At 67.4% G+C, this 56,390-nt stretch carries 56 protein-coding genes (2 of these 56 only partly in view); 31 read left to right on the top strand and 25 right to left on the bottom strand.

Annotation, left to right across the window (positions count from 1 at the left end):
* Window positions 1-429 carry the 5' portion of an MBL fold metallo-hydrolase gene (locus LKD76_RS29165; RefSeq protein WP_227984590.1) on the bottom strand. It extends 216 nt beyond the left edge of the window, so only the first 429 of its 645 coding nucleotides appear in the window; the start codon lies at window positions 427-429; its stop codon lies beyond the left edge, outside the window.
* 104 nt (window positions 430-533) lie between these two features.
* On the opposite strand from LKD76_RS29165, the gene purS reads away from it, so the two are divergent.
* Window positions 534-770 carry a phosphoribosylformylglycinamidine synthase subunit PurS gene (purS, locus tag LKD76_RS29160; RefSeq protein WP_227984589.1) on the top strand — a complete coding sequence of 79 codons (237 nt, stop codon included), beginning with the start codon at window positions 534-536 and terminating at the stop codon, window positions 768-770.
* Complete coding sequence (gene purQ / locus LKD76_RS29155) at window positions 767-1,450, top strand: phosphoribosylformylglycinamidine synthase subunit PurQ (protein ID WP_227984588.1); 684 nt, start codon at window positions 767-769, stop codon at window positions 1,448-1,450. Before purS ends, purQ begins: the two co-directional genes overlap by 4 nt.
* Before the next feature lie 24 nt (window positions 1,451-1,474).
* Here the strand turns inward: purQ and LKD76_RS29150 are convergent, their stop codons facing one another.
* Together LKD76_RS29150 and LKD76_RS29145 are read right to left on the bottom strand one after the other, a co-directional pair.
* Window positions 1,475-1,858 carry a type 1 periplasmic-binding domain-containing protein gene (locus tag LKD76_RS29150; RefSeq protein WP_227984587.1) on the bottom strand — a complete coding sequence of 128 codons (384 nt, stop codon included), beginning with the start codon at window positions 1,856-1,858 and terminating at the stop codon, window positions 1,475-1,477.
* Complete coding sequence (locus LKD76_RS29145) at window positions 1,855-2,259, bottom strand: ABC transporter substrate-binding protein (protein WP_227984586.1); 405 nt, start codon at window positions 2,257-2,259, stop codon at window positions 1,855-1,857. The genes LKD76_RS29150 and LKD76_RS29145 overlap by 4 nt, the downstream gene beginning before the upstream one ends.
* Before the next feature lie 45 nt (window positions 2,260-2,304).
* On the opposite strand from LKD76_RS29145, the gene LKD76_RS29140 reads away from it, so the two are divergent.
* Both LKD76_RS29140 and LKD76_RS29135 read left to right on the top strand, forming a co-directional pair.
* Entirely contained in the window at window positions 2,305-2,739 is a 435-nt protein-coding gene (locus tag LKD76_RS29140) for a MarR family winged helix-turn-helix transcriptional regulator (RefSeq protein ID WP_227984585.1), read from the top strand.
* 47 nt (window positions 2,740-2,786) lie between these two features.
* A complete protein-coding gene (locus tag LKD76_RS29135; protein WP_227984584.1) occupies window positions 2,787-4,085 on the top strand; it encodes a M18 family aminopeptidase in 1,299 nt (432 codons plus the stop codon).
* On the opposite strand, the gene LKD76_RS29130 is transcribed toward LKD76_RS29135, so the two are convergent.
* Window positions 4,034-5,353: a glycosyltransferase 87 family protein gene (locus LKD76_RS29130; protein WP_227984583.1), complete on the bottom strand. Its 1,320-nt coding sequence runs from the start codon at window positions 5,351-5,353 to the stop codon at window positions 4,034-4,036. The genes LKD76_RS29135 and LKD76_RS29130 overlap by 52 nt on opposite strands.
* 159 nt (window positions 5,354-5,512) lie before the next feature.
* Between LKD76_RS29130 and purL the strand changes: the two genes are divergently transcribed.
* Window positions 5,513-7,807: a phosphoribosylformylglycinamidine synthase subunit PurL gene (purL, locus tag LKD76_RS29125; protein WP_227984582.1), complete on the top strand. Its 2,295-nt coding sequence runs from the start codon at window positions 5,513-5,515 to the stop codon at window positions 7,805-7,807.
* Between the two features lie 34 nt (window positions 7,808-7,841).
* Here the strand turns inward: purL and LKD76_RS29120 are convergent, their stop codons facing one another.
* The gene (locus tag LKD76_RS29120; protein ID WP_227984581.1) at window positions 7,842-8,123 is read right to left on the bottom strand and encodes a YiaA/YiaB family inner membrane protein; all 282 of its coding nucleotides are present in this window, start codon (window positions 8,121-8,123) and stop codon (window positions 7,842-7,844) included.
* A 140-nt stretch (window positions 8,124-8,263) separates the two neighbouring features.
* Here LKD76_RS29120 and LKD76_RS29115 point away from each other — a divergent pair, with 140 nt between their 5' ends.
* From LKD76_RS29115 to LKD76_RS29105, 3 genes are all read left to right on the top strand, one after another.
* Window positions 8,264-10,021, top strand: a complete 1,758-nt coding sequence (locus LKD76_RS29115) for an alpha/beta hydrolase (RefSeq protein ID WP_227984580.1) — start codon at window positions 8,264-8,266, stop codon at window positions 10,019-10,021.
* The gene (locus tag LKD76_RS29110) at window positions 10,021-10,647 is read left to right on the top strand and encodes a CPBP family intramembrane glutamic endopeptidase (protein ID WP_227984579.1); all 627 of its coding nucleotides are present in this window, start codon (window positions 10,021-10,023) and stop codon (window positions 10,645-10,647) included. The genes LKD76_RS29115 and LKD76_RS29110 overlap by 1 nt, the downstream gene beginning before the upstream one ends.
* A 135-nt stretch (window positions 10,648-10,782) precedes the next feature.
* Window positions 10,783-11,166, top strand: coding sequence for a sterol carrier family protein (locus tag LKD76_RS29105; protein WP_227984578.1), 384 nt, complete (start codon window positions 10,783-10,785; stop codon window positions 11,164-11,166).
* Here LKD76_RS29105 and LKD76_RS29100 read toward each other — a convergent pair whose 3' ends face one another.
* A complete protein-coding gene (locus LKD76_RS29100; protein ID WP_372465946.1) occupies window positions 11,167-12,501 on the bottom strand; it encodes a YhgE/Pip domain-containing protein in 1,335 nt (444 codons plus the stop codon).
* Between the two features lie 112 nt (window positions 12,502-12,613).
* Here LKD76_RS29100 and purF point away from each other — a divergent pair, with 112 nt between their 5' ends.
* The gene (purF, locus tag LKD76_RS29095) at window positions 12,614-14,197 is read left to right on the top strand and encodes an amidophosphoribosyltransferase (protein ID WP_227984577.1); all 1,584 of its coding nucleotides are present in this window, start codon (window positions 12,614-12,616) and stop codon (window positions 14,195-14,197) included.
* A 65-nt stretch (window positions 14,198-14,262) separates the two neighbouring features.
* Here purF and LKD76_RS29090 read toward each other — a convergent pair whose 3' ends face one another.
* Both LKD76_RS29090 and LKD76_RS29085 read right to left on the bottom strand, forming a co-directional pair.
* Window positions 14,263-14,886 (bottom strand): TetR/AcrR family transcriptional regulator, encoded by a 624-nt coding sequence (locus LKD76_RS29090; protein WP_227984576.1) that lies wholly within the window; start codon window positions 14,884-14,886, stop codon window positions 14,263-14,265.
* Window positions 14,873-15,739 carry an alpha/beta fold hydrolase gene (locus tag LKD76_RS29085; RefSeq protein WP_227984575.1) on the bottom strand — a complete coding sequence of 289 codons (867 nt, stop codon included), beginning with the start codon at window positions 15,737-15,739 and terminating at the stop codon, window positions 14,873-14,875. Before LKD76_RS29085 ends, LKD76_RS29090 begins: the two co-directional genes overlap by 14 nt.
* A gap of 189 nt (window positions 15,740-15,928) precedes the next feature.
* Here LKD76_RS29085 and purM point away from each other — a divergent pair, with 189 nt between their 5' ends.
* Entirely contained in the window at window positions 15,929-17,044 is a 1,116-nt protein-coding gene (gene purM, locus LKD76_RS29080; RefSeq protein ID WP_227984574.1) for a phosphoribosylformylglycinamidine cyclo-ligase, read from the top strand.
* 283 nt (window positions 17,045-17,327) lie between these two features.
* Here the strand turns inward: purM and LKD76_RS29075 are convergent, their stop codons facing one another.
* The 4 genes from LKD76_RS29075 to ygfZ form a co-directional block, all read right to left on the bottom strand.
* On the bottom strand, window positions 17,328-17,540 hold the full coding sequence (locus LKD76_RS29075) for a DUF3073 domain-containing protein (protein WP_227984573.1): 213 nt from the start codon (window positions 17,538-17,540) through the stop codon (window positions 17,328-17,330).
* Between the two features lie 186 nt (window positions 17,541-17,726).
* Window positions 17,727-18,689, bottom strand: coding sequence for an asparaginase (locus tag LKD76_RS29070; protein WP_227984572.1), 963 nt, complete (start codon window positions 18,687-18,689; stop codon window positions 17,727-17,729).
* Window positions 18,689-19,438, bottom strand: a complete 750-nt coding sequence (locus tag LKD76_RS29065; RefSeq protein WP_227984571.1) for an MOSC domain-containing protein — start codon at window positions 19,436-19,438, stop codon at window positions 18,689-18,691. Before LKD76_RS29065 ends, LKD76_RS29070 begins: the two co-directional genes overlap by 1 nt.
* Window positions 19,435-20,550, bottom strand: a complete 1,116-nt coding sequence (gene ygfZ / locus LKD76_RS29060; protein ID WP_372465945.1) for a CAF17-like 4Fe-4S cluster assembly/insertion protein YgfZ — start codon at window positions 20,548-20,550, stop codon at window positions 19,435-19,437. The genes LKD76_RS29065 and ygfZ overlap by 4 nt, the downstream gene beginning before the upstream one ends.
* 175 nt (window positions 20,551-20,725) lie before the next feature.
* On the opposite strand from ygfZ, the gene LKD76_RS29055 reads away from it, so the two are divergent.
* The 5 genes from LKD76_RS29055 to cydC all read left to right on the top strand — a co-directional run bounded on the left by LKD76_RS29055 (window position 20,726) and on the right by cydC (window position 28,055).
* On the top strand, window positions 20,726-21,640 hold the full coding sequence (locus LKD76_RS29055) for an aminodeoxychorismate lyase (protein WP_227984570.1): 915 nt from the start codon (window positions 20,726-20,728) through the stop codon (window positions 21,638-21,640).
* Between the two features lie 215 nt (window positions 21,641-21,855).
* On the top strand, window positions 21,856-23,304 hold the full coding sequence (locus LKD76_RS29050; RefSeq protein ID WP_227985451.1) for a cytochrome ubiquinol oxidase subunit I: 1,449 nt from the start codon (window positions 21,856-21,858) through the stop codon (window positions 23,302-23,304).
* Between the two features lie 10 nt (window positions 23,305-23,314).
* A complete protein-coding gene (gene cydB, locus LKD76_RS29045) occupies window positions 23,315-24,376 on the top strand; it encodes a cytochrome d ubiquinol oxidase subunit II (RefSeq protein WP_227984569.1) in 1,062 nt (353 codons plus the stop codon).
* Between the two features lie 11 nt (window positions 24,377-24,387).
* Window positions 24,388-26,313 (top strand): thiol reductant ABC exporter subunit CydD, encoded by a 1,926-nt coding sequence (gene cydD, locus LKD76_RS29040; protein WP_227984568.1) that lies wholly within the window; start codon window positions 24,388-24,390, stop codon window positions 26,311-26,313.
* Between the two features lie 17 nt (window positions 26,314-26,330).
* On the top strand, window positions 26,331-28,055 hold the full coding sequence (gene cydC, locus LKD76_RS29035; protein ID WP_227985450.1) for a thiol reductant ABC exporter subunit CydC: 1,725 nt from the start codon (window positions 26,331-26,333) through the stop codon (window positions 28,053-28,055).
* Window positions 28,056-28,408: 353 nt separating this feature from the next.
* Here the strand turns inward: cydC and LKD76_RS29030 are convergent, their stop codons facing one another.
* The 6 genes from LKD76_RS29030 to LKD76_RS29005 all read right to left on the bottom strand — a co-directional run bounded on the left by LKD76_RS29030 (window position 28,409) and on the right by LKD76_RS29005 (window position 32,684).
* Window positions 28,409-29,128, bottom strand: a complete 720-nt coding sequence (locus tag LKD76_RS29030) for a heme-binding beta-barrel domain-containing protein (protein WP_227984567.1) — start codon at window positions 29,126-29,128, stop codon at window positions 28,409-28,411.
* A gap of 246 nt (window positions 29,129-29,374) precedes the next feature.
* Window positions 29,375-29,680 (bottom strand): DUF1416 domain-containing protein, encoded by a 306-nt coding sequence (locus LKD76_RS29025; RefSeq protein ID WP_227984566.1) that lies wholly within the window; start codon window positions 29,678-29,680, stop codon window positions 29,375-29,377.
* Between the two features lie 6 nt (window positions 29,681-29,686).
* Entirely contained in the window at window positions 29,687-30,520 is an 834-nt protein-coding gene (locus tag LKD76_RS29020) for a sulfurtransferase (RefSeq protein ID WP_227984565.1), read from the bottom strand.
* A gap of 62 nt (window positions 30,521-30,582) precedes the next feature.
* Window positions 30,583-31,071: a DUF4395 domain-containing protein gene (locus tag LKD76_RS29015; RefSeq protein WP_227984564.1), complete on the bottom strand. Its 489-nt coding sequence runs from the start codon at window positions 31,069-31,071 to the stop codon at window positions 30,583-30,585.
* 363 nt (window positions 31,072-31,434) lie between these two features.
* On the bottom strand, window positions 31,435-31,881 hold the full coding sequence (locus tag LKD76_RS29010; protein WP_227984563.1) for a thioredoxin family protein: 447 nt from the start codon (window positions 31,879-31,881) through the stop codon (window positions 31,435-31,437).
* A complete protein-coding gene (locus LKD76_RS29005; protein WP_227984562.1) occupies window positions 31,878-32,684 on the bottom strand; it encodes an LmeA family phospholipid-binding protein in 807 nt (268 codons plus the stop codon). Before LKD76_RS29005 ends, LKD76_RS29010 begins: the two co-directional genes overlap by 4 nt.
* 312 nt (window positions 32,685-32,996) lie before the next feature.
* Here LKD76_RS29005 and LKD76_RS29000 point away from each other — a divergent pair, with 312 nt between their 5' ends.
* The 7 genes from LKD76_RS29000 to LKD76_RS28970 all read left to right on the top strand — a co-directional run bounded on the left by LKD76_RS29000 (window position 32,997) and on the right by LKD76_RS28970 (window position 40,890).
* Entirely contained in the window at window positions 32,997-33,767 is a 771-nt protein-coding gene (locus tag LKD76_RS29000; protein WP_227984561.1) for a winged helix-turn-helix transcriptional regulator, read from the top strand.
* Window positions 33,768-33,944: 177 nt separating this feature from the next.
* Complete coding sequence (gene mshD, locus LKD76_RS28995) at window positions 33,945-34,913, top strand: mycothiol synthase (RefSeq protein ID WP_372465944.1); 969 nt, start codon at window positions 33,945-33,947, stop codon at window positions 34,911-34,913.
* A 227-nt stretch (window positions 34,914-35,140) separates the two neighbouring features.
* Window positions 35,141-36,253: a phosphate ABC transporter substrate-binding protein PstS gene (pstS, locus tag LKD76_RS28990; protein WP_227984559.1), complete on the top strand. Its 1,113-nt coding sequence runs from the start codon at window positions 35,141-35,143 to the stop codon at window positions 36,251-36,253.
* A 106-nt stretch (window positions 36,254-36,359) separates the two neighbouring features.
* Window positions 36,360-37,328, top strand: coding sequence for a phosphate ABC transporter permease subunit PstC (pstC, locus tag LKD76_RS28985; RefSeq protein WP_227984558.1), 969 nt, complete (start codon window positions 36,360-36,362; stop codon window positions 37,326-37,328).
* Window positions 37,328-38,230 carry a phosphate ABC transporter permease PstA gene (gene pstA, locus LKD76_RS28980; protein ID WP_227984557.1) on the top strand — a complete coding sequence of 301 codons (903 nt, stop codon included), beginning with the start codon at window positions 37,328-37,330 and terminating at the stop codon, window positions 38,228-38,230. Before pstC ends, pstA begins: the two co-directional genes overlap by 1 nt.
* Before the next feature lie 19 nt (window positions 38,231-38,249).
* Window positions 38,250-39,026, top strand: coding sequence for a phosphate ABC transporter ATP-binding protein PstB (gene pstB, locus LKD76_RS28975; protein WP_227984556.1), 777 nt, complete (start codon window positions 38,250-38,252; stop codon window positions 39,024-39,026).
* A 208-nt stretch (window positions 39,027-39,234) separates the two neighbouring features.
* Window positions 39,235-40,890 (top strand): DHA2 family efflux MFS transporter permease subunit, encoded by a 1,656-nt coding sequence (locus LKD76_RS28970; RefSeq protein ID WP_443678164.1) that lies wholly within the window; start codon window positions 39,235-39,237, stop codon window positions 40,888-40,890.
* Between the two features lie 114 nt (window positions 40,891-41,004).
* Here the strand turns inward: LKD76_RS28970 and phoU are convergent, their stop codons facing one another.
* The 7 genes from phoU to LKD76_RS28935 all read right to left on the bottom strand — a co-directional run bounded on the left by phoU (window position 41,005) and on the right by LKD76_RS28935 (window position 50,318).
* A complete protein-coding gene (phoU, locus tag LKD76_RS28965) occupies window positions 41,005-41,676 on the bottom strand; it encodes a phosphate signaling complex protein PhoU (protein WP_227984554.1) in 672 nt (223 codons plus the stop codon).
* Between the two features lie 97 nt (window positions 41,677-41,773).
* Window positions 41,774-44,191 (bottom strand): LCP family protein, encoded by a 2,418-nt coding sequence (locus LKD76_RS28960; RefSeq protein WP_227984553.1) that lies wholly within the window; start codon window positions 44,189-44,191, stop codon window positions 41,774-41,776.
* A gap of 180 nt (window positions 44,192-44,371) precedes the next feature.
* A complete protein-coding gene (gene dusB / locus LKD76_RS28955; protein WP_227984552.1) occupies window positions 44,372-45,523 on the bottom strand; it encodes a tRNA dihydrouridine synthase DusB in 1,152 nt (383 codons plus the stop codon).
* Between the two features lie 146 nt (window positions 45,524-45,669).
* On the bottom strand, window positions 45,670-46,302 hold the full coding sequence (locus LKD76_RS28950; RefSeq protein ID WP_227984551.1) for a TetR/AcrR family transcriptional regulator: 633 nt from the start codon (window positions 46,300-46,302) through the stop codon (window positions 45,670-45,672).
* 402 nt (window positions 46,303-46,704) lie between these two features.
* Entirely contained in the window at window positions 46,705-47,676 is a 972-nt protein-coding gene (locus tag LKD76_RS28945; protein ID WP_227984550.1) for an acyl-ACP desaturase, read from the bottom strand.
* Window positions 47,677-48,250: 574 nt separating this feature from the next.
* Window positions 48,251-49,492, bottom strand: a complete 1,242-nt coding sequence (locus LKD76_RS28940; RefSeq protein ID WP_227984549.1) for a beta/alpha barrel domain-containing protein — start codon at window positions 49,490-49,492, stop codon at window positions 48,251-48,253.
* A 1-nt stretch (window position 49,493) separates the two neighbouring features.
* Window positions 49,494-50,318 (bottom strand): GntR family transcriptional regulator, encoded by an 825-nt coding sequence (locus tag LKD76_RS28935; protein WP_227984548.1) that lies wholly within the window; start codon window positions 50,316-50,318, stop codon window positions 49,494-49,496.
* Window positions 50,319-50,520: 202 nt separating this feature from the next.
* Here LKD76_RS28935 and LKD76_RS28930 point away from each other — a divergent pair, with 202 nt between their 5' ends.
* The 9 genes from LKD76_RS28930 to LKD76_RS28890 all read left to right on the top strand — a co-directional run.
* Window positions 50,521-50,727, top strand: coding sequence for a helix-turn-helix domain-containing protein (locus tag LKD76_RS28930; protein ID WP_227984547.1), 207 nt, complete (start codon window positions 50,521-50,523; stop codon window positions 50,725-50,727).
* 25 nt (window positions 50,728-50,752) lie between these two features.
* On the top strand, window positions 50,753-51,037 hold the full coding sequence (locus LKD76_RS28925) for a hypothetical protein (protein WP_227984546.1): 285 nt from the start codon (window positions 50,753-50,755) through the stop codon (window positions 51,035-51,037).
* Window positions 51,037-51,189: a hypothetical protein gene (locus LKD76_RS28920; protein ID WP_227984545.1), complete on the top strand. Its 153-nt coding sequence runs from the start codon at window positions 51,037-51,039 to the stop codon at window positions 51,187-51,189. The genes LKD76_RS28925 and LKD76_RS28920 overlap by 1 nt, the downstream gene beginning before the upstream one ends.
* Window positions 51,186-51,590: a hypothetical protein gene (locus LKD76_RS28915; RefSeq protein ID WP_227984544.1), complete on the top strand. Its 405-nt coding sequence runs from the start codon at window positions 51,186-51,188 to the stop codon at window positions 51,588-51,590. The genes LKD76_RS28920 and LKD76_RS28915 overlap by 4 nt, the downstream gene beginning before the upstream one ends.
* The gene (locus tag LKD76_RS28910) at window positions 51,587-52,000 is read left to right on the top strand and encodes an RRQRL motif-containing zinc-binding protein (RefSeq protein WP_227984543.1); all 414 of its coding nucleotides are present in this window, start codon (window positions 51,587-51,589) and stop codon (window positions 51,998-52,000) included. The genes LKD76_RS28915 and LKD76_RS28910 overlap by 4 nt, the downstream gene beginning before the upstream one ends.
* Complete coding sequence (locus LKD76_RS28905) at window positions 51,997-52,773, top strand: hypothetical protein (RefSeq protein ID WP_227984542.1); 777 nt, start codon at window positions 51,997-51,999, stop codon at window positions 52,771-52,773. Before LKD76_RS28910 ends, LKD76_RS28905 begins: the two co-directional genes overlap by 4 nt.
* Complete coding sequence (locus tag LKD76_RS28900) at window positions 52,770-54,890, top strand: type IV secretory system conjugative DNA transfer family protein (RefSeq protein ID WP_227984541.1); 2,121 nt, start codon at window positions 52,770-52,772, stop codon at window positions 54,888-54,890. Before LKD76_RS28905 ends, LKD76_RS28900 begins: the two co-directional genes overlap by 4 nt.
* 28 nt (window positions 54,891-54,918) lie before the next feature.
* A complete protein-coding gene (locus LKD76_RS28895) occupies window positions 54,919-55,431 on the top strand; it encodes a hypothetical protein (RefSeq protein WP_227984540.1) in 513 nt (170 codons plus the stop codon).
* Window positions 55,432-55,509: 78 nt separating this feature from the next.
* A protein-coding gene (locus tag LKD76_RS28890; RefSeq protein ID WP_227984539.1) for a hypothetical protein crosses the window boundary here: on the top strand, window positions 55,510-56,390 show its 5' portion. It continues 721 nt past the right edge of the window; only the first 881 of its 1,602 coding nucleotides appear in the window; its start codon is at window positions 55,510-55,512; its stop codon lies beyond the right edge, outside the window.

The raw sequence follows: 56,390 nt of genomic DNA, 5'->3' as shown, positions 1-56,390 counted from the left end.
CGGTACCGGCGGCACCCACAGCGAATCGCCGGGGTGCACGAACTGTGCCGGATCCTCGGCGCTGCCGAGCTGAAAGACGGTGTTGTCGATGACCGGCAGTTCGGGGTGGATGACCGCGTGCCGTCCGCCGCCGCCGGTGATCTGCAGATCGCCGATGTTCACGATGTTGCCGGCGTGCACCGCCTCCCACGATTCGCCGCGTTGCTGGGCGGTCTGCGGATCGCTGAGCAGCCGGGCGTTCGGGTTGGCGTCGACCAGCGCCTCGATCCGGTTCGGATCGATGTGATCGGGATGCTGATGGGTGACGGCGATCGCGTCGAGTCCGGTGATGCCCTCGAATCCGTGCGAGAAGGTGCCCGGATCGAACAGGATCTTCGTGCCGTTCATTTCGACGAGAACGCAGGAGTGACCGAAGTGGGCGATGCGCATGTACCCACGCTAGCGCTCCACCCTCGGCCCGGCCCGGCGCGGCACCCGCGAGCAGCGCCGATTAAGCTGTTGCGGTAATCCCCCACCAGCTTGAGGAGCAACGCGTGGCACGAGTTGTGGTCGAGGTGATGCCGAAGGCCGAGATCCTGGATCCGCAGGGTCAGGCCATCGTCGGCGCGCTCGGACGCCTGGGTTTCCCGGGTGTGTCGGATGTGCGGCAGGGCAAGCGGTTCGAACTCGATATCGACGAGAGCGTCAGCGATGCGGAACTCGAGAAGATCGCCGAGGGCCTGCTCGCCAATACGGTGATCGAGGACTGGAAAGTGGTGCGGCTGCCGTGACCAGCACTGCGCGTATCGGTGTCATCACCTTCCCGGGCACGCTCGACGATGTCGATGCGGCGCGTGCGGTCCGCCTGGCCGGTGCCGAGGCCGTGAGCCTGTGGCATGCCGATGCCGACCTCAAGGGCGTCGACGCGGTGATCGTGCCGGGCGGGTTCTCCTACGGTGACTATCTGCGGGCCGGCGCCATCGCGCGGTTCGCGCCGGTGATGGGCAAGGTCGTCGAGGCCGCCGGTAAGGGTATGCCGGTACTGGGGATCTGCAACGGCTTCCAGGTGCTGTGCGAGGCCGGGTTGCTGCCCGGCGCGCTGACCCGCAACGAGGGTCTGCACTTCGTCTGCCGCGATCAGTGGCTGCGGGTGGAATCCACCGCGACGGTGTGGTCCTCGCGCTACGACGCGGACGCGCAGATCCTGATCCCGGTCAAGAACGCGGAGGGCCGCTATCAGGCCTCGGAGCAGGTGCTCGACGAGTTGGAGGGTGAGGGCCGGGTGGTGTTCCGCTACGCGGGCGACAACCCGAACGGCTCGCAGCGTGGAATCGCGGGTATCGCCTCGGCCGACGGCCGCGTCGTCGGCCTGATGCCGCATCCCGAGCACGCCACCGAACCGCTGACCGGCCCGAGTGACGACGGACTGGGGATATTCCTGTCGGTGCTCGACAGCCTCGTCACCGCCTGACCGGTGGGAGTCCGGCATCGCCGGTCAGAAGAGGGTATCGATGATCCGCAGGTCCACGCCCTCGGCCCGAGCGATCAGGCTGGGTGGCCGGACCGCGTGATTGTCGCGGTACATCCGTCCACCCGAGGGCGTCTCCAGCAGTAGTCCGTCGTGCAGCGCGCCGCGGATACGCGGCACCTCCAGCGAGCCGACCGCATGTGCCATCGCGCGCAGCGTGTGCAGGGCCTCGTAGGCGGTGTTGCCGAAGTAGGTGAGCTTCGGGGCGAACCTGCCGTGCAGGCCGTGGTAGCGCTCGAACCGGCCGGAATCGGCCCCGACGTCGGGAAACAGGCTCGACGCCACATACACGTTCGTATTGGCGGCGGGCCCGGCGGCCAGCAGGAGTTGTTCGTCGATGACCGGGCTCACCCCAGGATGTGGCCGCTGGGGGCCTCGCCGATCATCACCACCTCGGCCGGTTCGTTCGGCAACTCCTCGTACACGTTGGCGAACAGATACGGGACCCGGCCCGCGGTGACCTGGGCGACGGCCTGGCGGACCGCCGAGATGTGCCATCCGGTGATGGCGTCGATCAGGCCGGTCGCCAGCAGCGCCGAGACCTCGTCGGCGACCGCGGCGGGGCTGCGGCCGCCGTCGAGTGTGGTGACCCGGACTTCCCGGCCCAGAATTCCGGTGCCGCTGTTGATTTCTTTCGCGGCCAGGGAAATCGCGGCTTCACAGGACGGCGCGACAATTCCCGCCGGCCCCTGTAGCGGCACGATATTCAGGACCTCTACCACGTCGTCCGGGCTCTCGTCGAAGGAGAACATTCGGTACCCTTCTTCGTATCCGAGCGAAATGATGGGGCGCAGAATATGTCGACCATGGTAAGCGGCGTCGCCACGCTGCACGGGGCGCTGCGGGCTGCGGAACGCGGTTGGCTGCGTCATCTCGACGCCGCGTTGTGCGCCCGGCAGTTGACCGCCGACCAGTGGGCGATGCTCTCGAATCTGTCCGACCGTTCCGGCATCACGATGAGTGAGCTGGCGGTTCGCGCCCAGCTCGCGCCCTCCTCGGCCACCCGTCATGCCGATGCCCTGGCCGAGCGCGGCCTGATCTTTCGCATCGCCGCCGAGGACGATCGCCGGCGCATTCTCATCGGTCTGACCCATCGCGGGACGGATCTGGTGGATTCCGTGCGTGAGCAGGAAGCGCTCGCCGAAGAGGAATTGCGTAAACGAATCGGCGCGCGAAATCACGCGGAATTGCTGCGTTTGCTCGAGCTGATGATCGAGACTCAGTCCGACTGACGCGCACGTGAAATGCGGCATTTCCGGCAGCGGTTAGGATCGCCGGTATGTCCGTCTCCACCACCGCGACGGCGTCCGGGTTGTGCGCCTTCGTCGACGCCTCGCCGTCCCCCTTTCACGTATGCCGCACCGTCGCAGCCGAATTGGCCGAGCACGGTTTCACCGAACTGCCGGAGGCGCGGCCGTGGACCGGTGGTGACGCGACGGGCCGCTACTTCGTCATCCGCGGGGGCTCGCTGGTGGCCTGGGTGGGTGCGGATACCGATCCCGCCGGTGCGTTCCGGGTGGTCGGCGCGCATACCGACAGCCCGAATCTGCGGGTCAAACAGCATCCCGATCTGGCCGTCGCGGGGTGGCAGCTGGTCGGTCTGGAACCCTACGGCGGCGCGTGGCTCAATTCCTGGCTCGATCGGGACCTGGGAATTTCGGGCCGGCTCACCGTCCGGGAGGGCAACGGGCTCGGGGAGCGGCTGGTGCGGATCGACGATCCGCTGCTGCGGGTGCCGCAGCTGGCCATCCATCTATCCGAGGATCGGCGTGGGGTCAGCCTTGATCCACAGCGTCATGTGAACGGGATCTGGGGCCTGGGGGAGCGGCCGCGATCCTTCCTGGCACACATCGCCGAACAGGCGCGGGTGGAGGTCGACGATGTGCTCGGCTGGGAGCTGATGACCCACGATCTGGAGCCGAGCCGGCTGGTCGGCCGTGACCGCGATCTGGTGAGTGCGCCGCGGCTGGACAATCAGGCCACCTGCTACGCCGGGCTGCGGGCATTCCTCACCGCGGTCGAGCACGGCGGCGACGTCACTCCGGTGCTGGCGATGTTCGATCACGAAGAGGTCGGCAGCCAGTCCGATCGCGGCGCGCAGTCGGATTTGCTGCCCGCGACCCTGGAACGGATCGTGCTGGCCCGTGGCGGCGGCCGCGCGGATTATCTGGCGGCACTGGCCGGTTCGGTGTGCGCCTCCGGCGATATGGCCCATGCCACCCACCCGAACTATCCCGATCGGCACGAGCCCTCCCACCGCATCGAGGTCGGCGGCGGACCGGTGCTGAAGGTGAATCAGAATCTGCGCTATGCCACCGACGCAGTGGGCGCCGGAGCCTTCGCACTGGCCTGCGCGCAGGCCGGGGTGCCGCTGCAGCGATACGTGCACCGCGCGGATCTGCCGTGCGGATCGACCATCGGCCCGATGACGGCGGCGCGCACCGGTATGCCGACCGTCGACGTGGGTGCGCCGCAGCTGGCGATGCACTCCGCGCGCGAACTGATGGGCGCCGCCGACGTGGCCTCCTACGCGGCGGCGCTGGCGGCCTTCCTGATCCCCGCCGCGGCCGGCCGGTAGGCGATCGCCGCGATCACCAGCGCGGCGAACGTCACCAGCACATAGCTGCTGCCGATGATCTGCTCCCACCACGACCAGCCGAGTTCGCGATCGGCGTTGTGCGGGAGCACCCACTGCGGGCCGACCATGAACATCACCGTGATCGCGGCGGTGAGGGCGATCCACAGGCGTCGTCGGCGCGCGGCCCGTCCGGGCGGGGCGCCGGGGGCGTCCGCCGTCGGCATCCGGGCGATCTGATCACCGGCGACCAGCAGAGCGGGCGCGATCCACACCCAGTGATGTGACCACGACACCGGGGACACCAGCAGTACCGCGGCCGAGTTCACCAGCAGCGCGGACACGTTGTGGCCGTTGTCGAGGAGTCGTTTCATCCAGAGGGCGGCCAATCCGATCGCGATGAGCGACAACACGATCCAGATGGTCGTCGCGGCCGGATCGGAGACGCCGAGGCGGAACGCGAAACCCTTGAGGGACTGATTTCCCGCGAACTGCGGCGGGCCGATGCGGCCGGTGTCGACCAGCGTGTGGAACCAGTATTCGATCGAATCATGCGGGAACAGCAGGAAACCCACCGCGATCGCGCCGATGGCCGATCCGATCAGGGTCAGGCAGGCCCGCCAATCCTTGCGCAACAGGAAGTACAGCAGGTAGCCGGCGGGAATCAGTTTCACCGACACGGTGATGCCGATCAGCATGCCGCGCGGCCACGGAGGCTTACGCACCAGCGCGTCCAGCGCCACCGCGGCCATCAGGACCATATTGATCTGACCGAAGTTGTAGGTCTGGCGCACCGGCTCGGACAGGCCGAGGACAGCGAGCGCGCCGAGCAGCAGGATCAGCCGGGTGGATCGATCCATGGAGGGCCGGATCCGAGTCAGCACCAGCCACAGCGTGACGGCCAGGCTCGCCATCGAGGTGAGCAGGACCAGCCATTCGGCCGCGCCCAGCGGCATCAGCGCCAGTGGTGCGAAGAACAGCGCCGCGAGCGGCGGATAGGTGAAGGGCAGGCCGATACCCAGCACCTTCGGCATCGGCCCGTACAGGTCACCGCCGTCGATCCAGGTGCGTGCGCCGTTGCGGTAGACCTGCAGATCGATATAGCCGTGCCAGATGTGGGCGACGACGGACACGATCGCCGAGACGACGAACAGGGCGATCGCGATCATCAGCAACCGCCGCTGCCGGGTCGTCAACGCTCCGGCCGAGCGCCCGGATGGCGTGGTCACGGGCAATTCGTCCGGATCGGCGACCCTGGATCGATCGTTCACCGGCTCAGCGTACCGGGGAACGGGTGCTGCCTGGTCGGGGTGGGTTTGGCACCGATTAGACTGTGCTGGACTGCCCACCCGCCAGCATTGTGTCTCACACTCCAGCGCCGGAGCTCGTAGCTGCACGTTTGCCCGGCCGAAAGGACCTTGGTACCCACCGTGACTGTCCACGTCGACACCGTCAGCGCCGCCGCAGCCACCCCGGATACCCCGCAGCCATATAAGGAGCTGGGTCTCAAGGACGACGAATACGCCCGTATCCGAGACATTCTCGGCCGCCGTCCCACCGATGCCGAACTCGCGATGTACTCGGTCATGTGGAGCGAACACTGCTCCTACAAGTCCTCCAAGGTGCATCTGCGCTACTTCGGGCAGACCACGACCGACGAGATGCGCGCTTCCATGCTGGCCGGTATCGGTGAGAACGCGGGCGTGGTGGACATCGGTGACGGCTGGGCGGTCACCTTCAAGGTGGAAAGCCACAATCACCCGTCCTACGTCGAGCCGTATCAGGGTGCGGCCACCGGCGTCGGCGGCATCGTGCGCGACATCATGGCGATGGGCGCGCGTCCGATCGCGGTGATGGATCAGCTGCGCTTCGGTGCGGCCGACCACCCCGACACCCGTCGCGTGGTCGACGGTGTCGTGCGCGGCGTCGGCGGCTACGGCAACTCCCTCGGTCTGCCCAATGTCGGCGGCGAGACCGTCTTCGATCCGTCTTACCAGGGAAATCCGCTGGTCAACGCGCTGTGTGCGGGCGTGATGCGGGTGGAGGATCTGCATCTGGCCTTCGCGTCGGGCACCGGCAACAAGATCGTGCTCTTCGGTGCGCGCACCGGACTCGACGGCATCGGCGGTGTCTCCGTCCTGGCCTCGGACACCTTCTCCGGTGACGAATCCGGTTCCGGCCGTAAGAAGTTGCCGAGTGTGCAGGTCGGTGATCCCTTCGCCGAGAAGGTGCTGATCGAGTGCTGTCTCGAGCTGTACCACGCCGGCCTGGTGGTCGGCATCCAGGATCTCGGCGGTGCCGGATTGTCCTGTGCCACCTCGGAACTGGCGGCCGCCGGCGACGGCGGTATGCGCGTCGATCTGGACCGGGTGCCGCTGCGCGCGGCGAATATGACGCCCGCGGAGATCCTTTCCAGCGAATCGCAGGAACGGATGTGCGCCGTGGTGACGCCGGAGAACGTCGAGGCGTTCATGGCCGTCTGCCACAAGTGGGATGTACTGGCCACCGTGATCGGTGAGGTCACCGACGGCGACCGGCTGGTCGTGAAGTGGCACGGCGAAACCGTCGTGGACGTCCCGCCGCGCACCGTCGCCCACGAAGGCCCGGTCTACGAGCGTCCCGTGCAGCGTCCCGAGGAGCAGGACGCGCTGGTCGCCGACACCACCGCCGCCCTGGACCGGCCGAAGTCCGGTGACGAACTGCGCGCGACCCTGCTCAGGCTCCTCGCCAGCCCGCAGCTGTGCAGTCGCAAGTGGATCGTCGAGCAGTACGACCGCTACGTGCGGGGCAATACCGTGCTGGCCGAGCACGCCGATGCCGGTGTGATCCGCATCGACGAGGAGTCCGGCCGCGGTATCGCCCTGGCCACCGATGCCTCGGGCCGCTACACCAAACTCGACCCCTACACCGGCGCGCAGCTGGCCCTGGCCGAGGCCTTCCGCAATGTGGCCAGCACCGGCGCCACCCCGAAGGCCGTCACCAACTGCCTGAACTTCGGCTCCCCCGAGGATCCGGGTGTGATGTGGCAGTTCCAGCAAGCCGTGCGCGGCCTCGCGGACGGCTGTGTGGCCCTGGGCATTCCGGTCACCGGCGGTAACGTCAGCTTCTACAACCAGACCGGGCAGACCGCGATCCTGCCGACCCCGGTCGTCGGTGTGCTCGGCGTGATCGACGATGTGCACCGCCGCATCCCGACCGGCCTGGGCAGTGAACCCGGTGAGACGCTGATCCTGCTCGGCGAGACCCGTGACGAATTCGACGGCTCCATCTGGTCGCAGGTCGTGCACGATCACCTGGGTGGTGTCCCGCCGCGGGTCGACTTCGCGCGCGAACAGCTGCTGGCCGAGGTGCTGACCGCCGGTTCCCGCGACGGAATGATCAGCGCCGCACACGATCTCAGCGAGGGCGGATTGATCCAGGCGGTGGTGGAGGCGGCGCTGTCGGGTGAAACCGGTTGCCGCATCCTACTTCCCTCGGGGGACGACCCGTTCGTCACCTTGTTCTCCGAGTCGGCGGGCCGCGTTCTGGTCGCGGTCCCGCGTTCGGAGGAGACCCGCTTCACCAAGATGTGCACCGCCCGCGAACTGCCGTGGGTGCGCATCGGCGTGGTGGATCAGGGCTCGGATTCGGTCGAGGTGCAGGGCCAGTTCTCGATCACCATGGACGAGCTGCGCGCCACCTACGAGGCCACGCTGCCCGGACTGTTCGGCGCCACCGCGGAGTGAGCCGGCGGGCCGCACCTATCGGGGTGCGGCCCATTCACACCCGGAACGGGTCGTGTTCGGCCATCAACTTCTCGACCCGGGCGTCATCGATGCGCTGGTGCACCCGCGTCGATTCGAACTGATCGCGGATCACCTTGGCCAGGGTGAAGGCGCTGGAGACCATGAACAGCGTCGTCATCAACAGGAATCCGCGCTGCCAGATGTCCAGCGGCAGATAGATGATGCCGATGGTGGCGGCGGCGAAGCTGACGCCGAAGGCGATCGCGGCCTGGGCGAGGAAGGCGGGGCTGCTCTTCTGCTGGGTGGGAGTGCTCATGCCATCGAGTGTGCGGGTGCGGGGCGGTCCCGATCGCGCGTAGAACTACTCGAGTAGACCGGGTATTTCCCGTCGTGGAGTTGTCAGTCTCACGCGCGCAGCTCCGGCGATTTAGGATCGCGGACCGCCATACTTGTCGAGTGCTCGATACCGCCGAGACCCTCACAACGTTGCGCACGCGCAGCGTTGTCGTCTACCGGCGGTGGCTGACGGTACTGCACCGCATCGAGAACGACATCATCGCGCTCAACTACGTGGGACTGGTCAGCGCCACCGTCTTCTTCGCCTGGTCGGTGACGCCGTCGCTGCTACCGCGCGACTGGTTGTTCCAGGGCCTGATCAGTGGTCTCAACGCCGCGATCGGCTACGGCGTGGGCTGCCTGCTGGAATGGGGCTTCCGCACGCTGATCCGTCCGCGTCTGCGTTTCCGCACACCGTCGCTGCGGATCCGCTACGCGGTGAAGGTGACGATCCTGGTGATCTGCGTTCTCACCGCGCTCTACATGCTCGTGCTCTCGGCCGACTGGCAGCGCCAGATCTACGACCTCATGGATATGGAGGGCACCACCCGGGCGGCCTATCTGCGTACCGGCGCACTGAGTTCGGCGGTCGCCGCACTCGTGGTCGCCATCTACCGCACCGTGCGGTGGATCGTGCAGTTGTTCGCGCGGCTGCTGAGCCGATGGGTGCGGGTGCCGCCGCAACTGGCGCCCAGCGCGGGTGCGATCGTGCTCGCACTGGTGGCCGTCCTGTTGTTCAACGGCGTACTCTCCCAAGCGTTTTTCACGGTCGCCAACTCCGCGTTCAGTGTGCGCAACGACAAGATGACGCCGTACGCGGTGCAGCCGATGGACCCCGAACGCTCCGGTAGTCCGGAGTCCCTGGCGAAATGGGACACGCTGGGATCGGAAGGCCGCTGGTTCGTCTCGAACGGACCCGACGCTTTCCGGATCGGCGCGGTGACCGGACATCCGGCGCGCGAACCGATTCGGATCTACGCCGGTCTCGGTTCCGCGACCGAGGACCGCACCCAGGAACAACTGGCGGTCGACGAATTGCAGCGCACGCATGCCTTCGATCGCAAGGTGCTGGTGATCGTCACGACCACGGGGACCGGCTGGGTGAACTCCACGACCGCCGGTGCGATCGAGTACATGTACGGCGGCGACACCGCGATCGTGGCCTCACAGTATTCGTATCTGCCCAGTGTGCTGTCGTTCCTCGCCGACCGGGAGAAGGTCGCGGCGGCGGGGAAGAAGATGTTCGACGCCGTCTACGCGGCCTGGTCGGCTCGCCCGCCGCAGTCGCGGCCGAAACTGCTGGTCTACGGGGAGAGTCTGGGTTCGCAGGGTTCGGAGGCGGCATTCGACGGCCTGGCCGATCTGCGCACCGAGGTCGACGGTGCGCTGTGGGTCGGGCCGCCGAATTCCAATCGGCTGTGGACGCAGTTCGTGCAGCGGCGCGATCCGGGAACTCGCGAGGTGGAACCGATCTACGCCGACGGGCTGGTGGTGCGCTTCGCCTCCGATGCGCCGGATCTGAACAAACCGTCACCGGAATGGCGCCGGCCACGCATCGCCTATCTGCAGCACGCCTCCGATCCCATCGTGTGGTGGTCGCCGGATCTGATCTTCTCCCAACCGGATTGGTTGTCGGAGCGGCGCGGCGCCGATGTATCCACGCAGATGCGCTGGTGGCCGCTGGTCACCTTCTGGCAGGTGGCCGCGGATCTGACCAATGCCCAGGGCGTCAGCGACGGACACGGCCACAACTACGGAACCCTGGTCCTCGACGGCTGGGCCGCGGTTCTGCCGCCCCCCGACTGGACCCCGGAGCTCCAGGAGAGGATCCGCACTCAGCTGGAACTGTCGGAGGCGTTCGAACGCGTGGTGAAGTGATGCGCGCGCTATCCGCCGCGGGAACCGCGCTGGTGTGGAGCACTGTGGTGTTGCCGCGGTCGGGGCTCGGCAAACGCGGGCGCACGGTGGCCAACGTCGCCTTCGCGACTGCCTATGCGACCGTGTTCGGCGGTCGGCCGAACTGGATGTGCGCGCGTGGAGTGCGATGGGGTGCGGCGTCTTTCGGTGCGATCGTCGCGATCACCGCGGCGGCCGTGGCCGTTCCGGCGTTCCGTGACCGGATGGACGGGCTCGCCGAGCGCGACCCGGAGGTGGGCACCGTCGAATGGGTCGCGATCCACATTCCGCTGGGCACCGCCTACAGCGAGGAACTGATCTTCCGGGGCACGCTGGATCCACTCCTCCAGACGGCTGTGGGGCCGGCGGGGAAGTGGTGCGGCGCACTGTTTTTCGGTCTCTGGCATATATCTCCCGCGCGGGCGGCGGGCGACAGTGTGCCGGCCACGATCGCCGCCACCGCCGCCGGCGGCCTCGTGTTCTCCTGGCTGCGCCGCCGCGCGGACAGCGCCACGGCACCCGCCCTCGCCCATCTGGCCCTCAACGCCTGCGGTGTCGTCGCGCCGCGAGTAGCCCGCGCACTGGACAATCGGACCCGACGTCGGTAGGGCGGCCGACAGACCGTCGCGTCCTGACTCCTGACTGTGCGGCGACTCAGCGTTGGAGTGAAAAATCGGGGCCGAGGGGGCCGAGAACCCGCCGGAGCGAAGCGTAGGCGGACAACACAGCGGAGGCACAGATAGATGGCACGTTCGACAGTGGATCCCGCGCAGGTACGGGCCGCGGTGCTGGCGCTGGGCGACTGGCTCCGGGACGAGTCACAGCCGAAACCCGGGCGTCCCGATCTGGCGTCGGCGGTTCGCGGCACCGCGCGGACCTTGGCCGCGGCCGCGCCGGGCGCATCGGTCGAGGTGCGGGTGCCGCCGTTCGTGGCCGTGCAGTGCATCGAGGGACCTCGGCACACCCGCGGCACACCGCCGAATGTGGTGGAGACCGATCCGCGGACCTGGTTGCTGCTCGCTACCGGACTGCTGGATTTCGATACCGCGGTGGCCTCGGGCGCGCTCGCCGTTTCCGGGATCCGCGCGGGCGAGCTGGCGCGTTGGCTGCCGTTGGTGCCGCTCTGATCAGGCGGACCGCGTGCGGTTGATCGGCTTGCGCTCCAACCCTTTTCGGTCGTAGAAGCGGGTCACTGTGAGTCCGAGCACCACACCGATGGTGAGTCCGAGGACCGTCATCCAGAAGCCCCGGGTGAAGCCCGCGGCGCCGTTGCCGTCGAAGTACAGCAGTGAGCGCACGGCGAGGAACACCTGGTGCATCGGCTCGAAGGTGGCCAGCCAGCCCAGGTATTTCGGAGTCGCCTCGATGGGTACCGTGCCGCCGGAGGAGGGCAGGCCCAGCACGATGAACAGGATCATGTTCACCAGCAGACCGGCCGAACCGATCGCGGCCAGGATGGAGATACCGGTGAACCCCACCGCGATCATGGCCAGTACCCCGTAGAGATAGAGCCCCAGCGGATTGTCCAGAGGCATCCCCAGGGCCGCGCCGATACCGACGAAGATCCCGGAGACCACCAGCGCGGCGACGGTCATGATTCCCCACTTGATCAGCAGGGTGCGCATCCGCGAGACGGGTGTGGCGGGATAGTGCACGTACCAGGGGCCGTATTCGGTCGGGATGAAACCGAGGGTGGAATCGACGAGGGTGTGCACGATCATCGCGCCGAGCATTCCGGCCAGCAGCAACAACAGCGAGTAGAAGAACGCGGTCAGTCCCTCACCGGATCCGCCGGGGAGCGGATGGAATTCCTGTACCACCAGCTGCAGCGGCTGCTGCAGCTGGAGCCGGGTGGCGCCGGACAGTTCGGGCGCGGGCGGTCCGCCCGGTTGGGGCTTCAACTGGGCCTGGACCTGTTCGGTGAGCTGTTTGCCGACCTGAGCGTTGATCTGCGGCAGTGCCTGATTGCCGAAGCGCACCACGATCTGGGTGGCGAAGGCCCCGGTGCGCGGGTTGGTCTGCAGCGTGATGATGGGCTGTTCGATATCGCCCGGAATCACACTGCCCACGCCCAGGATGCCCAGCCGTTTGCTGAAATCGCTGGGGATGACGACGGAGCCGTAGACCTGCCCGTTCTGCATCTGCCGCTGCGCCTCGGTCAGCCCGAGTACCCGCAGGTCGAATTCGTCGGACGGGACGGCCGCGCGCAGTCCGTCGGCGACCTGATCGCCGAAGTTCACTCGCTTCTCCTGGCCGGGTGTGCCCAAAGTCTCACCGACGTCCTGATTGACCAGCGCAATCGGGAAATCGTGCAGGTTTCGCTCCGGATCGACGACGTAGTCGAGATACAGCAATCCCAGCAGCGCGGCCACCAGCGAGACGACTGCGACCGGAAACAACCACCGAAACGGCGTCAGGCGCCGGGGATTTCGACTCTGTAGTGCGCTGTCGGAAGTCGCCACGGAGGCACCGTAGCAGCAAACGGCCCGCCACCCGGTGGATCCGGACGTGGGTTTCGGTCGGATGACCCGTAGAATGATGGATGCCCCCCGCCCGACTAACAGGGAGCAAACGGTGACCAACGCCGACCTGTCGATTTCGAATACCGCCGCAGTCGACGAACCGGAGAACGAGCCCCGCGAGGAGTGTGGCGTCTTCGGCGTCTGGGCTCCGGGCGAGGATGTGGCCAAGCTCACGTATTACGGCCTGTACGCACTGCAGCACCGTGGGCAGGAGGCGGCCGGGATAGCGGTCGCCGACGGTTCGCAGGTGCTGGTGTTCAAGGATCTGGGCCTGGTCTCCCAAGTGTTCGACGAGCAGACGCTGGCGGCGATGCCGGGGCATATCGCCATCGGGCACTGCCGCTATTCGACCACCGGCTCCACCATCTGGGAGAACGCGCAGCCGATCTTCCGCACCACGGCGGTCGGCACCGGACTTGCCCTGGGGCACAACGGAAATCTGGTCAACACCGCCGAACTGGCGGAGCGGGCCCGGGAATCGGGTCTGATCAACGGGCGACTACCGGGCAGCTCCATCACCGCCACCTCCGACTCGGATGTGATGACGGCCCTGCTGGCCCACGCCGCGGCCGACAAGAGCATCGAGCAGGCGGCCATGGAATTGCTGCCGACCCTGCGTGGCGCCTTCTGTCTGACCTTCATGGACGAGCACACCCTCTACGCCGCCCGCGATCCACAGGGCGTGCGGCCGTTGTGCCTGGGCCGCCTCGATCGCGGCTGGGTCGTGGCCAGTGAGACCGCCGCCCTCGACATCGTGGGCGCCTCGTTCGTGCGTGAGATCGAACCGGGCGAACTGCTGGCGATCGATGCCGACGGAGTGCGTTCGCTGCGCTTCGCCAACCCCGAACCCAAGGGGTGCGTTTTCGAATACGTCTACCTGGCGCGGCCCGATTCCACGATTTCCGGCCGCTCGGTCCATGCCACCCGGGTCGAGATCGGCCGCCGGCTGGCCGCCGAACATCCCGTCGAAGCCGATCTGGTGATTCCGGTTCCGGAATCCGGTACTCCCGCCGCGGTCGGATATGCCCAGGGATCGGGCCTGCCCTACGGCCAGGGCCTGATGAAGAACGCCTATGTGGGCCGCACCTTCATCCAGCCCAGTCAGACCATTCGCCAGCTCGGTATCCGCCTCAAACTCAATCCGCTGCGCGAGGTCATTCGCGGTAAGCGGTTGATCGTGGTCGACGATTCGATCGTCCGTGGCAATACCCAGCGCGCGTTGATCCGGATGCTGCGCGAGGCCGGGGCGCTGGAGATCCATGTGCGGATCGCGTCGCCGCCGGTGAAGTGGCCCTGTTTCTACGGCATCGATTTCGCCTCGCCGGCGGAGTTGATCGCCAATGGCGCGGGCCCGGAACTGCCGGAGGGCGCCGATTCGCAGGCGGCCATGGTGGAGAACGTGCGCCGGTCCATCGGCGCCGACAGCCTCGGCTACATCTCCCTGGAGGGGATGATCGCGGCCACCGAACAGCCGCGGACCAGGCTGTGCTGTGCCTGCTTCGACGGCAACTATCCGATCCCGCTGCCCACCGAGGCCTCGGTCGGCAAGAACGTCCTCGAAGGGCTGCTCAGCGGTAAGCCGGAGGCGGAGTTGTTGAGCGACAACGCGAATGCGAGCGCGCTGAGCCGGCCGTAATCGGCGGTCCGGCCGGATCGTCGCCGAAAGTGGTTGTCGCCCGGTCTCGTTCGACGGGCGGTCGGCTACTGCGCAGACGCCGCGGCCGGTGGCGTCAGCAGGCCGGCGAGCATCATCAGAATGCACTGTTCGGCCTCCGCGCCGGCGGCATCGGGATCCTCGGCGTGGGCGACGATCATCCCCGCCTCGGTAATCGCCGCCAGAATCAATTGGCCGAGGGTCTGTACCGGTACTGCCGGAGCGAGTCCCGCATCCACCGCCTGCCGCAGTTGTGCGGTGATCAGGCCGAGGCCGTGCCGCGATTCCATTTCTCTCCAGCCCTGCCAGCCGAGGACCGCCGGGCCGTCGGACATGGCGATCCGCACGGTCTCCGGGCGCCGGCTGATCATGAGGAAGGTGTGCAGCCCGGTCGCCATCGCGGCCAGTGGGTCGGTCGGATCGGGGAGCCCGGCGATGGCTCGCCCGATCTCCGCGGTGTTGTCGGCCTCGAGCTGTTCGAGCACCGCGATGAACAATCCGCGCTTGTCGCCGTAGTGGTGGTGTAATGCGCCTCGCGTGACGCCGGCCGCGGCGACGATCTGCTCCGCCGAGACCGCGGTATATCCGCGTTCTGCGAACAGTCGCCGCCCGACCGCCTCCAGACTCGCCCGCGTGGCGCGCGATCGATCCTCCTGGCTACGGCGTGGCATGCAGCCGAGTGAACTCCACGATCATCTCGCTGAGCAACTCGGGCTGGTCCTCGGCGATGAAGGTGAGCGAATCCTCGATCGTGCGCACGGTGGCGTCGGGCAGATCCTGGGCCAGCCGCCGCGCGAAGTCGAGGCGGAACACCTTGTCCTCGGGGGCCCAGGCCAGCAGTACCGGCAGGTCGAGTTCGCCGAAATCGCGCGCCGCGGCCAGTGTGTAGCGCTTGTGGATGCCGCGCAGGAACCGCCGCAGATCGGCGCGAACCGCGGCCGACGTGCGGCTGGGCAGCAGATAGGAATCCGCGATCTCCGGCGGCAGCCCGCGCTTGCTGACCAGGCCGTAGGCGAGTGGCAGCCGCTGGGCCGGGCGGAAGCGCAGGCCCTGCAGGATCGCGTTCAGCAGACCCGGTACCCGTACCAGTGTGGGCAACGGGGTGAACGGCTGCGGGAAGAACTTTTCGTAGGCGTCGCAGTTGGTGAACACCACGCGCCCGACCCGACTGCGATCGCGCGTGAGCATGATCTGCGTGATCGCCCCGCCGGTGTCGTTGGCGACCAGCGTGACGTCGGACAGGTCCAGCTCGCGCAGGAATGCCGAGATCAGGTCGGCGGCGCCGGTGGGCGACAGGTCGGCCTCGGGCATCGGCAGCGAATGTGAGCCGAAGGGCCAGTCCGGCGTGAGGCAGCGGTGGCCGGCCGCCGCGACCTCCGGCACCACCTTGCGCCAGAGATCGGCGTTGACGAGCAGCCCGTGCACGAAGACGACGGGTGAACCGGAGCCGGTGTCGTGATAGCGGACGCGGCCGCCGGGCAGATCGACGTCCCGAATCGGACCGAGGCTGGTGCTGATTCCCATGACATGCCTTCCGGGTGGAGTACAACGATGCCTCCAGACTTACCTACATACCGTATGTATGTCAATGGGGAGTGTGACGGTAGCCTCGAATCCGTGCTTGCAGGCCAATACCGGTGCAGTGTCGTTATCCGGCTCCGGTAGCGTGATCAGGCATCTGTCCGCCGATTCGGTTTGGAGCTTTCCCGAACAATGACTGAGCAGACCCCGAGTGGTCCCGGTGTGAACACCGGCGCCGACGAGGCCCAATCCGGAGGCGCGTCCTACGCGGCCGCCGGTGTCGACATCGAGGCCGGAGACCGCGCAGTCGAGTTGTTCGCGCCGCTGGCCAAGAAGGCCAGCCGGCCCGAGGTACAGGGTGGGCTGGGCGGTTTCGCCGGATTGTTCGCGCTCAAGGGCGGCTACCGGGAACCGCTGCTGGCCGCCTCCACCGACGGCGTGGGCACCAAAATCGCTGTCGCACAGGCCATGGACAAGCACGACACGGTCGGCCTGGACCTGGTCGCCATGGTCGTCGACGATCTGGTCGTCTGCGGCGCCGAACCCCTGTTCCTGCAGGACTACATCGCCGTCGGCAAGGTGGTCCCGGAGCGGGTCGCGCAGATCGTCTCCGGTATCGCCGAGGGCTGCGTCCAGGCCGGCTGCGCGCTACTGGGCGGTGAGACCGCCGAACATCCGGGTCTGATGGGCGCCGACGACTACGACCTCTCCGCCACCGGCGTGGGGGTCGTGGAGGCCGATGCGGTCCTGGGACCCGATCGGGTCCGGCCCGGTGACGTGGTCATCGCCATGGGCTCCTCGGGACTGCACTCCAACGGCTACAGTCTGGCCCGCCGGGTGTTGCTCGAGATCGACCGGATGGCGCTCACCGGTCATGTGGAGGAGTTCGGGCGCACGCTCGGCGAAGAGTTGCTGGAACCTACCAAGATCTATGCCAAGGATTGTCTGGCGCTGATCGCGGAGACGGAGGTGCGGACCTTCGCACACGTCACCGGCGGCGGACTGGCGAACAATCTGGCGCGGGTGCTGCCGGCCGGGCTGGTCGCCGAACTCGACCGTGGCACCTGGAATCCGGCGCCCATCTTCAAGCTGATCGCCCAGCGCGGCCGGGTGGAGCGGGTCGAGATGGAGAAGACCTTCAACATGGGCGTCGGCATGGTCGCCGTCGTCGCACCCGAGGATGCCGATCGTGCGCTCGCGGTGCTGACCGCGCGGCATATCGCCTGCTGGACCTTGGGCACGGTCAAGAAGGCCAAGGATGCCGACGCCGAGCGCGTAGCGCTGGTCGGTGAGCATCCGCGGTTCTGAACGGAGTGGGATAACCTCCTCGGCCGGCGATGTCGCCCGGGTCGGGGAGGTTTTTCATGGGAAGGGACCGAACGCGGGGTGATACCGCCCGATGCTTCCGGAAGGTACGTCGAACTCGGGTGCTATCGCCGGTGGTATCGCGGATGTACCGGCGATACCAGGTGGCGATAACCCGTACTACGAGCCCTCATCGATGTCGGGATCGTCGACCGATCGGCTGAACCACTGTCGACGTGCGAAGGGGGAGGCCCCTCAGGCCTCCCCCTGTACACATCGATCCGAGTCAGCGGCGCCAGTCTTCGTAGTCCTCATCGTCCTCCCAGCGCTTGAGCGGCTCGTCCGAATCGTGCTCTTCGGACAGCACACCGCCTCGCTGGGGGGAGTGGGAGCTCCCCGACAGCTCGCGCTGAAGGCTCGCGAAGTCGGTAGACGGCGAGCTGTATTTGAGCTCGCGCGCAACCTTGGTCTGCTTTGCCTTAGCCCGGCCACGGCCCATGGCTGACCCCCTCGCGTCACTGCGGGGCGGCCTGGGGTGGTTTGGCGGCCCCGTTCGAATTAATAATCTTCCTGACAGACACTTTAGCGTGTGTCAGGCGGTCGCGCTTCCAGGAGTGGGTGAAGACTCCGGAACATCCGCCGATTCCCGGGCCGTCGGACGGTGCTTTCTCGAAATCGCCGCGTGCTACACCACACCCGGGATTGCCCGGATGATGCCGACCCGTACTCCACCGCCCAGCACCGGCGCCCCCGCGAGCTCGGCATGGGCCTCGGTCCATTCGACCCCCATACGCTGGAGAATCGCCTGAGTCAGTGGCATGCGGGCCCGGTCGTGACCGTCATCGATCTTGTAGGCGAAGGCGCGGCCGTCCGGTAGCGCACCCGCGTGCACACCGTCCGCGCCGATTTTGCAGACCAGTCCCGGGGTGGCGGTCATGGTTTCGAGATCGGGTGCGTCCGTGCCCGAAATCACTCGGGGATGGTTGCGGATCGCGTCCGCGACCCGGCGTTCCGGTGATTCCGGCGCCGCGGTGGCCAGCCGGGCGTAGGCACGGGCGAGGTTGATCAGCGACACCGGGACGATGGGCAGCCCGCAGCCGTCGATGCCCAGATCGGTCTCCGGTTCGCCGGTGATATCGGTGATGGTCGCGGCCACCGCCTGCTGCAGCGGATGGGCCGGATCGGTGTATCCGGATTCCGGCCATCCGTTGATCGCGCAGGTCGCGAGCATCGCGGCATGTTTGCCCGAGCAGTTCATATAGATCTTGCGCATGGCCGCCGCCCGATCGCGGCCGGCCAGCGCCTCGGCGCGAGCGCCCTCTCCCATGGGCAGATCCGGCGGGCATTCCAGCCGGCCTTCGTCGAATCCGAAGCGATCCAGCAGCCGCCGTACCAGCGCCAGGTGATCGGACTCGCCGTAGTGCGAGGCCGTCGCGATCGCGAGCTCGGCCTCGTCGATCGGTTCGAAACCGTTGCGCAGGAGCGTGATCGCCTGCATCGGCTTGTTGGTCGACCGAGGGAAGATCGGTAGGTGCACCGCGCCGAGGGCCAGCGACGGCTCGCCGTCGGGATCGACGATCACCACCGAACCGCGGTGGACGCATTCGCGGAATCCGGAGCGCACCACTTCGACCAGTTCGACGCTCATCACAGACCTCCGCTGTCGGATACGGCATCGACCGCTTCGGCGGCACCGCGTCGGGTATCGCGGATCGGGGCGAGACCGGCCATCCTGCGCGCATGCCGGGCGACCTGCATGCGGATATCGTCGGAGACCGTCGGCTCGGCGGCGAGCAGCCGGGCGAGCCGGTCCGGATCGGTGCCGGTGAAGACCTCGCGCACCGTCACGCCGTGGCCGGGGATGTGATCGATGTGCACCGGGTCGCCGGCGCCGATCGTGCCCTCGGTCAGAACGCGCAGATAGGCGCCGGTATCGGCCTGCAGGGTGAAGCGTTTGACCCACTGCTTCTCCCCGGACCAGTGCCCGAAGGTGGCGCACGGCACCCGAGGGGCGCTCACTTCCAGGAGGGTGTCGCCGATCCGCCAGCGCTCGCCGACCACCGCGTCGCTGACCGGCAGTCCGGACAGCCGCAGGTTCTCGCCGAACCAGCCGGGTACGAGGGTGCGCTCCAGCCGTTCACCCCACCGCCGCGCGTCCTCGTCGGCGTAGGCGTAGACCGCCTGATGCACACCGCCGTGATTCTTCGTATCGCAGACGTGATCGCCGGCCAGACCCAGTGCGCGTACGGCGACGCGGCCGGTGACCGGGCGTTTGTCGATCGCGGTGCGTCCGACCCGGCTCACCTTCGCCGGCAGCTCGAGTTCGGCGTGCAGCACACACACCGCCAGCACCTCACCGACCGCGCCACTGTCCCGGGGCGCCGCGGGGCCGCTCACCGGCCCCGCAACTTGTCCACGGCGAGCCGACCGGCCTGGGGCTCGTCGTCGGACGGAATCGAATCCGGATCGATGGCGGCGGCCATCGGACCGGCCTCCAGCGCGGTATCGGTAGCGACATTGCGTTTGATCAGGGCCAGCGCGATCGGCCCCAGCTCGAAGTGGTCGATGACGGTGCCGAGACGGCCCACCGTCCGTCCACCCGCGGTCACGGCGTCACCCACATCCGGGCGGGCATCGGCGGATCCGTCGAGGTGTAGCAACACCAGATGTCGCGGCGGCTTACCGAGGTTGTGCACCCGTGCGACGGTCTCCTGGCCGCGGTAGCAGCCCTTGTTCAGGTGGACCGCGCCGAACTCGTCCGGGCCGCCGATCCAGCCCGTCTCGTGCGGGATGGTGCGATCGTCGGTATCGGCGCCGATGCGCGGCCGCAGCGCGGCGACGCGCAGGGCCTCGTAGGCCCACAGGCCGGCCGGTTCGGCGCCGGCGGCGGTGAGCGCCGACCATCGGTCGGTCAGCTGATCGCGCGGGATCACCAGGTCGTAGGAGTGTTCGGTGGGCCAGGGCATACGCCGCAGGAAGCCGCCGCCGGGCAGGGCGACCGCACCGTAGACATCGGGCAGCTCATCGATGCCGAGCGCCCCGGTCAGCTCCGGCACGCGCGGGCCGAGCAGGCTCAGCACCGCGTGATCCGGTGCGGCCTTCGGTTCGGCGGCGGCCCAGAAGACCATCTTCCGCAGGAAATCCAGCAGTGCCGGGCCGCGCTCACCCTCGGTATCGATCCAGACCGTGCCGTCGAGTTCGGTGAGGACGAAGTGATGCTGGACACGACCGTTGAGGTCCAGATCGAGATTCTCCGCGGACCGGCCGTCACCCAGTTCGGCGATGTGCTGACTGGAGATCGTATGCAGCCAGCTCAGTCGTTCGGCGCCGGTGACGGTCGCGACGAAACGATGGGAACGATCGACGATCGCGGCCCGCTGCGCCGCGGCGCGCTGTTCACCGAACGGATCGCCGTAATGCCAGGCGACCGCCGCATCGGGGCTGTCGGGAGGACCGGGCACGGCCCCTGGGAGACCGAGCAGTGGACTGGGGGCGGCAACCACGGACACGTTTTCCACAATAGGCGGTGTCGGCGCCCCGCGCCGCGCCGCCGGTTGCCACGCGTGTGCGGAGTGGATGCTGAGGATATGCGACGCGGCCGGTTGTCGGCGTATGACCGCCGGTGGTAGTTCCGGCGTCCGCGTACCCACGCCTCGAGCGCTCGATTCGCCTAGGCTGCCACGCATGGTGGATCGAGTTCTGGTGACACTCGACGGCGCTGTCCTGGATCCGGACGCGCCGTTTCTCTTCGCGGACGATATCGGCGCCCTACGTGGCGACGGTGTTTTCGAGACGGTGCTGGTACGCGACGGCAAACCGAGTGCATTGGAATTGCATCTGGCTCGGCTGCGTCGCTCGGCGCAGGCGCTGGATCTCCCCGATCCCGATGTCGGGCAGTGGCGCACCGCCGTCGAGGCCGCGGCCAAGGAATGGGGCAGTGACCGCGAGGGCATCCTGCGGATGATCGTGACCCGCGGTCGCGAGGGCGCCGAAACCAAGCGCGTGGGGTCGGGCGGACTCTCCGGCCGGGCCCCGGATCCGACCGGCTACGTCCTCGTCGGCCCGGTCGCCGAGCGGGTGAGTCGCGCTCGCGCCGAAGGTGTTTCGGTGATCACGCTGTCGCGCGGCGTCTCCACCGAGTTGGCGACGAACGCGCCCTGGCTGTTGATGGGCGCCAAGACCCTGTCCTACGCGACGAATATGGCGGCCCTGCGGTTCGCCGCGCGCATGGATGCCGATGATGTGATCTTCACCAGTACCGAGCACCGCGTCCTCGAGGGGCCGCGGTCGACGGTGGTGATCCAGCGGGACAAACAGCTCCTCACCCCGCCCGCGCGGGACGGCGTGCTCCCGGGCATCACCCAGCGGGCGTTGTTCGCCGAGGCCGAGAAGGCCGGGTGGGACTGCAGCTACAAATCGCTGTTCACCGCCGATCTCGTTACCGCCGACAGTGTTTGGCTACTGTCCAGCGTTACGCTGGCGGCCCGCGTCGCGACCCTCGACGGGCTGCGGATGTCGGCGCCGGATTGCGCCGGTGAGATCGTCGAACTGGTCGATCGCGGCATCGATCGGTCCTGGAGTATCGCCGACTGGACATAGAACCCGCACCGTGTTCGCAGGTGGTGTCACGGCGGGGGCGTCGTCCGATAGAGCCGGCGGAAGCGGACCGAGATTCCGAATCCGTTATCGCGCAGCAAAAATTGTTGGAGTGTCGTGACGTAGGACTCGTTGCTCCCTGGCCGTTCCGGCGTAGGCTCTACTACGACATGTCGTAGTACGTGTGGATGTCCCGCATGACACAGGAGGCCGCCGGGATGGATGTCGTCGACGTCTCACGTTGGCAATTCGGGATCACGACCGTCTATCACTTCATCTTCGTACCGTTGACCATCGGGCTCGCGCCCCTGGTCGCCGGTATGCAGACCGCATGGGTGATCACGGGCAAGGATCATTGGTACCGGCTGACGAAGTTCTTCGGCAAGCTGTTCATGATCAACTTCGCGCTCGGCGTCGCGACCGGCATCGTGCAGGAGTTCCAGTTCGGGATGAACTGGAGTGAATACTCCCGCTTCGTCGGCGACGTCTTCGGCGCCCCGCTGGCCATGGAGGGGCTGGCCGCGTTCTTCCTCGAATCGACGTTCCTGGGTCTGTGGATCTTCGGCTGGTCGCGACTGCCGAAACTGGTCCACCTGGCCACCATCTGGCTGGTCGCGATCGGGGTCAACGCCTCGGCCTACTTCATCATCGCCGCGAACTCGTTCATGCAGCATCCGGTCGGCGCGAAGTACAACCCCGAATCCGGCCGCGCCGAGTTGGTGAGTATCGGTGCGTTGCTGGGCAACAACACCGCGCTCGCGGCGTTCCCCCACGTCGTGGCCGGCGCACTGCTCACAGCGGGTACCTTCGTCGCGGGTATCGGCGGCTGGTGGATGGTCCGCAACGCGCGCTCGGGCGATGCCGAGAAGATGGCCGAGGCGCGCGCGATGTGGCGCCCGGTGGCCCGATGTGGCATGTGGGTCATCGTGATCTCCGGAATCGCGCTGTTCATCACCGGTGACATCCAGGGCAAGCTGATGTTCAAGCAGCAGCCGATGAAGATGGCCTCGGCGGAATCGTTGTGCCACACCCAAACCGATCCCGACTTCTCGATCCTGACCGTCGGCACGCACAACAACTGCGACAGTGTCACTCACGTCATCGAGGTGCCCGGCGTGCTGCCCTATCTGGCCGAGGGCAAGTTCAGCGGGGTCACGCTCCAGGGCGTCAAGGATCTGCAGCTCAGCTACAACGAGAAGTTCGGCCCCGGTGACTACCGGCCGAATCTGTTCGTCACCTACTGGACCTTCCGCGCCATGATCGGCTGGGCGATCGGTTCGGCGGCCATTGCGCTGCTGGGCTTCTGGATGACCCGGCGTGGCCGGATTCCCGATCAGACCTGGTACAAATGGCTGAGCCTGCTCTGCATTCCGACGCCCTTCCTGGCCAACAGCGCGGGCTGGGTGTTCACCGAGATGGGCCGTCAGCCATGGGTGGTCGCACCGAATCCCACCGGCAATCCGGATATCCGGATGACGGTGCAGCAAGCCGTATCGGGTCATACCGCCGGCACGGTGCTGGCCTCGCTGATCGTCTTCACTCTGCTGTACGGCGTCCTCGCGATCGTCTGGTTCTTCCTGATGCGCCGCTATGTGATCGCCGGACCCGAACAGCCGCCGTCGGAGTCGGAATCGGCTGCGGTGGACAAACTGTCGTTCGCATACTGAGGAGCCGAGGATGAGTCTTCCCGAATTCTGGTTCTTACTGATCGGTGTGCTGTTCACCGGCTACTTCGTCCTCGAGGGCTTCGATTTCGGCGTCGGGATCCTGATGCCGGTCATCGGCCGCGGCGACGAGACGCGAAAGCGCGCCGTACTCAACACGATCGGTCCGGTCTGGGACGGTAACGAGGTGTGGCTGATCACCGCCGGTGGCGCCATGTTCGCGGCCTTCCCGGAGTGGTACGCCAGCCTGTTCTCCGGGTTCTATCTGGCCCTCCTGCTGATTCTGGTGGCATTGATCGTGCGAGCCGTCGCGATCGAATGGCGCGGCAAGATCAACGATCCGCGCTGGCGGTGGTGGTGTGATGCGGCCATCGTCTTCGGTTCCTGGGTTCCGGCGCTGGCCTGGGGCTTGGCGTTCGCCAACATCGTGCACGGGGTGCAGCTCAACGAGCACCGGCACATCGAGGGCGGATTCCTCGGCCTGCTGGGGCCGTACGCGCTGCTCGGCGCGCTGACCATGCTACTGTTGTTCATCCTGCACGGTGCGGTGTTCATCGCGCTGAAGACCGGTGGCGACATCCGCGATACCGCCGAGCGGATCGCCCGCGGGGTGTGGGTGCCGACGGTCGTCGTGGTGGCGGCTTTCGGGTTGTGGACCCAGTTCGCGCACGGCCACGGCTGGACCTGGATTCCGCTGGCACTGGCGGTGGTCGGATTGCTGCTCGCGGGCGGCGCCGTACTGCGTCACCGGGACGGCTGGGCGTTCACCGGCACCGCACTCACCGTCGTCGCCGCGGTCGTGCTGCTGTTCGGCGCCCTGTTCCCGTACGTGCTGCCCTCGACCATCGACGCCGCCTACGGGCTCACCGTGGACGGCCGCACGGTCGACGGACATCCCACCGTCAGCGCCTCCTCCACGCACTACACGCTGGTGGTGATGAGCTGGGTCGCCGTGGTCTTGACCCCCGTGGTGCTGATCTACCAGGCCTGGACGTACTGGGTGTTCCGCAAGCGGATCACCGTCGAGCAGATCCCCGCACCCATCGGCCTGCCGATGCGCAGCCGGGCCCGGTAGCCGGAGCGGTCATGGCTCGGCCCGTCGACCCCCGGCTGTGGCGGCACGCTCGCTCGGCTCGCCGCTATCTGGTTGTCAGCGTGGGGCTTTCGCTGGTGATCACGATCTGCATCGTGGTCGCGGCGCTGCTGCTGGCTCGGGTGGCGGCGGGGGTGATCACCGATCCGGCGCGGCGGACACCGGGGGTGTGGTCGGCCGAGCTGATCGGGCTGGCGGCGGCGGTCGGCGTGCGGGCCGCGGCGACCTGGTGGCAGTCGCGGCTGGCCCATCGTGCGGGCGCGCGGGTGGTTTCGGATTTGGAGACGTCGGTACTCACCGTCGGCGCCGCGCTGCCGCCACGTGAATTGGATACCCGGCGTACCGAACTCGCGGTGGTGGTCGGTGACGGACTCGGAGGTCTGCGCGCCTATCTGACCGGATATCTGCCGGCGCTACTGCTCGCCGCGCTGGTGCCGCCGATCGTGCTGGCGGTGATCGCCGCCCACGACCTCACCGCGGCCACCATCATCCTGGTGACGCTCCCGCTGATCCCGATCTTCATGATCCTGATCGGGCTGATGACCCAGGGCCGCGCCGCCGAGGCGCTGACCGCCACCACCCGCCTGTCGGATCAGATGCTCGATCTGTTCGCGGGTATGCCGACGCTGCGTGAGCTGGGCCGGGAAACCGGTGCGACCGGCGATGATTCGCCGACCATGCGCAATCGGGTCCGGGAGCTGGGTGAGGCCCTGCACAAGCGGACCATGGCCACGCTGCGGATGGCGTTCCTCTCCTCGATGGTGCTGGAGATGCTCGCGACGCTGTGTGTGGCGTTGGTCGCGGTCTCGATCGGTCTGCGGCTGGTGTTCGGGCATATGGACCTCTACGCCGGACTGCTCGGGTTGATCCTCGCGCCCGAGGTGTACCTGCCGCTGCGTGCGGTGGGGGAGCGCTTCCACGCCGCTCAGGACGGAATGGCCGCCGCCGACAGGGCTTTCGCGGTGCTCGAACCTGGCGACGCGCCAGTGCGAACAGCCCGGCCGGGGTCGGTGCCGGCGGGGGAGTCGCGTCCGCTGTCGGCGTACCCGGTGTCCATCGAACTGTGCGGTGTCGGCGTGCGCGCCCGGGACGGATACGCACCGGCAGGGCTGTCCGCGGTCGTCGGGGCCGGCGCGGTCACGGTCCTGACCGGACCGAACGGCAGCGGTAAATCGACTGCCCTGCAGGCGATCCTGGGGCTGATCACGCCCGAGCGCGGCATCGTCCGGGTATCCGGCCATCCGGTCGGCGAACTGGATTCCGCGGCCTGGTGGTCGCGGCTGGCCTGGTTACCGCAGCGCCCGGTACTGCTGCCCGGCACGCTGCGCGAGAATCTGGAACTCTTCGGCGCCCGGCCGGACTCGCCGGACATCGATCGAGCCTGTGCCGCCACCGGTTTCGACGCCGTCCTCGCCGGGCTGCCGCAGGGCTGGGACACCGTCGTCGGCGCCGGCGGACTGGGCTTGTCGCTGGGACAGCGCCAACGCCTGGCCCTGGTGCGCGTACTGGCCGCGGACCGCCCGATCCTGCTCCTCGACGAGCCCACGGCTCACCTGGACGACGACAGCGAGGCAACCGTTCTCGCGGCCCTGTCCGAACGGGCCCGCGCGGGCGCCACGGTCATCGTCGTGGCCCACCGGCCGACCGTGGTCGCCATCGCCGATCACGTCGTCGAGGTGCGCGCCGACCAGCGGGCGGCCGCGGACGACAGTGATAGGCGGGACTTTTCGATGAATCGGACCACCACGGCCGGGGACGACGATCCCGGACGAACGGACGAGGCGCGGCCGGACCATCGGACCGGACCTTCCGAACCGGACCGGACGAGCCGCCCGGATCTTTCCGCCGCCGGGCGATCGGCGTCCGCCGGGTGGACGGGGATCGACCGCGGCGGCGCGGCAGGGGGTGGGCGACGGTGACAACCCTGTGGTCCGATATGCGGGCGCTGCGGCGAGTATCGGAGATATCGCTGTGGCGGGTGGCGGTATCGGTCTGCTGGGGCACGGTCGCGCTGGGCAGCGGGCTGGGGTTGGCCGCGCTGGCGGCGTGGTTGATCGCACGGGCATGGCAGATGCCACCGGTGCTGGATCTCAGTGTCGCGGTGGTCGCCGTTCGGGCACTGGGCATCTCCCGCGGGGTGTTCCGATACATCGAGCGCCTGTCGACCCACGATGTCGCCCTGCGCGCGATGACGACCGCGCGCACCGCCGTGTACACGGCCCTGGCCCGCGCCGATTTCTGGACCGTGCGGCAGGGCGGCCTCGGTGATCGATCGGCCTCCGGTGCGTACTCACCCGCCGGGACCGATCCCGATCGCGGCGACGGCGGCGACCCGGACCGGCGCTCCGATGTGGCCGCGGCGTCCCTGCTGCGGCGCGGCGACCTGCTCACCCGGGTCGGCGCCGATATCGACGATCTCGGCGCGGTCGTCGTGCGCGCCCTGGTACCGATCGCGGTGGCGGTGCTGCTGTCGCTGGCGGCCGTCGCGCTACTGGCCACCATCGCGGTGCCGGCCGCGGTGATTCTGGCCGCCGCGCTGCTGGTTTCAGGCGTATTCGCGCCCTGGATGTCCGCGCGGGCCGCGCGCGAGGCCGAACTGGCCGTGCGATCCGATCGCGCCGAATTCCGCGCCGCGGCCGTCACGGTGCTCGATCACGCCGCCGAGTTGCGGGTCGCCGGGCGGCTCGACGCCGCGATCGAGACCGCCTCCGCGACCGCCGGCCGGGCCGCCCGAGCGGAGGATCGCGCCGCGTCGCACAGTGCGTGGGCCGCCGCGGCGACCCCGTTGTCCATCGGGGTCAGCGTGCTCGGCGCCCTGCTCATCGGAATCGTGCTGTACGGCGGCGGCTCCGGTGCGTCCACCGAACCGCTGCAGCCCGCCGCACCCGGTGGTATCACCCCGATGGCCTTCGCCGTACTCGTCCTGCTGCCGCTGTCGGCCTTCGAAGCCGTCGCGGTACTGCCCGCCGCGGCACAGGCGCTGACCAAGGGACGTGCGGCACTGCATCGCATTCGCGCCCTGGACCCGGACCGGATGCCCGCGCCGGCACCGGGAGCTCGAGAGGATCCCCGCGCCGAGCTGGTCCGGGCGCTGCCCGATCTCCCGCCCGGCCGCCGCATCGCCGTGGTCGGTCCCAGCGGCGCGGGTAAGACCACTCTGCTCATGGCCTGGGCCGGGCTGTTCGATGCGCCGCGCCCGGGACGAACCTTCTTCGCCGAGGACGCTCACCTGTTCGGCACCACCGTCCTGGAGAACCTTCGGGTCGCCCGCGGTGACCTGACCGCCGACGAGGCCGAAATCGCCTTGCGCGCGGTAGGTTCGGGCAGCTGGCTCGATGCCCAGCCGGAGGGAGTGGACACGGATCTGATCGGCGGCGCCGCGGCGGTCTCGGGCGGACAGCGGCGGCGGCTGCTGCTGGCCCGCGCGCTGGTCGCACCGGCGCACACCCTGCTGTTGGACGAACCGACCGAACACATGGAGGCCGAGGCCGGTGCCGATCTGCTGCGCGCACTGCTGGACGACACCGGTGGCCTGATAGCGCCGGACCGGACCGTGGTGGTCGTCACCCACCAACTGCCGCCCGACCACCGTGCCGACACCGTGGTCACCGTCGAACCCGGTGGTGTGGTGTCGATCACCAGTCGGGCAGCCACCCGCTGACGGGACTCGAACACGCAGGTCGGCACCGGAATTCGGCTCTGCGGAAAATCCGTTGCAGACCAGGACCCGCCGCCGGTAACTTCGTCTGTACACGGGAAAGGAGGTGGTTCGAAGAATGGATATTCAAAGGACGCGTGAGGTGGCTGCCGGTTGAGCGCCACAGCCGCGGTCTTCGTACCGCGGCCCGCTGCAGAGGATTCCCTCTCCGCGCGAGCGCTGAGCTAATCCAAGGCAGTCACCCGGCCCCCGAGCCCCCGGTTGTCCGACCGGGAACCGCGACGAGACACAGTCTCCGTGGTAAGGCTCGGGGGCCGTTCTCTTTCGCCTCCCCGAGCCCGGCCAGCTTCGTGTACTCAGCCGATGTAGCGCTGCAGGCGGGCGGACAGGCGAGGCTTCAAGGCGCCGTCGGCTTCCACTCGTTCCTCGACGTAGCCCAGATCGCCGCCTTCGACGATGCCGTACAGACGCTTGGCGCCGCCGACCACCGCGCCGGACTGGCTGCGGATCACCACATCGGTCGCCAGCTCCCACGAGGACTGGGTCAGGGCCTGGCCATAGAACAATTCGACGATGCCGGAACTGTGGGTCAGCAGGAGTTCGATGACCTCGTCGTCACCGTCGATGCCGACCCGCCAGAAACCGCTCTCGCGCAGATCGGGGCCGGCGTAGTTGCCGTCGGTGTCGATGACCCAGGAACGGGAGTCCCAGGACAGATAGTCGCCGCCGTCGTGGGAGACGATGATCTGCTGGCCGAAGTGATAGTCGCCGCCGCGCTCGGGATCGTTGCCCTCGCCCTCGCCGCGCCACACGCCGACCAGCGGCAGCAGGGCGAGCATGGAGGCACTCAGATCGGGACCGAGCCGCAGATTCGCGGTATCCTCGGGCAGCGGCAGATCCGGCAACTGCGGAATGTTGCGACCGGCCGTGGATTTGGCCCGCTCGGCAGCATCGGCTACCGCCTCGTCGCCACTGCGGCGAGCCGCGTTCTCGGTATTGCGACCTTCGGTACGTGCCTGTGCGGCGTGACCGTTGGCCGTTGAGTTTTCGACGTTCTCGCTCGCCGAATCCGTCACGACTCGGTGAAGAGCCGGTAGAGGACGTACAGACCGAACCAGGCGATCAGTACGGAGACGAGAACCAGCAGAATCTCGAAGGCTAAGACCACATATCGGAGTTTAACGACTCGTCGCCGGGATACGAAAACGGCCCCGGGAAAAGATTTCCCGGGGCCGTTCTCGTGCAATGTGCGCGCAGTGTTCAGCGCTCTCGTCGGCCTGTGCGGCGACGTTCACTGCAGGTAATACCTGGACGAATCCGTATTACTTGGCGACGGTCACGTCGACGTTGTGGACGCCCGCACCCTCGGGGCTGACCTGGGCCGAGCCGTTGCCCGTGGAGGACAGGGCGCGGAGGGTCCAGGTGCCGGGCGCGGCGAAGAAGCGGAAATCACCGGTGCCGGAGGCCACGACCTCGGCGGTGAACTCGTCGCTCGAGTCCAGCAGGCGGACGAAGGCGCCGCCTACCGGGTTACCGTCCGCATCGAGGACGCGTCCGGTGAGGACCGTCTCCTTCTCGGTGTCGACGTTGGCCGGAAGGGCCTGACCCTGGGTAGGTGCTGCACACATATCTATTTACGCTCCCAACTCGATCGGTGCACCGACGAGGGAGCCGTATTCGGTCCAGCTCCCGTCGTAGTTCTTGACGTTCTTGTGGCCCAGCAGCTCCTGCAGCACGAACCAGGTGTGCGACGAGCGCTCACCGATGCGGCAGTAGGCGATGGTCTCCTTCTCGCCGTCGAGGCCCGCCTCCTTGTAGATGGCGGTCAGTTCCTCGTCGGACTTGAAGGTGCCGTCCTCGTTCGCGGCCTTGCTCCACGGCACGTTGATGGCGCCGGGGATGTGGCCGGGACGCTGGCTCTGCTCCTGCGGCAGGTGCGCGGGAGCGAGAATCTTGCCGGAGAACTCGTCGGGCGAACGCACGTCGACGAGGTTCTTGACGCCGATGGCCTGGATGGCGTCGTCGCGGAAGGCGCGGATCGCCAGATCCTGCTCGCCGGCCTTGTAGCTGGTGCCCGGACGGGTCACGGCATCGGTCGACAGCGGGCGGGCGTCGAGCTCCCACTTCTTGCGGCCGCCGTCGAGCAGCTTGACATCCTGGTGGCCGTACAGCTTGAAGTACCAGTACGCGTACGCCGCGAACCAGTTGTTGTTGCCGCCGTAGAGGACGACGGTGTCATCGTTGCCGATACCGCGGGCCGACAGCAGATCCGAGAACTGCTCACGGTTGACGAAGTCACGCCGAACCGGATCCTGCAGATCCTTCTTCCAGTCGAGCTTGACGGCACCCTCGATGTGGCCCGTGTCGTAGGCGGAGGTGTCCTCGTCGACCTCGACGATCACGATGCCGGGGGTGTTGAGGTTCTCTTCGACCCAGTCTGCGGAGACCAGGACATCGGAGCGAGCCATGTTGTTCCTTTCGATGTGACTTGCCGGGGTATGTGGAGAGCGGATAGGGACAGTCGGGTCGGTCAGCTGGTCACCCGGGTCGATTCGGCGGGCGCGCGCTGGATCAACCGCTGGGCGAGCGGATAGATCATGCAACCGAGGCAGATACCGAAGGCCGCGTTGAGGAAGGCCGCGAACAGGGCGAACGCGGTGAAGATCGCGCCGACCACGCCCGCGCCGGCCGCGAAGCCGATGAATCCGGCGACCGCGAAGACGAATCCGACCAGCTGGGCGAACCGCAGCGGCGGGACCGGCTCGGTCTCGGTGGCCGGGCCGACTCGCGGCGCGACGAAGGTCGCGAAAACCCAGCCGTAGGGGGTGCGTCGCGGGCCGTACAGCGCGCCGAGGGCGAAGGCGATCGCCTGCACGGCGAGCAGCACCGCCGCGGCCGCCGTGGAGAACGCGGACACGACCAGGACCAGCACGAGGACACCGGTGGTGATCCATGCCGCGAATCTCGGGCCGCGGACATCCACCTGACCGGTGGGGGAGTTGTTGGTGTTCTGAGGCACGAGGTGCTCCTGCGCTGAATGAAGGCTTATCTGTATGAGGGGTTATCCGTCAGATAGGTCGGATCACCGGGGGATCGAAGAGATCACACACGCGGTAGAGAACCGATCGGCGGCAAAGGATACGAAAGGCCGACCGGCTACATGCACAGGCAGCAACAACCGCCGAGGCGGCACAGATCGACTGTGCGGCGTCGGGTGAGCATCAGCTCTCGGCGGGATTGCACGCAGAGCAGTTTACCCGGTTTCGGGAGGGAATTGGACCCGGGGTACGAAACTCGGCTGACCAGCGGGGTAGACGGCGGACCGGCCGTCGCGACGCCCGGTACCCGCGCCCGGTCGGAAAAATCGCTCCGAACAGGAGGTTCAGGCGGCCTCGGGAACAGTCAGCGGGGCCAGCGCACTGCGCAGATCGGTGGCCTTGGGCACACCCGAGATCCGGAACCGCTCGCGGCCGAGGGAGTCGAAGACGAACGTGGTCGGCAGCGAGAGCACATTCAGTTCCCGTGCCAGCTCGGCCTCGGCGTCGATATCGACCTCGATATCGCGCGGAGGGTGCACGGTATCGGCCAGATCCGCCACGACTCCGGCCACCACCCGCCGGACCGCGGCGCACGGACCGCACCAGTCGGCGGAGAAGTGCAGGACGGTCGGCACCGCCTCGGTGACGCCGACGGTGCTGAGCAATTCGGTGCGTGAACCCGCGATCTCGGTGGACTTCGCCGTGCGGACCCGGCCCTCACGCATCTTCAGGGCGAGACCCGCGGCCACCCCGGCCAGCAGGACGACGGCGAGGATCGTGAGTTCAATCATGGTCGGGCAAACCTGTCCATATCAATGCGGATATTCTCCCCTTCCCCCTCTACCACGATATTCCCGCCGACGGCCTGCACCTTCTTCGGGGGCACTCCGAAAGGCAGATCCTTGGTATCGATGGTGCGGGTGAAGCGCGCGAGGACGGCCGCCTTGTCCAGGTCGGGGCCGAGCTCGGCGGCGGTGGTCGTGGGCGCGTTGCTGTCCACTCCACCGTGGTAGAGGTCTGTCGCGACGAGTTTGATCTGATCGCCGTCGAGGAACAGATCGGCCTTCACGCTGACCCGGTCGGTACTGCGGGTCTCGGGTCCGAGCTGGATGGTTCCGGTGAGGACGAGGGCGCCCTGGGTGGTCATCCCGGAACCACCGGAACCGCCGGTGCCGTCGGATTTGTCGGCCGGCCGCGTCACCACCTCGAGGTCCGGGATGTTGAACAGCCTGCCCAGTTCGACGGGTTCGATCCGCATCCGCCCGGCGACGTCGTCCACCATGACCGACCGCATGTCGTTGTCCACCAGATCGTGCATCGACAGGTGGACACCGTCGAGGGTGGCCTCGACGAGGATTTCGCCGGGGATGTCGGGCCGGTTCGCGCGGGCCCGGACCTCGATGTTTCGGTAGGCGCCGCGGGCGGCCTGTGCCAGGAAGGGGAAGCCGTGGATGGTCACCTCGGGATCGGCGCTGAGCTCGCCCCCCGCGCGCAGCGACCGCGATACCCGATACTCCGAGTAGGCCGCCGCGGTGAAATCGACCACCACGGCGATCGCGACCACCAGCAGCAGTCCGACGATCAGTTTTCTCATCCACATGCTCCGAGTTCAGGCCGTCCGGGCGCGCAAACCCGTGGTCGCGCGCGGAGGGTAGTGCGAGGCGTGGGTGTCCCGGTGAGGAGGCTACCCGCCTAGGCACGATATCTGCCGACACGCGGCAGGCTCGCGGGACGGGTGTCGAGCTGGCGGTGCCGGGCACGGCGGCGGGCTCGGGCGAGGCATCGAATACATGAACGTCGCCGCGCACACGCTAATGTAGGCACCGAATTACCTGTGCCGACGCGCATGGATTCGGGATTGACGTCGAGGTTGCCCGCGGACATGCCCCGAGTGGGAGGAGAGCCGGTGGAGTTGCTCCTGCTGACCTCCGATCCGAATCCGGAAGCCGTACTGCCGTCGCTGGCGCTGCTGCCGCACAATGTGCGGCCCGCGCCCACGGAGGTGGCCTCACTGCTCGAAGCGGGTACCGCCGATGTGGCGCTGGTCGACGCGCGCACCGATCTGGCCGCGGCGCGCGGGTTGTGCCGGCTGCTGGGCAGTACCGGATCCTCGGTTCCCGTCGTCGCGGTGCTGACCGAGGGCGGCCTGGTGGCGGTCAACGCCGACTGGGGGCTCGACGACATTCTGCTGCCGGGTACCGGACCCGCCGAACTGGATGCGCGGCTGCGCTTGCTGGTCGCCCGCAACGGCGGTGCGGCCAGCCCGGAGAACACCGGCAAGATCACGCTCGGCGAACTGGTGATCGACGAGGGCACCTACACCGCGCGGCTGCGTGGTCGTCCGCTCGACCTCACCTACAAGGAGTTCGAGCTGCTGAAGTATCTCGCGCAGCATGCCGGCCGGGTCTTCACCCGCGCGCAGCTGCTGCAGGAGGTCTGGGGCTACGACTTCTTCGGCGGCACCCGCACGGTCGATGTGCACGTGCGGCGGTTGCGGGCCAAACTCGGCAGTGAATACGAATCGTTGATCGGCACCGTCCGCAATGTCGGGTACAAGGCGGTGCGCCCGGCGCGTTCGTCGGGAGCCAAGGGCGGCGAACAGGCGCCCGCCGCCGACGAGGGCGACGACGGCGCCGAGGATTCGCAGCTGACGCAGGTCAACGGCAGTCCTTCCTGAGTTCGGTGTAGAACGGTGGTGCGGTGCGGTCGAGTTCGGTTCGCGCGGTCCGCCCGGTGATCGGACTCGACGGCGAAAAGGCCTGCGGCGAACCGGAAGTGAGCGGCGATTCGGGAATGATCGCGGCGACGGTGCCGGTGGTCGGAGAAATATGGACCGGATGAGCGAGGGATGTGTGTGAGCGTGCGGGTGCCGGACTGGGCCGACGATGTGTCCCCAGCGATCGCGACGAAGACCGTGGAGCTGATCGAGCGGGCGAGCGCTGCCGATGGCGTGGCGCCCGTCTCGGAGCAGGCCGTGCTCTCGGTATCCGCGGCCGCCGGTGGCGCCGATGCGGAGGGGGCCGCCGCCCGGGCCCGGCATTTGCCGATCGAACGTGACGGTGAGCTGGTCGCGTACGCGAATCTCGTTCCAGCACACGGTGATCACCCCGCGATGGCGGAGGCGGTGGTCGATCCGCGGGCGCGCGGGCGCGGCATCGGCGCGGCTCTGGTCGCGGCGGCTCTGGAGGCCGGTGGGCCGGGAGCGCGGATCTGGGCGCACGGCAATCTGGCCCCCGCGCGGGCGGTCGCCGGGCGGCTCGGCCTGGTGGTGGCCCGGGAGTTGTGGCAGATGCGGCGCCCACTGCTCGAGGCCCCCGCCGAAGGCGGTTTGGCAACCACTGAGCTACCGGAACTGCCGGTGCCCGAGAACCTCGTGCTGCGGACCTACGCCGGACCCGTCGACGATGCCGAAATCCTGCGGGTCAACAACGCCGCGTTCGACTGGCATCCCGAACAGGGGGGCTGGACCGAGGCCGACATCGCGGTCCGCCGGGCGGCGCACTGGTTCGACCCCAAGGGCCTGTTCATCGCCGTCGATCCGGCCGATCCCGCTCGTATCCTGGGTTTTCACTGGACCAAGGTGCATGATCCGGACGAGAACTCGGACGCGGTCGGGGAGGTCTATGTGGTGGCCGTCGATCCGGCCGCGCAGGGCCGGGGCCTGGGCCGCATCCTGACCCTCGCCGGCCTGCACTATCTGCGCGATCGAGGGCTGGGTGCGGTGATTCTCTACACCGAGGCCGACAACACCGCCGCGGTGCACACCTACAGCCGCCTGGGCTTCGAGACCGCGCATATCGACGCCGCGTATTCGACTCGTTGATACCGGCGCAGTAATGGTGCGGCAAATCTCACAGGTTTGAACCACAATCGCGCCGGGTTGTTCACTCCGCGTTCACTTCCCCAGGTCCCACTGTCAACCGGGCGAACCTACGTTACTTGTGGGCGGCATCCGCTGCTCGGTGCGCAAGTTCTCTGCGAACGGCCACCCACAGGACCCGTCCGGTCGTTGAGGGATCGGGCGTGTACGAAGTGTTTCCCGGAGGAACAGTGAATTTCAAGCGCAGCGGCGCTCTCCTCGGCGTACTGGCGGCTGCCGGTACCTTGACTCTGTCTGCCTGTGGTAGCGATGACAACTCGGCCGCGACCGGTAACACCACCAAGGTCGATGTCGCATGTGGCGGCAAGAAGGCGCTCAAGGCCAGCGGATCCTCTGCTCAGAAGAACGCGATGGACCGTTTCATCGCGGCCTACGAGCAGAACTGCGATGGCGCCAAGCTGGACTACACCTCCAGCGGCTCGGGTGCCGGTGTGAACGAATTCGTCGGCGGTCAGACCGATTTCGGTGGTTCGGACTCCGCCCTGGACGCCAAGAAGGACGAGCCGAAGAAGGCCGCCGACCGGTGTGGCGCACCGGCCTGGAACCTGCCGACAGTCTTCGGTCCGATCGCCATCACCTACAACCTCGACGGTGTCACCGATCTGACCCTCGACGGTCCGACGGCGGCGAAGGTCTTCAACGGCACCATCACCAAGTGGGACGACCCGGCGATCAAGGGCCTGAACCAGGGCGTGAACCTGCCCTCGGACCCGATCCACGTGATCTTCCGCAGTGACGAGTCGGGCACCACCGACAACTTCCAGCGTTACCTGGACGCCGCGTCCAACGGCGCCTGGGGCAAGGGTGCGGGCAAGTCCTTCGCCGGCGGTGTGGGCGAGGGCGCCAAGGGCAACGAGGGCACCTCGGCCGCGATCAAGAGCACCAAGGGCGCCATCACCTACAACGAGTGGTCCTTCGCTCGGTCGCAGAACCTGTCGACCGCGCAGATCATCACCGATGCCGCCGTGAAGCCGGTCGCGTTGAACGCCGAGTCCGCCGGTAAGGCGATCGCCGCGGCGAAGATCACCGGTGAGGGCAACGACCTGGTCATCGACACCAAGTCGTTCTACAAGCCGACCGATCCGGGCGCCTACCCGATCATGCTGGCCACCTACGAGATCGTGTGCTCGAAGTACGCCGACGCCGACACGGGTAAGGCCGTCAAGGCATTCCTGACCTCCGCGGTCACCAACGGTCAGAACGGCCTCGAGGACTCCGGCTACGTGCCGATCCCGGATGCGTTCAAGACCAAGCTGACCACAGCGATCAACGCCATCTCCTGATTGCGAAACCCCAATGACCGTCCACGACGAAGTCACCGCCGCGGGCCAGTCGGATTCGACCGGTCCGCGGACGGGCAGTGAAGTCCCTCCGGGAGATACTTCATCCATGCCGAGCGATTCGAATAACGAACCGGCCGGTCGCAAACGCGCCCACAGCCGACGGGCGGAGAACATCTTCCGCTCCCTGGCCACGGCCGCCGGCGCGACGATCGTCGCGGCGATCGCCCTCATCGCGCTGTTTCTGCTGATTCGCGCGGTGCCGTCGGTCGCGGCGAACAAGGCGAACTTCTTCACCAGCGCCGAGTTCAACGTCACCAACGCCGACAATATGCATTTCGGCATCCGTGACCTGTTCACGGTGACGGTGCTGAGCTCGCTGCTGGCGTTGCTGATCGCCGTACCCCTCGGCGTCGGTATCGCGTTGTTCCTGACGCAATACGCGCCGAAGGTGCTGTCTCGTCCGTTCGCGATGCTGGTGGATCTGCTCGCGGCGGTGCCTTCGATCGTGTTCGGTCTGTGGGGATTCCTGGTGCTGGCGCAGAAGCTGGCGCCCTTCGAACAATTCCTCAACAACAACCTGGGATGGTTCTTCCTGTTCAAGGAAGGCAACGTCTCCATCAGCGGCGGCGGCACCATCTTCACCGCCGGGGTCGTGCTGGCGGTGATGATCCTGCCGATCATCACCTCGGTCAGCCGGGAGGTCTTCCAGCTGACCCCCCGCGCGCACATCGAGGCCGCGCAGGCGCTGGGCGCCACCAAGTGGGAGGTGGTGCGGATGACCGTGCTGCCCTACGGCCGCAGTGGCGTGATCGCCGGATCCATGCTGGGTCTGGGCCGCGCGCTCGGTGAGACCATCGCGGTGCTCATCGTGCTGCGTACGGCCGCCCAGCCCGGCAGCTGGTCGCTGTTCGACGGCGGCTACACCTTCGCCTCCAAGATCGCCTCGGCAGCATCGGAATTCAGTCAGGCCCTGCCGACCGGCGCCTACATCGCGGCCGGCTTCGTACTCTTCGCGTTGACGTTCGTGGTCAATGCCCTGGCTCGGGTCGCCGCCGGCGGGAAGGTGAACGGCTGATGTCCACAACCACACTCGACAAGCCGATCAAGGCGCCGACCTTCCGGCACGTGAGCCTGAACCGCAAGATTCGCAACAACCTGGCCAGCGTGGTCATGTGGGGATGTTTCGTCATCGCCCTCATCCCGCTGTGCTGGGTGCTGATCCTGGTGCTCAACAAGGGCTTCCACGCGATCGTCAGCAGCGGCTGGTGGACGAACTCGCAGAAGGGCGTGTTGCCCGACCAGTTCGCGGGCGGTGTGTACCACGCGATCTACGGCACCATCGTCCAGTCCGCGGTCGCCGCCGTGATCGCGGTGCCGCTGGGCATTCTGGCCGCGATCTACCTGGTCGAATACGGCCGCGGCTGGTTGGCCAAGACGACGACCTTCATGGTCGACATCCTCGCGGGTGTGCCCTCGATCGTGGCGGCGCTGTTCGTCTTCGCCCTGTGGATCGCCACCTTCGGCTTCCCGCAGTCCGCGTTCGCGGTCTCGCTGGCGCTGGTCCTGCTGATGCTGCCGGTGGTGGTGCGCAGTACCGAGGAAATGCTCAAACTGGTGCCGGACGAATTGCGTGAGGCGTCGTACGCGCTGGGCATTCCGAAGTGGAAGACGATCCTGCGGATCGTCGTCCCCACCGCGCTGCCCGGCATGATCAGCGGCATGCTCCTCGCGGTCGCCCGCGTCATGGGTGAGACCGCGCCGGTGCTGGTGCTGGTCGGATACTCGAAGTCGATCAACTTCGACATCTTCAACGGAAATATGGCCTCGCTGCCGCTGATGATCTACCAGGAGCTGGCCAACCCGGAACCGGCCGGCCGGATGCGAGTGTGGGGCGCGTCGCTGACGCTGATCCTGATCATCGCCCTGCTGTACGTCGGTGCGGCCGTGGTCAACAAACTGCTCACGCGGAACCGATAGAAGCGAACGGAATACGACAATGGCCAAGCGGATCGACGTCAAAGATCTCAACATCTTCTACGGCAAATTCCATGCCGTATCCGAGGTGTCGCTGACCGTATTGCCGCGCAGCGTCACCGCGTTCATCGGCCCATCGGGCTGCGGTAAGTCCACGGTGCTGCGGTCGCTGAACCGCATGCACGAGGTGACCCCGAACGCCCGCGTCGAGGGCGCGGTGCTGCTCGACGGTGAGGACATCTACGGCTCCACGGTGGACCCGGTCGGTGTGCGCCGCACCATCGGCATGGTGTTCCAGCGCCCGAATCCGTTCCCCACCATGTCGATTCGCGACAACGTCGTGGCCGGGCTGAAGCTGCAGGGCGTGCGCAACCGCAAGGACCTCGACGAGGTCGCGGAGCGCTCGCTGCGCGGCGCCAACCTCTGGAACGAGGTGAAGGATCGCCTGGACAAGCCCGGCGGCGGACTGTCCGGTGGTCAGCAGCAGCGTCTGTGCATCGCCCGCGCCATCGCGGTCTCGCCGGATGTGCTGCTGATGGACGAGCCCTGTTCGGCGCTGGATCCCATCTCCACGCTCGCGATCGAGGATCTGATCTCCGAGCTGAAGAAGGAGTACACGATCGTCATCGTCACCCACAACATGCAGCAGGCTGCTCGGGTGAGTGACCAGACGGCGTTCTTCAACCTGGAGTCGCAGGGCAAACCCGGCAAGCTGATCGAGATCGACGAGACCGAGCGCATCTTCTCCAACCCGACGCAGAAGGCGACCGAGGACTACATCTCCGGCCGCTTCGGCTGATCGCAGGTCGAGCTTCGATCCGAATGCCGAAACCCCGTCGCCGGTGCGACGGGGTTTCCTTGTGCCCGGCCGGTATCGCTGTGGCGGGCATCACAGAGCCGGCGGGATGTGTCCTCGCCCATCTCATACCGTGGTCGGTTGTATGAAACTGCCGGTAACAGCTAACTTCCTCCTGAACTAAACCGATCGTTATAGTCAGGAGGCCGGGATGTCGGTGTCAACGGCGAGACCAGTATCCGAGCGCGGAATTCCGACCGCGACGCGTATGCGGATACTCGCGCTCATCGCGATCTGCGCGGCAGAGCTCTTGGTGGTGCTGGACAACACACTGGTCAACGTGGCACTGCCGTCGATGGCGGTGCAGTTGCAGGCTCGGATGAGCGGACTGCAGTGGATCGTCGACGCGTTCACCCTCGCCTTCGCGGGGCTGCTGCTGGCGCTGGGACATCTCGGTGACCGCTACGGCCGCCGCCGGATGATGATCATCGGTCTCGCGGGCGTCGCGGTGATGTCGGCCGCGGGGGCGATGTCGTCCGGGCTCGGTCAGGTGATCGTCGCCCGGGCCGGGATGGGTGTCTTCGCCGCGGCGGTCTTCCCGGCGACGCTGGCGCTGATCATCAATCTGTTTCCCGAGGCCCGCGCCCGGGCCGCGGCCATCGCGCTGTGGACCGCGATGGCGGGTGTCGCGGTGGCGATCGGACCGGTGACCGGCGGCTGGCTGCTCGAATACTTCAGCTGGCACGCCGTGTTCTGGATCAATGTGCCGATCGCGGTGATCACCATCGCGGCGGTCCTGGTCGTGGTGCCGGAATCCCGGGCCGAGCACTCCGGACGGCTGGATCTGCTCGGAATCGCATTGTCGCTGGTGGCGGTCACGACGCTGGTATGGACGATCATCGAAGCGCCCAAGCACGGCTGGCTGTCCGGTCGCAGCATCACCGGCTACGCGGTCTCGCTGATTCTGCTCGCGGTGTACGTGATCTGGGAGCTGCGGGTGGAGTCGCCCGTGCTGAACATGCGGCTGTTCCGGATCCGGCGGTTCTCGATACCCGCGCTGGCCATCACGGTCTCCTATTTCTGCGCGTTCGGATTCCTGTTCCTGATCACCCAGTACTTCCAGGGTGTGAAGGAGTTCAGCGCACTCGAATTCGGCATCCACTCACTGCCTTTCGCGGCAGCGGTCGGTTTCGGCGCTCCGGTGGCGACACTGGTGGCCCAGCGAATCGGCACCACCGCGACCGTGGTGTGCGGCCTGGTGCTGCTGGCCGCAGGGATGTTCTTCGCCGGCCGGGTGACCATCGAAACGCCTTATCTGGGTACCGTTCTCGTCTCCATGGTGCTGATGGGAGTGGGCTTCGGCGTGGTGCAGGGACCCGCGACCGAATCCATCATGGGGTCGGTCCCGATGGAGGAGGCCGGCGCCGGGTCGGCGGTCAACGACACCACTCGTGAAGTGGGCGGGACGCTCGGTGTCGCCGTCCTCGGCTCGATCATGACCTCCGTGTACACCGAGCGAGTCGGCGCCCGCATCGACGCGATTCCGGACGCGATCATGAATCCGACCCAGAAAAGCCTCGCGCGCGATACCCCGATCAGCGTGCTCGAGATCGTGAAAGCCCCGATCAGCCCGTTCTTCGCCGGCGCGAAGGCCGATCTGGTGCACGGTATGAAGGTGGCCGCGCTGGCCGGTTCGACCGCAGCGTCCTGGGCCGCGGTCGGCGCACTGCTGACCTGCGCGGTACTCGTCGCGGCCCTGCTGCCCTGGAAACCCGAACGCGGCGCTTCGCTGCTGGGCCGCACGGACGGCGAGCAGAACTCGTCCACTGGAAGCGAATTCACACGCATGCGGACGGAGATTTCCTGAGCCGCTGGGCAACTCATCCGGTCCGCGCGCGAACCAGCCGGACTCTCGCCCGCCGCCCCGTAACCCGACCTCGGTGGCGCCTCCCGGTGCGCGGCGGCCCGGGAGGCGGGGAGTTCAGATGCGTTCGACCTCGGCGTCCGGATCCGGTGGCAGCACGCCGGTCACCAGGAAGACCACCCGGCGGCCGATCTCCACCGCGTGATCGGCAAAGCGCTCGTAGTAGCGGCCCAGCAGCGTGACATCGACGGCGGCCGCGACGCCGTACTTCCATTCCCGATCCATGAGCAGGGAGAACAGGTGGCGGTGCAGATCGTCCATCGCCTCGTCGTCCTCGTTGAGCTGCGCGGCCCGCTCCGGGTCGCGCGACTCCAGGACCTCCTGGGCGGCGGCGCCCATATTCACCGCGATCCGGCCCATCTCGGCGAAGTAGCCGTTGACCGACTCCGGCAGGGCGTGGTTGGGGTGGCGGCGCCGGGCGACCTTGGCGACGTGCAGCGCCAGCACACCCATCCGATTCACATCGGAGACGATCTGAATCGCGCTGACCACCTGGCGCAGGTCACCCGCGACAGGCGCCTGCAGCGCGAGCAGAGCGAACGCCTTCTCCTCGGCCTGCGCGATCATCTCGGCGATCCGGTCGTATTCGGTGATCACCTGTTCGGCCAATGAGATATCGGCCTGGAGCAGCGACTGGGTCGCCTGCTCCATGGCGGAGCCCGCCAGCCCGGCCATCTCGCCCAGCAAGTCGGCGAGCTCAGCCATTTGTTCGTTGTAGATGACACGCATGAATCCACAGACTAGTCAGGCCTGCTGACCAAGTCACGAACGGCGAGTGAATCGTCGGTGCCGGTCCCGCCGCGTCGTCGGCGCAGGTGGGCGCGGCTCACTTGCACAGATCGTCGGCCGCGTTGACGTGTTCGAGATCGGAGGGGAGTGCGACCGGATCGGTGGAATCGGCGGCCCCGGAGGGGGCGGGGACCGGCGAACCGAACGCGGTCGGGGTACCGACGGTGCCGGTGAAATCCGAACCGAGCGCCACTTCGACGATACTGCCGAGCCCCGAGGCGACCGCGAGCTTGGCGCCGGGCAGCGCCGAGGCCACCGTGGCCGCCTCCGCCTCGTGACCGGCCGAATACCGGACGGTGGTGGTGTCGATGGTGCCGCCGGAGTAGTTGCCGACGTTGTAGATCTGGAATCCCTCGGCGCCGATCCGCGTCGCGGCGGTACCGGCCACACCGGTGACCCCCGACCCGTTGGAGACCTGCACCGACACCGTGCTCGGATCGACGGCGGTCAGCTGCGGCGGTGCGGCGGGGGCCTGGGAGGGTTTGGGCGCCTCCGGCGCCTTCTTCTCGCCCGGCAGCGGCTGGTCGTCGATGACCGCCTGGAAGATCGCCTTGATATCGGATTCGCGGGGAATCTCGTTGCCGTAGGAGGTGGTGCCGGCCGTCGGCACGGTCAGGAAGGTGATCGCGCCCGCATCCATCTTCTGCATGGACCGGCCCAGCATCAGCAGATCCTTCGTACTCACATGGTCCATGAAGGCGTGACTGCTGAAGGCGTTGATGAAGCCGTTGAGTTTGCCGATATCGAACAGGACCTTCGACGACAGCGCACCGCGCAGCAGCGAGGACAGGAACAGCTGCTGACGATGGATGCGGTCGTAATCGCTGCGCTCCTCGCCGTGCACATGGCGTGCGCGCACGTAGTCCAGAGCGACCGGGCCGTTGAGGAGCTGTTTTCCGGTATTCGGCAGGACGGTGCCGAGTTCGTCGTCGACCAGCGGCCGGGTGGTGCACACCTCGACGCCGCCGATGGTGTCGACCATCGACTGGAAGCCGCTGAAGTCGATCCCGACGAAGTGGTTGAGATTCAACCCCGACATCTTCTGAATCACCTTCGTCAGGCACTTCGGCCCGCCGAGAGCGTAGGTGGCATTGAGCTTGTCGCCGGCCGCGGCGGGGAATTTCGCGTCGGTGTACTTGGCGTGGTCGTTGTCCCAGCCCTCGCATTCGGGCCGGCTCACATCGAGGTCGCGGGGGAACGAGACGGCGACGACGCGGGACCGGTTGGCCGGCACGTGCACCAGCATGACGGTGTCCGAGCGGGCGCCTTCGGCGTCGTCGGTGGTGCCGGCGCCGAGCTGGCTGTCGACCCCGGCACGGGTGTCGGTGCCGACGATCAGGAAGTTCTCGTCACCGGTCTGTCCGCCGGGATCGACGACATCGGCGGAGTTCTGGTCCAATGCCGAAACCTGGGTGAAGCCGTTGTCGGTGGCGCGCAGGTAATTCCAGCCGACCCCGGTCATCACGAGTGCCAGTACGGCGCACGCCGAGGTGGTGGCGCGGGCCGCGAGCCGCACCCGCCGCTGGCGCCGCTGACGGCTCGCCGCCAGTCGCGACAGCGCGGGTGTGTCGGGCTGCTCGGCCGCGGAAGACGCTGCCTCCGAGGCCGATTCGTCGTCGGGGACCGGCAGCTGATCGGTGACCTGTTCGACCGCGGGCGGAGGCGCCGCGGGAGGCTGTTGATCGGCCCGCGCGTCGGTGGCGGGAGCGCGATAGACCGCGGTGGGCTGGGCGGCATCGGAAACAGGTGTGGCGCCGGCACTTCCGGCGACCGACGCCGATCCCGCCGCGGCGGCAGCCGGGCGTCCGGATCGAGTGCGGCGCGTGCGCTGATCGGGCGCGGCGGCGCGGTTGTTGCCCTGAGTGGTCCGGGCGTCGGAGGTCTTCCGGCCGCGACCTGCGGCGCCACCTGCGGCGGCGGCGCGGGCATCGCCACTTCCCGGTCCGCCCGCCGGTGCGCCGGGAGCGGGATTGCGCGGATTGCCGCGTCCCGCCGCGGGAGCCGCGCCGCGGGTGCGGTTCGCCGGGCCGGCGCCGGTTTCGGCACGCGGTGCTGCGGGACGGCCGGGTGGGTTGGCGGCGGGCTGCGGGGCGCCGCGGCCGGGGCGGTTCGCGCCGGGCGGCGTCGCGGGGGCGCCGTCATCGCTTGTGCGACTGCGGTTTCCGCCCGGGCGCGCGCCACGGTCGGGCTGCGGCGTCCGGCCTCGGCCGGTGGCGCCGCCGGGCGCCTTGCGGCCCGCGTCCGCGGCGTCGTCCTGACGCCGGCGTGCGATGCGTTCGCTGTCTACCCGCTGCACCAGATCATGGACGGTGATGGGGGCCGAGGATTGCGGTTCGTCCGTGTGCCGACTGCGAGAGGCGGCGGCGTTCTCACCCGAATCCGGGCCTGGGTAGCGCTCCCACGGGGCGCGACCTCCGGGCCGGGACGGACGCCCGCGCCGATCGTCGTCACCCACCTACGAACCTCACTTCACTCTTTCGTCGCGACCGGGATCGTCGATTCCACACCTGGCTATAGGGCACGCGCACTCGCTTGTCCGGTCGCAGCGGCCCCCGCCATGATAACGATTACGCCACAGTTGGCCACTTCTAAACCAGCCATCACTGAACCGGCAGGTCAGAAGCGTAGAGGTCGATCAGCCGCCGCTGTGCATGACATCGGCGGCGGCCGGGACGGTCGGGTCCTCGGGGTCGTCGAGCCAGCCGTCGGGGAGGACCACCTTCGCGGCGGGTGAGCCCTGTCTGCCGCGTGGACCCTGCGCATCGGCGGGGAAGGGCACGTCCGGCGGCAGCTGTTCGATCAGATCGTCCAGCTGAGCGAGACTGCTCACGGTCGCGAAGCTGCGCCGCAGTTGGGAGCCGAGCGGGAACCCCATGAAGTACCAGGCCATATGCTTGCGGATATCGCGCATGGCCTTGTCCTCGCCGTCATGTTCGACGAGCAGGTTCGCGTGCCGGCGCAGGATTTCACCTACGCGTCCGAGGTTCGGGCCGGCCGGGATCGGCTCACCGCGCAGCGCCGCACTGAGCTCGGCGAACAGCCACGGGCGTCCGAGACATCCACGACCGACCACCACCCCGTCGCATCCGGTTTGCGCGATCATTGCCAGTGCGTCGTCAGCGCTGAAGATATCGCCGTTACCGAGGACCGGGATGGTGGTGACGGCCTCCTTCAACCGGGCGATGGCCGACCAGTCCGCGGTGCCCGAATACAGCTGGGCGGCGGTACGAGCATGCAGGGCGACCGCGGCCGCGCCCTCGCCCTCGGCGATCCGCCCGGTGTCCAGGTAGGTGAGGTGGTCGTCGTCGATCCCGATCCGGAACTTGAACGTCACCGGAACTCCGGCGGGATCCGCGGCGGCGACCATTTCGCGCACGATGTCGCGGAACAACCGGCGCTTGTAGGGCAGCGCGGCGCCGCCGCCCAGCCGAGTGACCTTTTTCACCGGGCAGCCCAGATTGACATCGATATGGTCGGCCCAGCCCTCGCCCACGATGATGCGCACGGCCTCGCCGAGCGTCTTCGGATCCACACCGTAGAGCTGCATCGAGCGTGGATGCTCGTCCTCGTCGAAGGCCATCATGTGCAGCGTCTTCTCGTGCCGTTCGACGACGGCCCGGGCGGTGATCATCTCGCAGACATAGATCGAGGTCCGGCTGCCGAACTCGCGGCACAGCTTCCGGAACGCGACATTCGTGATACCGGCCATCGGGGCGAGCACCACCGGCGGATCGACGGGGTAGGGGCCGATCCGCAGCTGGGGCTTGGCCTCGAGTACCGCAGTCATGATCTCCAGTGTCTCAAATGTCGACCGCAGCCCAGGTCACCGGTCCGTCCGAGCCGGTCCATCCCGGTTGCCGATGCGTTGCTTCCGGAAGCGAAAGACGTTCTCCGCGACGCACAACGGCTCATCGCCGGGCAGCGCTGACGGCCTCACCTCGAGAGCGCGCGCAGCCACCGGCGAATCGTCGGGCGGAGATCGTCTCGGCTGGCCGCCGTGTCCGGCGTGATCTCGAGGAGCGAACGAAGGCCGTGGAGCCGGTCGAAGAGCAGTCCCTCCAGCAAGCTGATCAGATCACGTGCGGCCTGCTCTGGATCGGGAGCCCCGAGGGAGGTCAGCAGTGCTTCCGCCGCGGGCAACGAGAACAGGCATACCGCGAGCGCCCGCCGCAGTTCCTCGTTCCCGGCGGTGTCGGCGGCCAGTGCGTAGCGAGCGAGCGAGTCGCGGCGACGGTCGCCGAGCAGGAGATCCAGTTGGCCGGTGATGAGTTCGGCGGCGCCGTCGAGGGGATCGTCGCGGGTGTCCGGAACCGCCCGCGCGGTGTCGAAGGCCGCGCGGGAGGTGGCGGCCAAATGCTCGATCGCCGCCTCCAGCAGATGCTGGCGGGTGCGGTAGTAGTAGGAGGTCGAACCGCGCGCGATCCCGAGCCGGTCGTCGATCGCGTGATGGGTGATCGCGCGGTTACCACCGCTGGCCGCGAGGTCGAGCGCGGCTTCCCGAATCGCATCCCGCCGCAAGGAACGGCTGTCCGACGTCGCCGGCGCGTCCGGGGCCTTGCCGGTCAATGTCGCATCTCACTCCCTGCCGGTCCGCCGGAATCCGGGGAACTGCCACCGCTATGCATCCTCTATTTCTATAGAGTAGTTGATCGGGGCAACGCTCCCGCTCATATGCGCCGGTGCGGCGGGGTCGGGGCGCAACGTTGTTGGCCGACACGGATATTCAGGCGTTCGCTCGGATCATCGCGGCCGATCGAATCCGGCCGATCGTCAGGCGGTGTTCGGGGCCGGTTCATGGATACCGTGTGGCTCGTCGTCGGCCCCTTGGCGTGGAGGGCCGAGTGTGCGGCCGCCGTGCCGAGAGCCGCCGTGCCGAGAGAAGGTGGAGACCGCACACGATCGGCGGGCCGACAATATTGTCGGCCCGCCGATCGCGGGTTACGCCGCCCGATTCCGAGCGGAGTTGATTCAGCCGACCGAGGCGGCAGTCAAATTGCGTTCGCGTTTGGCGGCCTCACGAGCGAGCATGCGGTCGCGCTGTTCCTCGAACTTCACGACGTCCTTGCTGAGCTTCTCCAGGAAGAGCCCCAGCCGCTCGCGGGTCTCCTCGCCGTGGGCGGTGAAGTCGTCGCGCTCGAAGACACGCCACTTCTTCAGCACCGGCTGGACCACTTCTTCCAGGTGCTGGCGCAGGTCGTAGATGCCGTGCTTGGCCATCAGCACGCCGTTGCGGCGGAAGTTGGGCATTCCGGCGCCGGGCATCTGGAAGTTCTCCAGGATCAGGGTGATCGCGTCGAGGGCCTGGTCGGGGGCGAGATCCAGCGCCGCGCCGCACATGTTGCGATAGAAGATCATGTGCAGGTTCTCGTCGGCGGCGACGCGCTGCAGCATGCGGTCGGCGATCGGGTCGTCGCACACCTTGCCGGTGTTGCGGTGGCTGACCCGGGTGGCCAGTTCCTGGAAGGTCACATAGGCGACCGAGTGCAGGAATCCGGCGTCGGCCTCGGCGGGGGATGCGAAACCGTTGGTCATGTGGATCATGCGGGCCTGTTCGAGGGCCACCGGGTCGACGCCGCGGGTGACCACCAGGTAGTCGCGCATGACGATGCCGTGCCGGTTCTCCTCGGCGGTCCAGCGCCCGACCCAGGTGCCCCACGGGCCGTCCTGGGAGAAGTTCTCGGCGATCTCACGGTGGTAGGACGGCAGATTGTCCTCGGTGAGCAGGTTGGTGATCATCGCGGCCTTGGCCACTTCGCTGAGCTTGGACTGCTCCGGATCCCAGTCCACACCACCCAGTGCGGCGAAGTTGCGGCCTTCATCCCACGGCACGTAGTCGTGCGGATGCCATTCCTTGGCCATCGAAAGGTGTCGGTTGACGTTTTCCTCGGCAACCGGCTCCAACTCCGTCAGCAGCTCGAGTTGAGTCAGATCCCTTGCCATACATACGCCCTTCGGTGTTGTCCTGCGGTATTGCTGGTCGTCCCCCCTGTGGCCGTGCCGCCGCCGCCCATACCTTACGGCACCGTAGGTGTGATGCGAAGCGCACCTGTATGAGTTCACAGCGTCGGTGACCGAACTCATATGGGGTGTCGGCACATGCCCCGACCGTTGCGAGTGTAGGCCCGGAACCTGTGCGTCACGATGTATCGCAGGAGAATTCCGTACGTTAGCGCGGTGTCGGGGTGCTGACGAAAGTCCCAGGTCAGAGCTGTATGCGCGCCGAGGGTGAGGGGAAAGAGCGAGAGGCCGGAGCGTAGGGCTCCGGCCTCTCGGTGTGCCCCCACCAGGGCTCGAACCTGGGACCTGCGGATTAAAAGTCCGTTTTCAGCTCCGGATATCAAACCGCAGGACATAGGTCAACTTTTGTGACTCTAAATGTCATCTGACCTGTGTTTATTGGTCGAATATCGATTGCACTTACGTGACAAGAGAGTACACGTCGATCCATCTGTATGCCCCACGGGTGCCCCATAGTGGGATCGTGCGTGCCCCACGGTCGGTGATGGGTGGACGGTCAGTCCTGAATTTGGTCGAGCAGCCATCGGCGTTTGGCCGCTCGGTCCGGGAGGCGGTCGAGTTCGTTCTGTATGGCGTCGATCACGGGTTGGAGCAGGGCCAGGCTGCGCGGGGGAAGCTCGGTCAGTAGCGCGGCCAACGGCGTTGCGACGACCCCGGCCGCACCGGCGCCCATTGACTCTCGAATTCGCCGGGACGAACCGTCCCAGATGGCGAATTCTGGTGCAGCACGTTGGATTTCGGTTATCTCTGCCAATGGAATCTTGGCGAGCTTGCCGCCGAGCGGGAGGCAGCCGGATTCTTTCGCCCAGGCCGCCAACTCGGCATCGAACGGATGGCCGAACATGGCGGGATGGCTGTAGATCGTCGATCCGGCCGGCAGTGTTCGGAGAATCCGTTGAGCATCGGGTACAGAAGCGGCTCGCAGTACTGCCATAGGGGCCACCTCGCGATCGACCGCAGCCGCGACGTCGTCACCCGACCAAGCGCAGGAGAGCAGCCGACCAGGGCCGACCGCTTCGAGCCAGGTATCGAGGACGCCCGTCCGTTCGGCGCGAGTCAGCTCGTGACCGGCGGAGGTCGAACCGTTGATCAGAAAGTGATCGATCCAGCTGTCGGCAGCCGCAGTTGCGTGGCGCTGTGTAGCGGCCAGATCCAGGGTGCCGTCTGGATGTACGAGATGCATCGTCGGCACTATGACCGTGCACTGAGCGGCAGTGACGGCCTCGACGATTCGGCCGGCCGCGCCAGTGGGATCGACCGTTGCCGTGTCGATCCGGACGTCGGGGTTGGTCAGCCGCGGTGTCGCGTCCCATGCCTCGAGCCGCGCCGCGGTGTCGCCAGTTCCTCGAGCGGTGACTCGCTCCGCTGCGATCTCGCGGGGACACCACAGTTCGACCACGATCCATCGGACGGCCGGAGCGGCAGCAAGTAGCGCGTTTACCGCCTCCGGCTGACCGACATGCAGAACCGGAACCTCGCTATTTGCAAGGATTTTCGCCAGTTCGGGGCGATCGATGATGTAGGTCGAGCCGTACCGCGAGTTCGAGTAGATGACCTCACCAGCGGCGGCCAGGCGCTCATATTCGGGTGCTGAGGCCATCCGGTATCCCGCGGTGCGACCGGTGCCGACCTTCATCCGTCGGTAGTGGTGAAACTTCCCGTCGAGACTGGTCAATGCGGCCGTCACGGTGTCCTTGCCCGCGGCCGGTGGGCCGTACATGACGATCGCGGTGTCCATCTCAGTCCTGTAGAGACTTGATCAGCGCCTGGGCTTGCTCGCGCAACGGCGGGGAGTCGGGATCGTTCGTGATGATCGTGTGCTGCCACGGCGGTTCGAAAGTGGTGTCGAGACCGCTCACGTAATCGTCCCAGTTGGCGAGCTTCCAGGAATCCCGAGCGGCGCCCCGCCGGGAGATGTACGAGTGCATGGAGTCCGGCTGGCACCGGATCCAGACCACCTCCATGTCGGCGCCGAGGGTGTCCAGTTCGGCGGCGGTCCGGCGGAACCAAGCTTCGGTGCTGAACTCTTTGATGTACGGCGCGGTCGCGATGACGCTCACTCCGCAGCTGACATTCTCCCGAACGGCCGCAGCAAGGCATTCGTATTCAGCGGGACGAACGAGGTTCATGTAGGTGGGGGATTCGCGGTCCGCGACAGTACTTCCCAGCTGCACCAGTGCCGTGTCGACAACCGCCCTGGTGATCGTGTCCTTGTCGAGCATCGCCCAGCCGGTCAGCCTCGCCAGCACTGCCCCAAGTTCCGTCTTTCCGCTGCCGGCATAGCCGCCTACGAAGATGACCTGCGGTCGCCCGCGCCGAGGTCGCGGAGCGCCGGGGGTGGCGGTCTCGCTGACAATCCGTCCGGAGCGCGGACGACTGACGACGAGACCCTCTTCCTCAAGAATGGCCATCGCATCGTTGACGGGCGCGACGCTCACGCCGAACTGCTCAGCCAGGGCTCGCGTACTCGGCAACTTCTGGCCGGGCCGGAGCTTCCCCGACTCGATCTCGTTGCGGATCTCGCGGGCGATCTGCCGATGCCGCGCATCTCCTGAGGTGTCCACGTAGCCCTCCTACGTCCGTCGTGGTGCATCAAAGCTATCAGTTGATACCCACGTAACCCTCTCTGGCCTGCAGATTCTTCCCAGGGCTGCATATCTGTGATGAAAAACGCACGAATGTCTAGACATCAGAAGACATCAGATCTATCTTTAAAGACATCAGATAGAGCATCTGATGTCGCACTGATCGTCGGAGGAGACATTCATGAGCAGGCGCAACGGTTCGAGCAATGCAGGTAAGACGCTGATCAGCCTTCGGGATGCGGCGGACCTGGCGGGCGGGGTGCATCCCCGCACTGTCCGGCGCTGGGTCGAGGGCGGCCTCCTGGAGGGATTCCAGGTCGGTCCGCGACTGATCAAGGTCGACCGGGACCAGGTGCTCGCGCTGGTCCGCCCCCTGAGCCAGGTCTAAGGGGCGCGTGATGAAGAAGAGCTGGATGGGTGACTACGTCACCGAGCTCGATGAGCGGGGCGATGCCGCGGATACCGGCATCAGGACCAGCATCGCCGTGCACGGGTCGTTCCGGGTGACGTACGCGGAACACATCGACCGCGTTTGCGTGGAGGTGGCGCCCAACAAGTCGTCGGCATTTGCCCAGTTGTCGATGCAGTTGACGTTGGAGCAGGCCGCCGGTTTGCGAGACATGCTCGACGCCGCGATGTCGGATTATCTGGCGGCGCACGTGGTTTCGCCGTTGGCGATCGAGGTGGGTGGTCGCTGATGAGGCTTGCCACGGAAATCCTCGCTATCCCGCTGATCCTGGCGATTCTGCTGTTCATCTGGTCGCCGAGTACCGCGCTGGCGGTGGTGTTCCTGATGGTGCTGTGGGCCGCGTGGCGACGTCGACCGCGCCGGACAGGGGTGCGGCGATGAGCGGCGAACTTGAGCGCTACGAGTTGGTATACAACCCGTCGACGCAGCAACCGGTCGGAGTTACGGACATGTGGCAGCCGGGCGCTCGATCGGTGCAGGACCTAGCGCCGCAGCACGGCCCGTATCCGGTCCAGGGGCCGGTCTATCGGCCGATCCCGACGCAGATGCCGGTCTACTCGTATCCGACTGCACGGCTGGGGCTTCCGGTCGGCACCCGGTCGCGGCTGTACGTGTACGGCATTCTGGCGGTCTTCGCGGCCGGGTTGGCCGCGGGGTGCTGGTTGTTCGGGCCACGCGAGTCGGATGGTGCGACCACGGTGATCGTGTGCCCGGCGCCTGGTGTGCAGGTGGCTGCGCTGCCTGCCGAGTGCGGACCGCCCGCCGGGGGTGAGTCGCGGTGAGCGAAGGCATCCCGGTCTACAGGTGGCGCATGGCACCGCCTCATCTGCGGACTCGTCGCCAGTTGGCTGCGCAGGGTTTGCGTCCGAATGGGCAGGACATCGCGGGCAAGGTGCCGTTTCGGCGGCACGGCCGCGAGTACGAGGCGCACTTGTTCGACGTGAGCAAGAGCGCGCCGAAGCGGCCCGCGACCCCGGCTCAGTTGGCGGCGCTCGCGAAAGCGACTCGTGAGCACCAGCTCCGCGCTGCCGAGCGCCACGGTATCGACCGCAGTGAGTTCGAACAGACCGCTGATGAGCAGGAATCGGAGTGGGACACACCCACCAGCGCACTGGCGGGCTACGTGCCCACGGGCAATGCCCTGGCCGACGCGGTGACCCGCAACGCCGAACGCGAAGGGATAGACCGATGACTTATCGACTCTCGCCGCGTGACATGGCCGGCACAACGATTCTGGCCGAAATGTACGGGGCACCAATGGATGTAGTCGCACAAATGCTGGGCGTGAGCCTCAACCGTGCGTACCGGATCACGGCGAAATGGGAAGCGGCCCACTTGATCAGCGCCAACCGGGCGCGGCCGGTACCGGGGCCGTCGTGGATCTTTCCCACGAAGTCCGCGGCGGAAGCTCTGCTAGGTCGGCCGGTGCGTTATTGGGTGCCGACGCCGAAGATGGCCGCGCACGTCAAGGCCGTATTTCAGCTCCGTCTGGCGTTGACCGGGATGGACCTGGAGCGCTGGACCTCGGAGCGCCTGTTGCACGCCGAGGTTGGTGTGACACCAGCGGGGCAGTCACGCCCGCATATCCACGATGGGCGTTACATCACTAGCGCGGGCGAGTTGTGGGCCGTCGAGGTCGAACTGACCCCGAAAAGCCTTGCGGCAGCGAGGCGATCGGTGCTGCAAGCCCGGCAGGTTGCCCAGCGTGCCGAATGTGCTGGCCTCACCTACTACTGCCGCGGTGAGGCTGTGAAGAACGTAATCCGGACTGCGGCGGCGAGTCTGGATATGTCGGACGGCTGGAAGCCGCGCCTCGCCGATTTGGACGAGTTTCTGGCAAAAGACCAGGCCGAATCGTTCTCTCCTGCTTCGCGACCCGGGCTCCGGGTGATCGCGGGCGGAGCCGCTGATCACGAAATCTCCCAGGTCTCGAACCCGGACGACGGAAAGGCGGTCGGATCATGACCTGCACACCGCTCATCACCCCCGACGACTGCCGATCGTCCACGCCTACCACCACGACAGCGCCATCGACGACGGTGGAGCAACCCGGCATTCACATCAAGCGGGAAATGCCGCCGATCGGCGTCAAACATGACCCGCTGGGCTGGTTGCCGGACTTCTCGGCGTGGCATTGGGACAGCATCGGTCACAGCGCCCTGCTGGGTGCGGCGTGCCTGGTCGCGGTCCTGATCGGCATGGTCGCGATCCTGGCTCCGGCGACCCTGCTGGGCTGGAAACCCACCCGGTTGCGGAACTGGATGTTCGCATCCGTGCTGGTAATGCCGGGCGCCGCGGCGCTGTGGGCGTGGGATATCTTCGCCCCGGCCCGCGACTTCACCCAGGCCGCGCACCAATTCCTGGCAGGCCAGTTCGTCGGCGGCATGGCCGGTATGGCGCCGCTGCTGATCCCGGCCGCGTGGCTGATCGCGACCGTGGTGCACACCAGCTACCGGGTGCGCCTGTCCACTGTCGGGTTGCAGAATCCGGCACGCACCGAGCGGGCACTGTGGGCCCAGGCCCAGCGCGAGCAGCGTGCGGCGGCTCGGCTTTCGCGTCGGCGTCTTCCGTACACGACCGGGGGACTGAACCCGGAGCTGGTGATCGGGCGGCTGTCGCAGGAGTTCGACCAGGCACCGCCCAAGAGCATGATCCGGGCGCTGGCCGGCCGTACTGAGACGCGGCTGATCCTGCCGTGGATCAACGTGGCCGAGCACATGACCACGGTCGCGTCCAGCGGTTCGGGCAAGACCACGCTGATGCTGCGGGTGCTGTGGTCGTGGTTCATCACGACGTGGACGCGGCATCGGCAGTGGTGGCGGCTCGACCGGCCCGGCCGGCCGCTGGCCATCGTCGTGGACTGCAACGGAGGCCCGGAGTCGCGCAAGGTCGCCGCCCGGATGCGGAAATGGTTCCTGGCCTTGGGTGTTCGTCCCGAACGGATCGGCACTTTCCCTGACGATGTGTCGCTGAGCATGTGGCCGCGCCACGACTTCGCGACGAAGACACCGGAAGAGCAGCAGGCCATCGTGGATGATCTGCGGTCGATCCTGTCGGCGATGATCTCCGGCGGCACCACGCCGACTACCGACACCGAACGGTATTTCCACGAGATCCGCGAGACCCTGATCCACCTGATCGTGGACGCCCCGGCCCGGGTCGAGCTGATCGACGGCGTACCCACGCCGATCGGGCACAACCCGCCGCGGTCGTGGCTGGAATTCCTGTCCCGCTTCGACGTGGACAAGTTGTCGAAGCTTTGGGGTGGTCAGGCCGGGGTTACGCCGTGGTCGGGCGTGATGGGCGTGGACATGGAGATCGCGTCCACGATCGACGGCAAGCAGCCGGTGATGAACAGCGCGCGAGCAGAATTCGCCAACTTGTACCGGTCGCTGGGGTCGGCGTTCGACGGCGACAAGGAGCTGACCGACTTCGATCTGATCTACATCGTGCTGGAGGGTGTGAAGACCCCCGACCGGGCCCGCGCCCAGTTCGGTGCTCTGGGGACGATGTTCGAGCAGCTGGCCGACAAGCAGCACGGCCGCACCTCCCTCATGGTCGTGGACGAGTTCTCGGCGGTGTCTGATGGCAAGACCCGCGCGGTGAAGTGGGTCGAACGGCTGCGGAAGGCCGGGATCGGGTCGTGGTGGATCGCGCAGTCCTGGCAGGGCCTCGGCCACGACGACGACAACCGGACCGCGCTGGTGTCGGCTGCTTCGGGCGGCAGCCTTCTGGGCCGATCCACCGATCCGGAAACGCTGGCCAAGGTATATGGCACCCGTCCCAAGTTCGAGCTGAGCCGCAAGTTGATCAGCGGCACAGCCAGCGGCGACGAGGGCAACGTCCAGACCGGTGACCAGTTCCTGATCTCGCCGAACCGGCTGCGCGCCATGCAAAAGGGCGACGTGGTGCAGGTGGCCGGCGGGCGCGCCCGCTGGGGCCGCGTGTCCCCGCTCGATGACGCCGAACTCGCCCGCGTCCGCCCGCTGCCGGGACTGGGCGACTTCACCGGCCCGGCTGACACCGATGACAGCGGCGATCTGGCTTCGGTGATCGATCTGTCCAAGCGCCGTCCGGCCTGAAATCCACTGAACAGCAAGGAGTTACAACATGTCATCCCCGAATGCGTTCGATCCCGAAGACCACGGCGAAGAGTTGGGCGGCGCCCGCAGCGCCGCGGAGCAGGAACGTGAACGGCAGGTACTGGACGCGCTGAGCGCCGACATGGCCGGCAGCGCCGCCGCGCAGCTGGCCAGCCAGCTCGTGCCGGTCGTCCCGGACGGCGGCAACGTCGGCCGCGCAGTCGTCCCGCACGTCTCCCGCATCTCGAAAACCCGTGACAACCTGCGGATCTGGGGTCCCGCCGTCGCAACGACGGCTGCGGCGGCTACCGCGGTCGCGGTGTTGCCGCTGCCGGGCCCGCTGGCGCTGTACGTGCTGGCGCTGGCGGCATTCGCCTGGTGGCACTGCGCCGGGCGTCCGGGGCCTGTCGACTCGGTACGGATGCTCGCTGGCGCCGCGGCCGAGAACTGGGGGCGGCTGCGTGAGCGGGTGACGCAGCTGTCCGAGCGGCGCGGCGCCTACGAAGCCCGCCGCACGGCGAGCGGCGGGGGCGAGCAGTGACCGCCACGATGACGCCGCCACTCGTCCGGCCCACATGGGCCGGTCATGGAAATAACCACTGAATCGAAAGGGAAGCGCATGTCCGACAACGAAATTGACCAGATCGGCCGTGACACCGGACGGATATTCCGTCAGGTGATCGACGTCGCCCGCACCTACATCCACCGCCGCCGCGAACAGGGCCGCAACGCCGGGGTGCCGCGGTTGTCCCGCGAAGAGCGGCGGGAGCTGGCCGAGCAGATCCGCGCGCGGGTCGGGGAGCGGCGTGTCACCGAGGCGTGGTTCGCCAAGCGGGTGGAGGACTACCGCCGCGAGTCGATCGCGTTGCGGCAGCGGATGCGCCGCACCGCGGGGGTGGCTATGGATGACGAGAACGCCCGGCTGGACTCGATGCGGTACAGCATCGAGTCGAGCCTGCCGAGCACCGGATTGTCGTTGGAGCAGCGCGGTCAGATCGTGCAGGCGATGGACCGGTTCGATTTCGCTCAGGTGGACCGGCCGTTCTACGGGCCGGAGCTGTTCCGTACGCCGGTCGGCCGCGCCGCGCAGCAGGCGCGGGAGGCCGCGGTCCGGTCCGAGCGCTGGGTGAGCGAGCGCCGAGCGGCGATCGAGCAGGCGCTACCCGACCACCGCGAGCGGGCAGCGCGGGAAGCCGCTGTCCGGACGGTCGATCCGGAGCGAGCGGTCCGGCAGGGGGTCGCCGTGCAGGACTTGCGGCACGTCCAGGCGGTGGCTCGCGAGTACGGCGAGAGCCGCGACGTGCGGGCAGGGCGGCGGATCGCGACCGCACGGGCCCGTGCGGCGGGCCTGACGCCCGAGCAGGTGCGGTGGGAACTCGACAACGCTGAAGCGAATTCCCGCGCGCAGGTGACCATCACGGCCGGCAGGCCGGGGGAGAGGGACTGGACCTGGAACACCTATCACCCGACCGAAGCCGAGGCCGCGCGGTGGACACACGA

This window comes from Nocardia spumae, from assembly GCF_020733635.1.
Classification (GTDB): domain Bacteria; phylum Actinomycetota; class Actinomycetes; order Mycobacteriales; family Mycobacteriaceae; genus Nocardia; species Nocardia spumae.
The sequence above is the reverse complement of the archived record's forward strand: the minus strand, read 5'-3'. Positions and strand labels throughout refer to the sequence as shown.

Coding starts and splice junctions, on each gene's coding strand:
- LKD76_RS29145 (WP_227984586.1), bottom strand. CDS start 2,259: ATGTTCTCCTTCGACGAGAGCCCGGACGACGTGGTAGAGGTCCTGAAT.
- LKD76_RS29140 (WP_227984585.1), top strand. CDS start 2,305: ATGTCGACCATGGTAAGCGGCGTCGCCACGCTGCACGGGGCGCTGCGG.
- LKD76_RS29135 (WP_227984584.1), top strand. CDS start 2,787: ATGTCCGTCTCCACCACCGCGACGGCGTCCGGGTTGTGCGCCTTCGTC.
- LKD76_RS29120 (WP_227984581.1), bottom strand. CDS start 8,123: ATGAGCACTCCCACCCAGCAGAAGAGCAGCCCCGCCTTCCTCGCCCAG.
- LKD76_RS29110 (WP_227984579.1), top strand. CDS start 10,021: ATGCGCGCGCTATCCGCCGCGGGAACCGCGCTGGTGTGGAGCACTGTG.
- LKD76_RS29105 (WP_227984578.1), top strand. CDS start 10,783: ATGGCACGTTCGACAGTGGATCCCGCGCAGGTACGGGCCGCGGTGCTG.
- LKD76_RS29090 (WP_227984576.1), bottom strand. CDS start 14,886: ATGCCACGCCGTAGCCAGGAGGATCGATCGCGCGCCACGCGGGCGAGT.
- LKD76_RS29085 (WP_227984575.1), bottom strand. CDS start 15,739: ATGGGAATCAGCACCAGCCTCGGTCCGATTCGGGACGTCGATCTGCCC.
- purM (WP_227984574.1), top strand. CDS start 15,929: ATGACTGAGCAGACCCCGAGTGGTCCCGGTGTGAACACCGGCGCCGAC.
- LKD76_RS29075 (WP_227984573.1), bottom strand. CDS start 17,540: ATGGGCCGTGGCCGGGCTAAGGCAAAGCAGACCAAGGTTGCGCGCGAG.
- LKD76_RS29070 (WP_227984572.1), bottom strand. CDS start 18,689: ATGAGCGTCGAACTGGTCGAAGTGGTGCGCTCCGGATTCCGCGAATGC.
- LKD76_RS29055 (WP_227984570.1), top strand. CDS start 20,726: ATGGTGGATCGAGTTCTGGTGACACTCGACGGCGCTGTCCTGGATCCG.
- LKD76_RS29050 (WP_227985451.1), top strand. CDS start 21,856: ATGGATGTCGTCGACGTCTCACGTTGGCAATTCGGGATCACGACCGTC.
- cydB (WP_227984569.1), top strand. CDS start 23,315: ATGAGTCTTCCCGAATTCTGGTTCTTACTGATCGGTGTGCTGTTCACC.
- cydD (WP_227984568.1), top strand. CDS start 24,388: ATGGCTCGGCCCGTCGACCCCCGGCTGTGGCGGCACGCTCGCTCGGCT.
- cydC (WP_227985450.1), top strand. CDS start 26,331: ATGCGGGCGCTGCGGCGAGTATCGGAGATATCGCTGTGGCGGGTGGCG.
- LKD76_RS29025 (WP_227984566.1), bottom strand. CDS start 29,680: ATGTGTGCAGCACCTACCCAGGGTCAGGCCCTTCCGGCCAACGTCGAC.
- LKD76_RS29020 (WP_227984565.1), bottom strand. CDS start 30,520: ATGGCTCGCTCCGATGTCCTGGTCTCCGCAGACTGGGTCGAAGAGAAC.
- LKD76_RS29010 (WP_227984563.1), bottom strand. CDS start 31,881: ATGATTGAACTCACGATCCTCGCCGTCGTCCTGCTGGCCGGGGTGGCC.
- LKD76_RS29005 (WP_227984562.1), bottom strand. CDS start 32,684: ATGAGAAAACTGATCGTCGGACTGCTGCTGGTGGTCGCGATCGCCGTG.
- pstC (WP_227984558.1), top strand. CDS start 36,360: ATGCCGAGCGATTCGAATAACGAACCGGCCGGTCGCAAACGCGCCCAC.
- pstA (WP_227984557.1), top strand. CDS start 37,328: ATGTCCACAACCACACTCGACAAGCCGATCAAGGCGCCGACCTTCCGG.
- pstB (WP_227984556.1), top strand. CDS start 38,250: ATGGCCAAGCGGATCGACGTCAAAGATCTCAACATCTTCTACGGCAAA.
- LKD76_RS28970 (WP_443678164.1), top strand. CDS start 39,235: ATGTCGGTGTCAACGGCGAGACCAGTATCCGAGCGCGGAATTCCGACC.
- phoU (WP_227984554.1), bottom strand. CDS start 41,676: ATGCGTGTCATCTACAACGAACAAATGGCTGAGCTCGCCGACTTGCTG.
- dusB (WP_227984552.1), bottom strand. CDS start 45,523: ATGACTGCGGTACTCGAGGCCAAGCCCCAGCTGCGGATCGGCCCCTAC.
- LKD76_RS28945 (WP_227984550.1), bottom strand. CDS start 47,676: ATGGCAAGGGATCTGACTCAACTCGAGCTGCTGACGGAGTTGGAGCCG.
- LKD76_RS28940 (WP_227984549.1), bottom strand. CDS start 49,492: ATGGACACCGCGATCGTCATGTACGGCCCACCGGCCGCGGGCAAGGAC.
- LKD76_RS28930 (WP_227984547.1), top strand. CDS start 50,521: ATGAGCAGGCGCAACGGTTCGAGCAATGCAGGTAAGACGCTGATCAGC.
- LKD76_RS28925 (WP_227984546.1), top strand. CDS start 50,753: ATGGGTGACTACGTCACCGAGCTCGATGAGCGGGGCGATGCCGCGGAT.
- LKD76_RS28920 (WP_227984545.1), top strand. CDS start 51,037: ATGAGGCTTGCCACGGAAATCCTCGCTATCCCGCTGATCCTGGCGATT.
- LKD76_RS28915 (WP_227984544.1), top strand. CDS start 51,186: ATGAGCGGCGAACTTGAGCGCTACGAGTTGGTATACAACCCGTCGACG.
- LKD76_RS28905 (WP_227984542.1), top strand. CDS start 51,997: ATGACTTATCGACTCTCGCCGCGTGACATGGCCGGCACAACGATTCTG.
- LKD76_RS28900 (WP_227984541.1), top strand. CDS start 52,770: ATGACCTGCACACCGCTCATCACCCCCGACGACTGCCGATCGTCCACG.
- LKD76_RS28895 (WP_227984540.1), top strand. CDS start 54,919: ATGTCATCCCCGAATGCGTTCGATCCCGAAGACCACGGCGAAGAGTTG.